46 protein-coding genes, 1 tRNA gene and 1 other RNA gene (1 of these 48 running past the window's edge) are annotated in these 57,671 nt (G+C 37.2%); 28 read left to right on the forward strand and 20 right to left on the reverse strand.

The window, feature by feature from the left end; all coding sequences use genetic code 11:
- Positions 1–130: 130 nt before the first annotated feature.
- Positions 131–1,549 (reverse strand): GTPase HflX, encoded by a 1,419-nt coding sequence (hflX, locus tag KKC46_06945; GenBank protein MBU1053551.1) that lies wholly within the window; start codon positions 1,547–1,549, stop codon positions 131–133.
- 49 nt (positions 1,550–1,598) lie between these two features.
- Complete coding sequence (gene ylqF, locus KKC46_06950) at positions 1,599–2,429, reverse strand: ribosome biogenesis GTPase YlqF (protein MBU1053552.1); 831 nt, start codon at positions 2,427–2,429, stop codon at positions 1,599–1,601.
- Positions 2,430–3,599: 1,170 nt separating this feature from the next.
- On the opposite strand from ylqF, the gene clpS reads away from it, so the two are divergent.
- From clpS to KKC46_06970, 4 genes are all read left to right on the forward strand, one after another.
- Positions 3,600–3,917 (forward strand): ATP-dependent Clp protease adapter ClpS, encoded by a 318-nt coding sequence (clpS, locus tag KKC46_06955; GenBank protein MBU1053553.1) that lies wholly within the window; start codon positions 3,600–3,602, stop codon positions 3,915–3,917.
- Positions 3,918–3,921: 4 nt separating this feature from the next.
- Positions 3,922–6,162: an ATP-dependent Clp protease ATP-binding subunit ClpA gene (gene clpA, locus KKC46_06960; protein MBU1053554.1), complete on the forward strand. Its 2,241-nt coding sequence runs from the start codon at positions 3,922–3,924 to the stop codon at positions 6,160–6,162.
- 41 nt (positions 6,163–6,203) lie between these two features.
- Entirely contained in the window at positions 6,204–6,890 is a 687-nt protein-coding gene (gene aat, locus KKC46_06965) for a leucyl/phenylalanyl-tRNA--protein transferase (GenBank protein ID MBU1053555.1), read from the forward strand.
- Between the two features lie 269 nt (positions 6,891–7,159).
- On the forward strand, positions 7,160–7,633 hold the full coding sequence (locus tag KKC46_06970; protein ID MBU1053556.1) for a hypothetical protein: 474 nt from the start codon (positions 7,160–7,162) through the stop codon (positions 7,631–7,633).
- Between the two features lie 73 nt (positions 7,634–7,706).
- On the opposite strand, the gene KKC46_06975 is transcribed toward KKC46_06970, so the two are convergent.
- The 11 genes from KKC46_06975 to KKC46_07025 form a co-directional block, all read right to left on the reverse strand.
- Positions 7,707–8,567 (reverse strand): SH3 domain-containing protein, encoded by an 861-nt coding sequence (locus tag KKC46_06975; GenBank protein ID MBU1053557.1) that lies wholly within the window; start codon positions 8,565–8,567, stop codon positions 7,707–7,709.
- Positions 8,564–10,330: a BatD family protein gene (locus KKC46_06980; GenBank protein ID MBU1053558.1), complete on the reverse strand. Its 1,767-nt coding sequence runs from the start codon at positions 10,328–10,330 to the stop codon at positions 8,564–8,566. The genes KKC46_06975 and KKC46_06980 overlap by 4 nt, the downstream gene beginning before the upstream one ends.
- Positions 10,331–11,194 carry a tetratricopeptide repeat protein gene (locus KKC46_06985; protein ID MBU1053559.1) on the reverse strand — a complete coding sequence of 288 codons (864 nt, stop codon included), beginning with the start codon at positions 11,192–11,194 and terminating at the stop codon, positions 10,331–10,333.
- Positions 11,191–12,195 (reverse strand): VWA domain-containing protein, encoded by a 1,005-nt coding sequence (locus tag KKC46_06990; GenBank protein MBU1053560.1) that lies wholly within the window; start codon positions 12,193–12,195, stop codon positions 11,191–11,193. The genes KKC46_06985 and KKC46_06990 overlap by 4 nt, the downstream gene beginning before the upstream one ends.
- Positions 12,192–13,184: a VWA domain-containing protein gene (locus tag KKC46_06995; protein MBU1053561.1), complete on the reverse strand. Its 993-nt coding sequence runs from the start codon at positions 13,182–13,184 to the stop codon at positions 12,192–12,194. The genes KKC46_06990 and KKC46_06995 overlap by 4 nt, the downstream gene beginning before the upstream one ends.
- The gene (locus KKC46_07000) at positions 13,184–14,158 is read right to left on the reverse strand and encodes a hypothetical protein (protein ID MBU1053562.1); all 975 of its coding nucleotides are present in this window, start codon (positions 14,156–14,158) and stop codon (positions 13,184–13,186) included. Before KKC46_07000 ends, KKC46_06995 begins: the two co-directional genes overlap by 1 nt.
- Entirely contained in the window at positions 14,155–15,030 is an 876-nt protein-coding gene (locus tag KKC46_07005) for a DUF58 domain-containing protein (protein ID MBU1053563.1), read from the reverse strand. Before KKC46_07005 ends, KKC46_07000 begins: the two co-directional genes overlap by 4 nt.
- Positions 15,031–15,033: 3 nt before the next feature.
- Positions 15,034–16,014, reverse strand: coding sequence for a MoxR family ATPase (locus tag KKC46_07010; protein MBU1053564.1), 981 nt, complete (start codon positions 16,012–16,014; stop codon positions 15,034–15,036).
- A 214-nt stretch (positions 16,015–16,228) separates the two neighbouring features.
- The gene (locus tag KKC46_07015) at positions 16,229–17,011 is read right to left on the reverse strand and encodes a hypothetical protein (GenBank protein ID MBU1053565.1); all 783 of its coding nucleotides are present in this window, start codon (positions 17,009–17,011) and stop codon (positions 16,229–16,231) included.
- A 35-nt stretch (positions 17,012–17,046) separates the two neighbouring features.
- Positions 17,047–17,895 (reverse strand): hypothetical protein, encoded by an 849-nt coding sequence (locus KKC46_07020; GenBank protein ID MBU1053566.1) that lies wholly within the window; start codon positions 17,893–17,895, stop codon positions 17,047–17,049.
- A 226-nt stretch (positions 17,896–18,121) separates the two neighbouring features.
- Positions 18,122–20,113: an RNB domain-containing ribonuclease gene (locus KKC46_07025; protein ID MBU1053567.1), complete on the reverse strand. Its 1,992-nt coding sequence runs from the start codon at positions 20,111–20,113 to the stop codon at positions 18,122–18,124.
- Between the two features lie 211 nt (positions 20,114–20,324).
- Here KKC46_07025 and KKC46_07030 point away from each other — a divergent pair, with 211 nt between their 5' ends.
- A complete protein-coding gene (locus KKC46_07030; GenBank protein ID MBU1053568.1) occupies positions 20,325–22,643 on the forward strand; it encodes a hypothetical protein in 2,319 nt (772 codons plus the stop codon).
- A 19-nt stretch (positions 22,644–22,662) separates the two neighbouring features.
- On the opposite strand, the gene KKC46_07035 is transcribed toward KKC46_07030, so the two are convergent.
- The 5 genes from KKC46_07035 to KKC46_07055 form a co-directional block, all read right to left on the reverse strand.
- Entirely contained in the window at positions 22,663–24,282 is a 1,620-nt protein-coding gene (locus KKC46_07035) for an FAD-dependent monooxygenase (GenBank protein MBU1053569.1), read from the reverse strand.
- 202 nt (positions 24,283–24,484) lie between these two features.
- Positions 24,485–25,225, reverse strand: a complete 741-nt coding sequence (gene truA / locus KKC46_07040) for a tRNA pseudouridine(38-40) synthase TruA (GenBank protein MBU1053570.1) — start codon at positions 25,223–25,225, stop codon at positions 24,485–24,487.
- Positions 25,226–25,716: 491 nt separating this feature from the next.
- On the reverse strand, positions 25,717–26,346 hold the full coding sequence (locus tag KKC46_07045) for a CoA pyrophosphatase (GenBank protein MBU1053571.1): 630 nt from the start codon (positions 26,344–26,346) through the stop codon (positions 25,717–25,719).
- Between the two features lie 13 nt (positions 26,347–26,359).
- Entirely contained in the window at positions 26,360–26,836 is a 477-nt protein-coding gene (locus KKC46_07050; GenBank protein MBU1053572.1) for a thioredoxin fold domain-containing protein, read from the reverse strand.
- A 91-nt stretch (positions 26,837–26,927) separates the two neighbouring features.
- Positions 26,928–27,614 (reverse strand): cytochrome c biogenesis protein CcdA, encoded by a 687-nt coding sequence (locus tag KKC46_07055; GenBank protein MBU1053573.1) that lies wholly within the window; start codon positions 27,612–27,614, stop codon positions 26,928–26,930.
- 496 nt (positions 27,615–28,110) lie between these two features.
- On the opposite strand from KKC46_07055, the gene dnaG reads away from it, so the two are divergent.
- The 9 genes from dnaG (at position 28,111) to KKC46_07100 (ending at position 38,629) form a co-directional block, all read left to right on the forward strand.
- A complete protein-coding gene (gene dnaG / locus KKC46_07060) occupies positions 28,111–29,970 on the forward strand; it encodes a DNA primase (GenBank protein MBU1053574.1) in 1,860 nt (619 codons plus the stop codon).
- Positions 29,964–31,790: an RNA polymerase sigma factor RpoD gene (gene rpoD / locus KKC46_07065; GenBank protein MBU1053575.1), complete on the forward strand. Its 1,827-nt coding sequence runs from the start codon at positions 29,964–29,966 to the stop codon at positions 31,788–31,790. The genes dnaG and rpoD overlap by 7 nt, the downstream gene beginning before the upstream one ends.
- Positions 31,791–31,890: 100 nt before the next feature.
- Positions 31,891–31,963 (forward strand) — tRNA-Ile (locus KKC46_07070).
- A 218-nt stretch (positions 31,964–32,181) separates the two neighbouring features.
- A complete protein-coding gene (locus tag KKC46_07075) occupies positions 32,182–33,300 on the forward strand; it encodes a Nif3-like dinuclear metal center hexameric protein (protein MBU1053576.1) in 1,119 nt (372 codons plus the stop codon).
- 43 nt (positions 33,301–33,343) lie between these two features.
- Entirely contained in the window at positions 33,344–34,060 is a 717-nt protein-coding gene (locus KKC46_07080; GenBank protein MBU1053577.1) for a hypothetical protein, read from the forward strand.
- Positions 34,061–34,071: 11 nt separating this feature from the next.
- Positions 34,072–34,446, forward strand: an RNA gene (gene rnpB / locus KKC46_07085) — RNase P RNA component class A.
- Positions 34,447–34,538: 92 nt separating this feature from the next.
- The gene (locus KKC46_07090) at positions 34,539–35,849 is read left to right on the forward strand and encodes an HPr family phosphocarrier protein (protein MBU1053578.1); all 1,311 of its coding nucleotides are present in this window, start codon (positions 34,539–34,541) and stop codon (positions 35,847–35,849) included.
- A 45-nt stretch (positions 35,850–35,894) separates the two neighbouring features.
- Positions 35,895–36,590 carry a 2-C-methyl-D-erythritol 4-phosphate cytidylyltransferase gene (ispD, locus tag KKC46_07095; GenBank protein ID MBU1053579.1) on the forward strand — a complete coding sequence of 232 codons (696 nt, stop codon included), beginning with the start codon at positions 35,895–35,897 and terminating at the stop codon, positions 36,588–36,590.
- A 71-nt stretch (positions 36,591–36,661) separates the two neighbouring features.
- A complete protein-coding gene (locus KKC46_07100; GenBank protein ID MBU1053580.1) occupies positions 36,662–38,629 on the forward strand; it encodes a response regulator in 1,968 nt (655 codons plus the stop codon).
- A 20-nt stretch (positions 38,630–38,649) separates the two neighbouring features.
- Here the strand turns inward: KKC46_07100 and KKC46_07105 are convergent, their stop codons facing one another.
- Positions 38,650–40,083: a helix-turn-helix domain-containing protein gene (locus KKC46_07105; GenBank protein MBU1053581.1), complete on the reverse strand. Its 1,434-nt coding sequence runs from the start codon at positions 40,081–40,083 to the stop codon at positions 38,650–38,652.
- Between the two features lie 290 nt (positions 40,084–40,373).
- On the opposite strand from KKC46_07105, the gene KKC46_07110 reads away from it, so the two are divergent.
- Entirely contained in the window at positions 40,374–41,612 is a 1,239-nt protein-coding gene (locus tag KKC46_07110) for a hypothetical protein (GenBank protein MBU1053582.1), read from the forward strand.
- Between the two features lie 113 nt (positions 41,613–41,725).
- Here KKC46_07110 and KKC46_07115 read toward each other — a convergent pair whose 3' ends face one another.
- Positions 41,726–42,829, reverse strand: coding sequence for a SprT-like domain-containing protein (locus tag KKC46_07115; GenBank protein MBU1053583.1), 1,104 nt, complete (start codon positions 42,827–42,829; stop codon positions 41,726–41,728).
- Positions 42,830–42,978: 149 nt separating this feature from the next.
- Between KKC46_07115 and KKC46_07120 the strand changes: the two genes are divergently transcribed.
- From KKC46_07120 to KKC46_07180, 13 genes are all read left to right on the forward strand, one after another.
- A complete protein-coding gene (locus tag KKC46_07120; protein MBU1053584.1) occupies positions 42,979–45,861 on the forward strand; it encodes an insulinase family protein in 2,883 nt (960 codons plus the stop codon).
- Entirely contained in the window at positions 45,848–47,215 is a 1,368-nt protein-coding gene (locus KKC46_07125; protein MBU1053585.1) for a cytochrome c biogenesis protein ResB, read from the forward strand. Before KKC46_07120 ends, KKC46_07125 begins: the two co-directional genes overlap by 14 nt.
- Positions 47,216–47,225: 10 nt before the next feature.
- Complete coding sequence (ccsB, locus tag KKC46_07130) at positions 47,226–48,062, forward strand: c-type cytochrome biogenesis protein CcsB (GenBank protein ID MBU1053586.1); 837 nt, start codon at positions 47,226–47,228, stop codon at positions 48,060–48,062.
- 232 nt (positions 48,063–48,294) lie between these two features.
- Positions 48,295–48,966 carry a CsgG/HfaB family protein gene (locus KKC46_07135; protein MBU1053587.1) on the forward strand — a complete coding sequence of 224 codons (672 nt, stop codon included), beginning with the start codon at positions 48,295–48,297 and terminating at the stop codon, positions 48,964–48,966.
- A gap of 115 nt (positions 48,967–49,081) precedes the next feature.
- Positions 49,082–49,837 carry an NYN domain-containing protein gene (locus KKC46_07140; protein MBU1053588.1) on the forward strand — a complete coding sequence of 252 codons (756 nt, stop codon included), beginning with the start codon at positions 49,082–49,084 and terminating at the stop codon, positions 49,835–49,837.
- A 52-nt stretch (positions 49,838–49,889) separates the two neighbouring features.
- Positions 49,890–50,987, forward strand: coding sequence for a hypothetical protein (locus KKC46_07145; GenBank protein MBU1053589.1), 1,098 nt, complete (start codon positions 49,890–49,892; stop codon positions 50,985–50,987).
- 107 nt (positions 50,988–51,094) lie between these two features.
- Positions 51,095–51,895 (forward strand): hypothetical protein, encoded by an 801-nt coding sequence (locus tag KKC46_07150; protein MBU1053590.1) that lies wholly within the window; start codon positions 51,095–51,097, stop codon positions 51,893–51,895.
- 98 nt (positions 51,896–51,993) lie between these two features.
- Positions 51,994–52,884 carry an aldo/keto reductase gene (locus KKC46_07155; GenBank protein ID MBU1053591.1) on the forward strand — a complete coding sequence of 297 codons (891 nt, stop codon included), beginning with the start codon at positions 51,994–51,996 and terminating at the stop codon, positions 52,882–52,884.
- Between the two features lie 23 nt (positions 52,885–52,907).
- Entirely contained in the window at positions 52,908–55,349 is a 2,442-nt protein-coding gene (locus KKC46_07160; protein ID MBU1053592.1) for a multicopper oxidase domain-containing protein, read from the forward strand.
- A gap of 173 nt (positions 55,350–55,522) precedes the next feature.
- Positions 55,523–55,897 carry a hypothetical protein gene (locus KKC46_07165; protein ID MBU1053593.1) on the forward strand — a complete coding sequence of 125 codons (375 nt, stop codon included), beginning with the start codon at positions 55,523–55,525 and terminating at the stop codon, positions 55,895–55,897.
- Between the two features lie 117 nt (positions 55,898–56,014).
- The gene (locus KKC46_07170) at positions 56,015–56,512 is read left to right on the forward strand and encodes a hypothetical protein (GenBank protein ID MBU1053594.1); all 498 of its coding nucleotides are present in this window, start codon (positions 56,015–56,017) and stop codon (positions 56,510–56,512) included.
- A 569-nt stretch (positions 56,513–57,081) separates the two neighbouring features.
- Positions 57,082–57,498 carry a hypothetical protein gene (locus tag KKC46_07175; GenBank protein ID MBU1053595.1) on the forward strand — a complete coding sequence of 139 codons (417 nt, stop codon included), beginning with the start codon at positions 57,082–57,084 and terminating at the stop codon, positions 57,496–57,498.
- A 145-nt stretch (positions 57,499–57,643) separates the two neighbouring features.
- Positions 57,644–57,671, forward strand: the 5' end (the start) of a protein-coding gene (locus KKC46_07180; protein ID MBU1053596.1) for a DUF4349 domain-containing protein. It continues 653 nt past the right edge of the window; the window shows 28 of its 681 coding nt (coding positions 1–28); its start codon is at positions 57,644–57,646; the stop codon falls past the right edge of the window.

Consider the following 57,671-nt stretch of genomic DNA (forward strand, 5'->3'; position numbering starts at 1 on the left):
AATAAAAAACATGAAAAACCGAGCTAAACAATTTGGCCTGAAACTGGTGGAAGCAGCTGATGTGGCTGGGACTGATATTGCTGTGCCATCAACAATATAATTTAAAGTTTATTGGGAGTATAGAATGTCTTTAAAAATCCCCCATCTTTTTTTGTAACCATATTAATGTTTCCGGGAAAGTCTTGAATGTTACTTGCGTTCCTGTTTCGTCGTAGGATTCATTTATGATGCCGGCTTTGGTTCTTAACTGTCCTAAAAGGTGTCCTTTGTCGTACGGGATCAATATCGTGGTTTCGATCATATTTGATTCGAAATACTGAAGAATTTTCTTTCGTAGAAATGCGACATCCTCAGGGTTATGCGCAGAGATGAAGATTGCCTCTGGAAATTCACGTTGTAGCTCTTCCAGCTCTCCGATTGTGAGTTTGTCAATTTTGTTCAGGATTATCCGGTTTGGAATTTTTTCACCACCGATCTCTTTCAGGACCGATTGCGTCACAGCCAATTGAGATCGAAAAGCCGGATCGGAGGCATCGACCGTAAACAAAAGTAACGAAGCGGCAAGCGCCTCATCAAGAGTAGATTGGAAAGATGCAACTAAATCGTGAGGTAATTTCTTTATAAATCCAACGGTATCGGAGATGAGTACCGGAGGAAAAGCCTCTGGCTGCAAAGATTTCACACGGGTATCAAGCGTTGCAAATAATTTATCCTCTACCAATACATCGCTACCGGTCAGTTTTCGCATCAGCGACGATTTGCCGGCATTGGTATAACCGACCAGAGAGACCTGGAGATTTTCTTTCCTGCGGCTGCGCCGTCTATTTTGCTCGTCGCGAATTCCAACAAGTTGTGACTTTAGTTCAGATATGCGGTCTCTGATACGACGCTTATCGAGTTCGTGAGAAGTCTCTCCTGCGCCTTTAGATCCAATACCGCCGCCTTGACGATCACCTCCAAAATGAGATGCTCTCAGCCTTGGCGCCAAATAAGTCAACTTGGCGATCTCCACCTGAATGAGGGCCTCCCGGCTTTTGGCATGACGGCTGAATATTTCGAGGATCACACCGGTTCGATCCAAAACTTCGGCGCCGGTCGCTTTTTCAAGATTTTGCAATTGTTTAGTGGAAATTTCACCATCATAGACGACAACATCGGCTTGCACACTGTTTTTTGCCATTTGGTCATCGCTGGCACTCTCTTCATCTGAGCCGGCGAGACTGCCGACTGGATAATCGTCGTCCATGTCGTCGCAGGTTTCGTCGTCGCAGGTTTCATCTGGTGATTTCCGGCTGAATCCTTCAACAATTCCAGTGCCGCCGGTATAGCCGGCAAGTTTTTTTAATTTTCCTGCGCCCAATAAGGTTCCCATCTCAGGTTTTGGGCGGCGTTGGGTTAGCGTTGCGATGACTTCGAGACCCATGGTTTTAACCAGACGCCTGAGTTCGAGGAGAGACGAATCGTTCTCCTCATCGGAAACGCCATGAGTTTGAACTGAAAACAAGACTGCCGTCTTCTTTCTTTTGTTATCATTTGATTGTTCGATCATATTTTGTTTTGACCATCCGTATACAATTTAATAGGTTTCTTCGTTTCCATTAACAACCTGGATATTCTAAAGTAATTTTACCCAGTTTCCCTTTCCTGAATTCACTCAAAACAATATTGGACGCTCGCATATAATCGACAATGCCAGTTTTTAAAAGGCAGCCCCTTTTGGCTGCAATATTTTCCAGAATTTCAAGGGTCGTTTTATCTTTAATATCAATTTTGAATCCGGCACATAATTCTTCCGGAACAATTTCAATCAGTTTTTCTATAAGATTAGATGCAAGAGTCCTCACATCCAGAACATCATCATTTATGGTTCCGATAAAGGCGAGATTTGAAAAAGTTTCTTTATCTTCTCTGGGGCGCAAAATTCCAGGAGTATCCAGAAGTTCAAATTGTGATTTTGCCTCTATCCACTGTTTAGCCCGTGTAACTCCAGGTTTATTGGCAGCCTTGGCCTTTTTTTTCCCGGCTATGCAATTTATCAAAGTGGATTTGCCCACATTGGGTATACCTACCACCATGGCTCTTATGGATTTATTTTTGATTCCAGCCTTATTAATTGCATTACGGGCTAAATTCGCAATATTTTTCAAACCATCACCTGTAACAGCACTTACCAGCGCTACCTCGGTAACACCTCTTTTAAAAAAGGCAATCCACTTTTTGTTGCCATCATCACTGCTAAGGTCGCATTTATTCAAAATAATAATTTTTGCTTTTTGCCCGATTATTCTATCAATATTTATATCTTTACTGGATAAGGGAACCCTTGCATCCAAAACCTCGAAAACAATATCTACGGCTTTCAAGCTCTTTTTCAAAAGTTCCTCAGAAGTTTTCATATGTTTTGGAAACCAGCTTACATTTTCAGTCATTACAAACACCATTTATTTTTTATATGCAGTTTTATTTTTTAGAGCAAGTAGGGTCAGAGCAAGTAAGGTCACCCACCTTGATACGTGAATATTTAATCACTAATTAAGGTTTGAGCCCCGATCTTTTCTCTGATAGATGGTACCTGCTGATTCTTCTTTTTCTCCCGGTACCAGACATCGTACTCACTTAAAAAACGGTATTAAGAATGGACACTAACTAATTTTTTGGTAATATCAGAACAGGGATAGAAACCGTGTCTATAATGTTTTCATCCGGAGTGTCAAAGGGAGATGAATACAGCTTATTGTGATGTTTATGCGCTGTAATTATTAAATCAATATTATCATTCCTCACATGCCTTTTGAGTTGAGTAGAATAGTTTTTCAATGGACCGCATGTTGATGTGATGTATGTTTTCTCCATTTAACGCATGATTTCCCAGCTGTGACACAATATTTTAAACATGCGTCCCTTGGCCTCAGCCACTCACAGAACAGCTCATCAATATCATAATCGCTGAGAAAACAACAATATATATTTCTGTCTGAAATCAGGTATTTTCATTAACGCAAATATTTAAAGTAATAATTGTTTTAAAACCTACCTTAGGCAAGAACTTTGCAAAAAACCACAATATTGTCGGAAAACTTTACAATATTATTAATCACATTACCTGCTATATAACTATTTAATCTATTCTATTAACATAATTTCAGATAGTTATAGCTATATTCATTTAAAAGCTTTGCAAGATTACAAGAATAGGTATTATATTTGCAAACTGAACGAAGGTCATGAAGTTATATTTTCAACAAAATCCTTACACTATCTGAACAAAATAAATAATATACACGCTCCTAAGCATCTTTTTTCCAATATAAAAAACCTTTTAAATTTTAATTTATTCATTATGAATCCCAACGAGTTTGTTTATTAACATGCTTATAAAAATATCAGTTTAATTTAATAGCGGTTAGCTGCCCTGTTATTATCATTATTTGACTTTTTGCCTGATTATCATTATTTTATATTAAAGAAATTTTTAAAATAAACGATATTTTCTATATGATCTTTGGGATAGTAAATATTTCGTTGTTTTAAAATTGTATTTATAAGAGATTAGAATCACCTTTAAGCAATTGTTATAAGTAATTTAATATATAAAATTTATGGGAACCAATATAAGTCCGGAAATTGAAGAAAACATCATTTCTGAAACCAGGAAGGAAATTAAAGAACCTTCCATGTATACAATATTGCTCCACAATGACGATTATACTACCATGGATTTTGTCGTTGAAATACTAATGAGCATATTCCATAAATCAACTGAAGAAGCAATATATATTATGCTGAATGTCCACAAAAAAGGGGTTGGAATATGCGGCATGTATGCATATGAAGTGGCTGAAACAAAAATGAATTCTGTGCATTCTCTTGCCCGTGAAAGGGGATTTCCACTAAGATGTTCTATAGAGAAGGGGTAATATAATGATTAGCAGGGAACTGAGCGCTACACTTGGACTTGCAGTAAAGGAAGCAAAAAAAAGACGCCATGAATTTGCAGGCACGGAGCATCTTTTGTTTGCGATTTTGCACGATACTACAGGAATTGAAATAATTGAAAATTGTGGCGGCAATGTAAAAAATCTTTATAATTCCTTGGAAAATTATTTTAAAATGCGGGTTGAAACCACCCCTGAAGGAGTAAAATATGTGCTGCAACAAACAACCGGTTTCCAGAGGGTAATACAAAGAGCTTTCAACCATGCCCGTTCTGCAGAAAAACAGGAAGTTGAAATAGGAGATATCCTGGTATCCATTTTTGATGAAAAAGATTCCTATGCAGAATATTTTTTGACATTAGAAGGAATTACACGGCTTGATGTCTTAAATTATATTTCTCATAATATTCCGAAAGCTTCTCCAGGACAAGCTGAGGGCGGATTTGTTAAAACAGATAAGGCGGATAAGAAAAAGAAAGCGGATTTTCTCGAATCATTTACAATTGATCTTATCAAACTGGCGGCAGAAGGCAAACTTGATCCTTTAATCGGCCGTAATCTTGAATTAGAACGCACCTTACAGATTCTTTGCAGAAGAAGAAAAAACAATCCGATTTTTGTTGGAGATCCCGGAGTTGGGAAAACAGCTCTGGCAGAAGGGCTTGCTCAGAAAATAATAGCAGGAGATGTCCCGGACTTGCTTAAAAATATTCATATTTATTCTCTTGATATGGGTTCTGTTCTTGCCGGAACAAAATTTAGGGGAGATTTTGAGCAACGGATGAAAGGAATCATTTCGGAACTTCGGGAAAGAAAGGATTCCGTATTGTTTATAGATGAAATCCATACGATTGTCGGAGCAGGTGCTACAAGCAGCGGTTCAATGGATGCATCCAATATATTAAAACCAGCTCTTGTGTCGGGTGACTTGCGATGTATCGGCTCTACTACTTACGAGGAGTATAAAAACTATTTTATAAAAGACAGAGCTTTATCCCGTCGTTTTGAAAAAATTGAACTTCCCGAACCGACGGTTACTGAAACTGTACGGATATTAAAAGGCTTGAAATGCCACTATGAAGCGCATCATGGCATCGAATATACTGATGCCTCACTGAAAGCTGCCGCCGAACTTTCTGCAAAGTATGTAAACGACAGATATCTGCCTGATAAGGCAATCGACGTAATAGACGAAGCAGGAGCTTTTGTAAGATTTTCAAACCCTGTTCGCAGAAAAAAAATACAGCCATCCGATATTGAAAAAATTGTAGCAAAAATGGCAAGAATTCCGGAAAAAAGCGTATCTTCTTCCGACCGCGTAAAGCTTGAAAATCTTGAAAACAATTTAAAAAGCGTGGTTTTCGGACAGGATGACGCTATAAAATCTCTTGTAACTTCAATAAAACGATCAAGAGCAGGGCTTGGAATTCTTCATCATCCTATTGGGTCATTTCTTTTTACAGGCCCCACAGGTGTAGGCAAAACAGAAGTCGCAAGGCAGATTTCACGCATCATGGGAATAGAATTCATGCGTTTTGACATGAGCGAATACATGGAAAAACATGCTGTAGCCCGTCTTATAGGAGCTCCGCCCGGTTATATCGGCTTTGATCAGGCTGGGCTTTTAACTGATGGAATACGCAAACATCCCCATTGTGTGTTGCTGTTCGATGAGATAGAAAAAGCACACCCCGATATTTATAATATTCTTCTTCAGGTTCTTGATCATGCCACACTTACCGACAACAACGGGAAAAAAGCGGATTTTAGAAATGTTATAATTATCATGACATCAAATGCCGGAGCCCGTGAAATGAGCGCCCAGACAATCGGCTTTGCAGAAGTAAAATATGATCCTGAAAGCAAAGGGAATAAAGCAATTGAAAACCTTTTCAACCCGGAATTTAGAAACCGGCTTGATGATATAATTAATTTCAAACCATTAACTCTTGATATCATGGAGATGGTTGTTGATAAATTCATGGATGAACTTAAAGAACAACTTACTGCAAAAAAAGTCTCTCTATCATATTCAACCAGTATAAGAACCTGGCTTGCACAAAAAGGCTATGACCTAAGATATGGAGCAAGACCTCTTGGAAGAGTTCTTCAGCTTGAAATTAAAGATGTTCTTTCGGATGAAATTTTGTTTGGAAAACTCAAAAAAGGTGGAAGCGTGGTTCTTGATATTGAAAATGACAAACCTGCTTTTTCTTTTGCATCTTAATACATTGCTGAAAAATCAAGGTTTGCTTTTTAAGAATATTAATGCCAGTTTATCGTCTTAATAAAGAAATAATTTTCCCTCCGCCGCAACTTGCCGGCGAAGAAGGTCTTCTTGCTATAGGAGGCGATCTTAGTAAAGAGCGCCTCCTGCTTGCTTACAATCTTGGCATATTTCCATGGTATTCCAAAGGTGAGCCCATACTCTGGTGGTCGCCCGATCCTCGTCTTGTTTTATATCCGGATGAAATCAGGATTTCAAAAAGTCTTTATAAAGTCATTAAGAAAGAAATTTTTCATATAACTTTTGATTCGGCGTTTGAACAGGTTATCAATTCGTGTGCCTTCACAAATAACCGGAAAACCGAGGGTACCTGGATTGTGCCTGAAATGATAGATGCATATTGCATGCTTCATAAATCAGGCTATGCCCATTCGGTAGAAGCATGGAAAGACAATAAACTCGTGGGCGGACTCTACGGGGTTTCGCTGGGAAGATGCTTTTTCGGTGAATCCATGTTTTCTGTTGAAAGCAATGCTTCCAAGGTAGCATTTGTTGCTATTGTAAAATGCCTTAAAGATAATGCTTTTGATTTTATCGACTGTCAGATTGCAACCGAACATCTTAAACGTTTCGGGGCAAAAGAAATACCAAGAAGCCTTTTTTTAAAACAATTAAAAAAAGCTCTTATTTTACCAACTTTTAAAGGTAAATGGGAGTATGAAAATTAATCTATAAATATTTTTATCCTTGGGTTTAAATTATATATCTTGAAAAAACAGAATTTACTGATAATATATTGCAAATATTAATACCTGTCTGAAAACATTTAGCTAAAATGGCATTTATTTAATAAAATGAAATTATTTAAAATAATTTTAATTAGTTTTTGACAGCATTATTCCTTTGTGCTTTATTAACCAACCGCTATTTATGCGTCTGAAAATATGGTGGGCCGTTAAAACGTCCGTAAAGAATTTTTTTCCATAAGAGGTGGAATATGAAACAAAAATATATAATTACAAAAGATGATGAAAATAATAATTTTATTATAAGTGAATATGCCGAGCTTGATAAAGAATTATTTTCAATGCTTTGCGAAGAAACTTATAATACGTCCATTATAAAGGATGCGATTTCAATAGGAAAAGATGAATTGATTGCTGCTCTTCGTACTCACAATTTTTTCCCTCCTATTTTGCAGGCCGAAAAATTAGCTGAAGCAATATTAGCTTTGCATGATTCGCAAAACGTTCAATCCACCGAAGTATTATTTGATGATGCCAGCCATCTTACCAAAGAGGTTGTTGAATTGTTGGAGGACGAACCCATAGACGAAGAACCGGAAGAGATAGAGGAAATATTTGATGAAAGTTTTGATGAAAAATATGATGCTAAAACTCCGATAACCGGTCGCAAAGCAAGCATTTCAATTGCCGAAGATGAATTTGTTGAGGGCGATGAGGATATATAATTGGAATATCTTTACCTTATTTATTATGAGCCAGTTTCAAAACGCCCCATTTTGGCCGATCTCTGCGTTGGGCTCAAATTTCAATCCTCGAAATACTAACTGTATTCCTGTGGTTGAAATTTTCTCCCGCCTTGAGCTTGACCAAACTGAAACGTTTTGAAAGTGGCTCATTATTTATAATATTTTTCAGCGCCCCGTTATTGATCCATCCTCGTTTTTTATCAGGCAGGCTAATAATAGACCACCCTTCTTCTGATCTTTCATGGTGCACTACAGTACCTTCATGAAGCTTAAACAACAGCGTATCTTTAGCGTCCGGTCCGGCATGGATATTTGCCTCTTTTTCAAGTATTACCGCCCGGTCATCCGTATTTAAAAGATACCATTTTATGCCTAAAGAAGTACCGGAAATCATCCATACGATAAAAAGAATCATTGATGCATAGTATATCCATTCCGTTTTTTTAAAAAGCCTGACAAATAGAATCCCCCAGAAAAAGATGTTTAGACCGGCAAAACAGTAAAACAATTCCATCATATTTGTTGAGCCGATCCAAAAAAAAGCCATTTCCAAAAAACCATGGGGTTCTTCTATAGCATCCTGAATCCTGTCACGGGCATATTTTAGATTATATTTCAAATCTGCATCTCTTGGAATCAGGATACGGGCACGCTCGTAATTTAAAATTGCATACCCGGAAAGATCCATGCGCAGGTAAGCGTTCCCCAGGTTATAATACATGTGCCCGTTTTTATATCCGGCCCTTATTAACTGCGTATAACCATCTACTGATTCGGAAAAACGGCCTTGCTTGTATGCCATGTTGGCTTTGAAATAAGTCTCCTCCCATCCGCTTGTTTGGGAATGGCTGGCAGTAATTGGAAGAATTGCCAATACGAAGATTATAATAATCAAAGCTTTAAAAGTTCTCACCGAATCTCCTTTTCAACCTTTTTTATAATCTCTATGACCTTTCCTGCCAGATTACATACCTCATTTCCCTTGCCTGTATAAACTGCGCTTTCCAATTCCAGAATAATATCCCTAAATCTGTCTGCTGTTTCTAAGCTGACACCTTTTGATTTTAATACTTCCTGCGCTTCGTTTGCAGTAAGTAATCCAAGCTCAAGGCCAAAGCGGTTATTAAGGTAATTTCGCAATTCTGATATCATATCGTTTGAACTTGTTTTCGCTTTGCTGCATTGCCGTATAAAAATCCCGGCAGCTTTTTTTATCCTAACCGCAGTCATTGCTTCTTTAGATTTTCTATTAAATTTTATAAGTATAAATGCTGATATGTAGCAAAGAAAAGGCGCGCCCAGCAGAAAAGAAATCAACAGCATTCTGTTATTCATCGGCAATTCTTTAGCCAAAACTGCAAGGGAATCATGCACAGGAAGGATATCCTGGCCGATTTCCTTAACCTCTTTTTTTACTATATTTTTGTTTTGCATAACATTAGAAGGCATAACAGATGAGACTAACTGCTCCTTTTCTCCAGGCAGAACCAAAAGTTGCAAAGGCTGGGTTTCTATAGTGCGATACTGCTGTTTTTGTGTATCAAAGAAATTTACGGTTAATGGAGATATTTCATATTGCCCTTCTTTCTCCGGTACAAGCGCCCATTTCAATGTTTTTGAACCTTTAATACCTTCTGAATCGACAGATTCTTCAAGTACCGGACGATCCGCATATATCTTTATGTTTTGCTGCTTGGGGCCTTTTAAATCCGGTATCTTTTTGACATTGCCGTGACCTTCTATAACAACTGCAAGAGTAGCGGATTCACCCTTTTTTATTTTCTTTGGTTCAATGCTTGCTTTCATATCGAATGTTCCGACCATCCCGGTATAATCGTATGGTCTTTCCTTTTCCGGAAGGGGCAAAATCTTTAACTCAAACGGCTCGCTGATTACATTCTGAGGAATAGCTTCTGTACTTAAGAAAAAAGGATCGTCAAACATTCTAAAACCGGGGCCGCGAAGTGACTCCCTGGCAATAAGACCTATCCTTGCCGGTTCGATGGCGCATGTTCCCTCTTTAGAAGGAATCATTACATAGCGAACCTCCATAACGTGATAGGTTTTGCCATTATAAATGCTCTGGTATTCAGGAGGTTTTTCTATCTGTTTTAAGATAATACTCTCTGTTTGCGGAAGATAAAATGAGACAATATTCACATTGCCCTGATGATATAATTTTAAAGTGTATACTGCCTGCTCTTCTATATAGATCTTTTTAGATGAAATATTTGCAGTTAGAAAAACTCCCCCCCGGTTTATGCCGGAAGATTGTTTTGGTTTTGTGATAGTAATCTTTTCGGTATTACTTGTTATAGTTTTTCCGCTAATATCAAGTATGGCAGGTCCGATCTTATATGTTCCTTGAACTTTAGGCCGGATCATATAATTGTATTCCTTTGCCGAACTGAACTTACCTTTTATTATTTCCAAACGGCTTGAAGCTACTCTCTGAATAACATCAAATGAATCAAGACCGTTAATTACAGGCCATGAATCAGTTAAATTAACACCTGATATCTTTACAACCATTCCAATACTATCCAAAGTGGTTGCTTCTTTTTTATTAAGACGTAAGGTAATTGAAATATTATTGGCAGCAAAACATGATATGGTCAGCCCAGTTAAAAAATACAGCACAAAAAGCAATATCAAAGCTTTTCTTGCTTTTTTCATTTACCAGTCCTTTCCTAAACGCATATTCCCTTTATTCCCAAAAGCTTTTAAGGAACGATTCTCTCTGACGCTGTCTAATAAGTCATTAGCCTTTTTCTTATCAAGCATTGCCCCGGCTTTTTCTGGTGTCATATCTTCTTTCTGCTGAGGCCTTTGCTGAGAAGGGTCCGGCCTTCTTGATAAATCTTTGGAAAGATTTTTAGATTCTTCCTGTTTATTGTTATTTCCAGGGTTTTCATTTTTCACCTTATTATTTTCAGCTTCTTTATGTTTTTCGGATTCATCCTTATTGTTTTTATTTTCTTTACTATCCGTAGACTTTTTATCGGAAGCTTTTTGATTTTTATTCTTATCGTTTTTATTTTCTCCTGACTGGCCCTGTTTGTCTTCTTTATTCTGTGAATCCTTTGGAGGCTCACGCTTCTGATCATTTTTGTTTTTCTTTTGTTTCTCAAGATATATCAACGAAAGTTCCATATTGTATGCGGCATCTTCGTTTCCGGGATTACTTATTATGGCCTGCTTGTAATATGATGCTGCAGATTTATAATCTTTTTGCTTAAAGGCGGTATTTCCAAGATTATACAAAACCTTAAATTTTGTTTCTTTATCTGTTGTTCTTTTTAAAACACTGGAAAATGCGGCCGTAGCTGCTTTGTAATCGGAGTTTTTATATGCGGCGCAACCCCTGTTATAACGAAAGCGAATATCCTTTGGGTGATTCATATCTGCTTCGGCATACGCTTTCTGCGCTTCTGTAAATTTTCCCTGCTTGTAAAGAGTATCGGGATCATTTGCAGCTTTAGCAGCGGGTACATATAAAATAATAATTATTGTGATTACTGATAAAAAATATCGTATCAATTTTTTATCTTCTCCTTTTCACTTATCAATACTTCAAGAATCAATAATAAAAATACTGCTATCAAAAAAAAGCTGAAACGCTCTTCATAAACCTTGATTTTACCGCTTTTTAAGAGTTTTGCTGTTGTCAGTGTTTTTATCCCATCGAAATATATAAGATCAAGGTCAAGGTCTCCTGTAACGGATCGCGTATAACGACCTCCTGTCACAATTGCTATTTTTTTAAGAGACTCCTCATCCATTTTTGACATTATAACACTGCCATTTTGATCTTTTTTAAACCCTCCACTTCCATCAATAGCAGGGATAGGCCCACCTGAAGTATCACCCATGCCAAACACAAATATTTTCACACCCTTTTTCTTCGCATTTTCCGCTGCGTTAATACCTCTTTTCTCATTATCTTCGCCATCTGTTATAAGTATAATTACTTTGTCTGTCTCTAATTTAAAGTCAAAAGATGAAATGCCCGTTTCAATAGCCGTTCCCAAATCCGTTCCCGCCACAGGAATAACATCAGGCGTTAACTCATCCAGAAACATTTGTATGGCTCCGTAATCCAATGTAAGGGGACATTGGACAAATGCAATTCCTGAAAAGGCAACCAATCCTATGCGGTCACCCTGCACTATCTTCAAAAAATCCAGTACTTCACGTCTTGCTCTCTCAAGTCGGTTGGGTTTGATATCTTCCACCATCATGCTGTGTGAAACATCTACCAATATCATTATTTCAACACCTTTTTGAGAAACCTCCTGGTAATGGCTACCCCAACGAGGGCCTGCCAGAGCAAAAATCATTAAGCCCAAAGCACAAAGCAGTAATACCGCTTTAGCAAATATTCTGCCTTTATGCATTTTTCCGGCAATCCGGGCCAACAACTCCGGATCAGCCACAAGGTCAAGAGATTTCTTCTTTTGTCTGAATCCAAAAAGAATAAGTATCCCAATTGCGGGCAAAAGCCATAAAAAATGCAATATCCACAGGCGCGCAAATGTCATGATATAACCCTCAATACAGTTGTTTTCAAAAATAGCTCCAACACAAAAAGAATTATAGCAGGGATAAGAAAATAATAGTAAAGCTCTTTAAAATTAAAAAATTCCTTTGTCTTTACTTCTGTCTTTTCCGCTTTGTTTATAATCTCATATATTTCGGCAAGCTGTTTACTGTCTGTTGCCCTGAAATATTTCCCCTTTCCTTTTATCGCAATTCTTTTCAATGTTTCTTCATCAAACTCAACACTCTGCCTGACTATACGCGGGCCAAAAAATGTTTTGACTTTAAAAGGAGCAGGTCCGGTTCCACCCACGCCTATAGTATAGATTTTAATTCCCAATGCTGCTGCCGCATCAGCGGCTTCTTCCGGTGTTATATCACCGCTATTGTTTTTTCCGTCTGTTAAGATAATTATGATTTTAGATTTTGCTTTAAGATCTTTTAGCCTTTTTCCGGCAATGGCGATTGCGTTACCTATTGCCGTGCTGTCTCCGGCCATGCCGATCTCCATTTTATCCACAAGACTTAGAAGCATGCCCTTATCCATAGTTAAAGGAGACTGTGTAAATGCTTCTTCTCCAAATACAACAAGGCCTATCCTGTCTGCCTCTCTTTTTTTAATAAATTCACTTACTACCTTCTTAACAACCACAAGTCTGTTAACCGGTTTTTCATCAAACTTAAAATCTAAAGCCCGCATGGAACCTGAGGTATCAAGGCTTAACATGATATCCACACCGGAAGAACTGACATTTTTTTTAATATTATATAACTGGGGCCTTGCTGCGGCTATCACGAGAAGAATAAGACAAGATGTTCTAAAGATTATTGGAATCCTTGCCAAAAGCTGGTTTCCACCGCCTGTGATTACTAATAATCGGGATGTATATGAATGTATGATGCCTTGGTTTCTTCGTTTAAATATAATAAACAACAGCACCGGAATCGCCAAAAGCAGAAATAATAATGTAGGATATTCAAATCTAAACATTATTTATCACATCCTGCTTTGTTTTCGGGAGTATTTTTTGTCTCATAAACAGGAGTTGTTTCCTCAATGTATTTTTTTACCACAACAACTTCTTCTTCTTTTTTAGCCAACGTCGGGATATCATCTGCAAACTTAACAAGATCCGAATGTTGTAGCAGAGCAAGAATTTGTCTGTCTTTTTCATTATTAATATGAGAAGCAATCTCCTCGGTAGTATATTCAACCGCCGGAAATCCGCGGATGTTTTCAATGTATCTCTTTATAATTTCTGAAAAACGAAAATAAAACTCTTTGGCGCTTCCTTTTTCAAAAAGCCCTTTAGCCTCAAGCTCTTCTATATCTTTTCTTGCACGGATATGCGGCGGATCAACATATTCTAAAATCAATTTTTTTTGCTTGTACATTTTGTACCAGCGAAAAAGGAAAAAACCGGCTATCAGCACTACAATAAAAGCAAATATCCATGGCCAGTATTTTAATAATAAGGATCTCGTTGGTATGATTCCCTGTATGGGTCGAAGCTGTATTTTTAATGGGTTATCTCCAAGATTGGACCATACTTTAAGCGAAATTGGTTTAGCAGTTAAAACCTGTTTTTTTTGGTCTTTATCAAGATAGGAAAAAGAGAGCTCACCTGTTTTTAGCAACCCTGGCTGGTTTGCAAATAAGCTTATAGTAATTTTATCAGGATATATATGCTGTTTAACAATTGTAAAACCTTCAAGCCCTTTGACTTCTATCGGCTTGTTTATAGTTGCTCCTTTGGGCAGATTAAAGGATAGTGTTAAGTTGATAATACTTCCGGCCTTTGCTGTATCTCTGTCCAATGAAGTTTTAAGATTTATCGTTTTATCTGTTGTATTATCCGGTGTATTATCTTGTTTATTATCCAGGCAAAAACAGTATAAGGGATAGGTAAGCAAACATAAAAGAAGAATTGGTATGAAGCAGATTTTACAAACCGGCCTTTTCACAATCTTTTTCTCCTTTTTTCAAAAAGGCGCATTAAAGGTTCAACTATCGGTCCATCTGTTGAAAGCTCCAATAGATCAATTCCTGATTTTTTTGTAATTTCTGACAGGTATTTTTTTTGCCTTTCCAGTTCTGTGAAAAATATTTTTTTAAATTCCCTGCTTGATGTGTTAACCAGCAATTCCTGCTTAGTCTCAGGATCTCGAAGTATAGTAAAACCCACTTCAGGCAGTTTTTCTTCAGCCGGATCGGATATGCGGATAATTGTGAGATCATGCTTTTTAGCAGTTAGTTTTAATGATTTCTCAAAATCACTATCTAAAAAATCTGATATTAAAAAAACAATGGCATGCCGCTTTACTACTCTGTTAAGATATATTAAAGCCTTATCGATATCAGTTTTAAGATCTTGCGGTTCATAACTGAATATTTCTTTGATAAGGCGCCATACATGAGATACTCCCTTTTTAGGAGGTATATATTTTTCTACCATTGAGCTAAACAGTACGGCCCCGACCTTATCATTAGTCCGGATGGCAAGAAATGCGATCATACCGGCCACTTCTGCCAAAAGATCTCTTTTGAATTTTTTTCTTGTGCCAAACAGGTGTGAGCCGGAAAGATCCAGTAAAAGTATTACGGTAAGCTCTCTTTCCTCGTGAAATACTTTTACGAATGGGTGACCAGCACGAGCCGATACATTCCAGTCAATGTTACGGACATCATCACCCGGCTGGTATTCTCTTACTTCCGCAAACTCTATACCATGGCCTTTGAATGCGCTTTCATACTGACCGGCAAAAAGATCGCTGGCCATTTTGCTTGTTTTAAAATGAAGCTTTTGAATTTTTTTAAAAAGCTCTTCGGAAAGCATATATCATGGCACCTCAATCCGCTCAAGAAGTATCCTGATCAAATCGTCACTGCTCTTGCCCTCGGCTTCAGCCTCATAGCTTAATATAATTCGGTGCCGAAGAACATCAAAAGCCATGGATTTCACATCCTGTGGAGTTACATAGCCTCTTCCCGCAAGAAATGCATGAGCCCGTGCAGCCATACTCAGCCATATAGACGCCCTGGGAGAAGCTCCGTAATTTATCATGGGGCCTATTTCCAGTCCATACTCGCCTGGATTACGGGTAGCTCTTGATATATTTACGATATAGTCCGTAATTTTTTCTTCCATATGGATTAAGCGGAGAATTTTTGTAGCCGCTTCCACCTCACTTACTTCTACCACTCCTTGGACTTTTTCCGCTGCCATATCATTTACACGTTCTATTATCTTTTTCTCTTCTGCTGCTGTAGGATAATCCACTTTTATCTTCAACATAAAACGGTCTATCTGCGCTTCGGGAAGTGGATATGTCCCTTCATGTTCAATCGGATTTTGAGTAGCAATTACTAAAAATGGCCTTTCAAGTATGAAACTCTTTTCACCGATTGTTACCTGGCGCTCCTGCATGGCTTCCAAAAGGGCACTCTGAACTTTGGCAGGCGCCCGGTTGATCTCATCCGCCAAAATTATATTATGAAATATCGGACCTTTTTTGATCTCAAAAGAGCTGTTATCCGGCCGGTAAATCTGTGTCCCAAGGATATCGGCAGGTAAAAGATCGGGAGTAAACTGTATTCTTTGAAAAGAAGTCTTGATAGCCGCAGCAAGTGTTTTAACCGCTGTTGTTTTGGCCAACCCTGGAAGCCCTTCCAGAAGAAGATGTCCGTCACATAGCAATCCTATAAGCATCTTTTCCAGAAGGTTTTTTTGTCCTACAATAACTTTTTCCACTTCCGCCAATATTTTTCGAAAAACCAGACTCTTGTTTTCTACTTCCGCGGTAATCTCCTGTATATTCATTAACCCTCCTTGCTCATACAAGACAATTTCATTAATAGCCGGACATCTCAAAAGTTTTTATCAGTGATCCCAATGGAGCTTATTTGTGCAAATATACGATTTCACACTAATCGTAAATTGCATGAAGAGCTTTATAAAAAATTGGCGGATATATATTGATACAATTTTATATTTTTTTCAACCTCTTGTTTTAATAAATTTTTGTTCAAAATTATTATTTATTTAATATTTTGATCTTATCAGGCAGGGCAAAACGGTCTTTTGGCATGGCAACATTGGTTTTAATGTCTTCAATAACAAGTTTGAACATTTCTTTTCCTCCTATAACTTGCAATAAGTTATATGGTATCCACAACCCGTTGATTTTTCTATAATCGCTTAAGTAAGATTCGAGCTTATTTCTATTACCAGCTATTTGAGCCGGAACAATTATTTTTATGAGTAAATAGGTGTCCTTTTCAAAAAAGTATGTTCTTTGTCCCCCCTGAAATGGTGTCATTACAACTTTATAACAATTCTTACCGTTGATATCTTCCATTCCTGCATATTGTATATTTTTAAAATAGGTTTGCCATGAAACAAGGGCATCAAACGCATGGTTAATTAAAATATTTGCGCGTTCTTCTCCTGCTACTATTCTTCCGCTTGTTCTTGGTTCGATCTTCCAGACAATATTGCCATCTGTTCCCATTTCTTCGACTATTGGTACTCCCGAGAAATCTAATTCGGTAAAGGAATAAAAACGATTTGGTCTTTGCTTATAGAATGTGATTTTACCTTCTATTTTGTCCTGTAAAAGTGTTATTTTCATTTCCGTTATACTATTATTAATTTTTTCAAGTGCTTTCTTTCCACCAGTGGCTTCGATGTGCTTATCAATAATTTGTTCAGCGCTAAGATCAGTTTCTCGGCCATGTGCAGGCCTGCCGTATTGAAATAGAAAACAGGGAATAAGTAAAACGAGTATTATTGAAAATCTTCTTGTTTTTGTTTTCATCGTTATTCTCCTTTCTTATAAATGAGCCTTTTTAGCTATTTCGTTACGAGTTGTCGTTTGATTTTATCAGGCAAGTCAAACCGGTCCTTGGGCATGTCAATATTGGTTTTAAAGTTTTTTATTTCAACATTAAAAATTTTATACCCACCTGAAATCTGTAATATATTATGAGGTATCAGTATATCGTCAACCTTTCTGTAATCGCTAAAATAATTTTCCAGCATATCATCTTGTGTCAAGGGCCCCTCGCCGGAATTTTCCTTGCTCCATGAGGTGATAACTTCATCTGTATCGAAATTGATTTTAGGTGGTGACACAATCGTTTTTATAACCAAATAAGTATCCTTATCAAAAAAGTATGTTCTTTTATCCCCCTGAAAAGGTATCATTACAATTTTATGACACTTTTTCCCGTTAATGTCTTCGGTTCCGGCATATTGCACATCTTTGAAATAAGTTCTCCATAAAAAAAGTGTGTCCGGTGCGTTTTCAATTAAAAAGTTTGCGCGTTCTTCACCTTTTAAAATTTTTCCATTAGTTAACGCTTCAATCTTCCAGACGATATCGCCGTTTATCCCGGCTTCTTCGGCGGTTACCGGCATGCCCATTATATCTATTTTTAGAATGGAATAAAAACGGTTTGGTCTTTGTTTATAACGAGTGACATTACACTCTGTATTGTTCCGGTAAAGCTTTATTTTCATTTCCGTTATACTATTATAGATTTTTTCACGTGCTTTCTTTCCACCAGTGGCTTCAATGTACTTATCAATAATTTGTTCGGCGCTAAGCTCTGTCTCTATGCCATGTGCAGTCCTGCCGTATTGAAATAGAAAACAGGGAATAAGTAAAATAAATATTATTGAAAACATTCTTATTTTCATCGTTATTCTCCTTTCTTTGTGACCATTTTATGATCCTCCTTTGATTTAGAAAACATGAATAACCTTAATATTCCAGGAAATTAATATTTTTTCAATCACCCGTTGGTATGATTTACAGGGTGATTTTGAAATTATAAAGGTGCGCTGAAGACTTGCTGAATTATAAGTTGTTTAGGAAACAGAGGTAGGCTACTTTAGAAAATATATATTTATTATTTGGAAGCATTTATCCCATAAATACGGAAAGAACTTCTTTTCTAGCATTAACATGCATTATAGTTACCTGAATGAGATCTTCCGGTTTTAAATCTATGCCGCTTGAAGATGGCAGTTCGCATTCTATCATATATTCAGGTATGAGTATCTGGTAACTTCTCCTTCTTTTAGCAAGAACTATGGCTTCTTCTTTCTGCCCGGTTCTTGACTCAAGGTATTTTAAAAGCCAATAACGGTTTCGCCTGAACTGGATATTTAGCACATTCGTCATAGGTTTTTCAACAAGCTGTATAATTTTGTCTATTTCTTCGGATGTATGTGGAGTATCTATACCGCAAATCGCCCTTATCTGGCGCTGGGTTATAAGATCATAATATTTTCTGATTGGAGAAGTAGCAGTAACATAACAATTAAGACCAAGCCCTGAATGGCGCTGCGGAACTGAACCAAGAGTAAACCTGCTTAAAAACCGTCTTTGCATATAATTCTGAAACAAAGAGCCATCTTCCCCTTTGTAAAGTCGCTGCTTTGGATCTGGCTGCGACCTGAAAATTGCAGGAGTATTGTTTTGGGCAAGAAATTTTGCCATAAGCCAGTTTGCCATAATCATTATCTCGGATATCATCATCCTTCCGGGACTTTCTCTGTTTATTTTGTTTATTGTGATTACCCGGTTTACATCTACCCAAACATTGATATCAGGCATAGTAATATAAACCGCCCCTGAATCCAGCCTTGCACGGCGGAATTTTTTGGCCAGATCATATAGAACAGATATTTCCTTATTTCCGTCTATACAAGTATTTGCATCATAATATGTCATCTGGCGCTTTACTCTGATATAAGAAGGAAAAATTTCGTAATCGATAATATCGGCTGTGGGTCTGATATTTACCATAATACTTATACAGGAGCGTATTTCCCCTTCTTTAAGGCTGCAAATATCTTCTGCAATAACAGATGGAAGCATGGGTATTTTTTGGTCAGGCATATAAATCGAACTTGCCCGGATAATCGCCTCAGTGTCAATAGCATCACCCTTCTTAACATATTGAGCAACATCTGCTATGTGTATACCAAGGCTATAATAGCCGTCCTTATCCTCAATACTTATCGCATCGTCAAAATCAAGGGTAGACTGCCCGTCAATTGTAATTACCGAAAGATCCGTAAGGTCTTTTCGCTTATCGTATACTAAAAAATTATCGGGAAGAGATTTTATTTCTTCAAGTCTGCCTGATAAATTATCGGGAAAAGAGATGGGAACCCCCAGCCTGTGAAGATCTATGTTTTCGTCTTCATCGAATATGCCAAGTGCTACAAAAAGCCGGAAAAGCTCATCGTCGGGTTCTAATCCAGCTTTTTTTAAAATCGCTTTCGCTGTTTGATAATGACTGCTCTCTTTTCCCCATAAAAACGCTGATTTTAAAATCTCTGCGAATTTGCTTGTATTACCATTTAAGCTGCCTTTTGCAAAAGGCTTATTCACAGCGCTTCTTACCCAAAGCCCGGCTTCTTCTATCAGTTTGTTCATCCGGACTGTTTCTATTTCTCTTGCTTCTATCTGTTCAACCGCTTGTTCGGAATTAGGGAAAAACCTGTCAGAATCAAACTTGAAATACATTCTGTTATTAAAAAACGCCCTGATAACCGCAGACTCGTGATCACATGTAGGATTATCAGGATAACAGAAATGCGTCATAGTAGGAAGGTCTATCCATTCATGCTCCGATTTCAATTTTTCCCATAACTCTTTGATATTTATATTATTAATAAGAGTTTTGCGCCTGTTTGAAATTTCTTTAAGGGCATTAACCATTTTGTTTCTACCCATAGACATGTCAAGTTGCACCTTACCCTTATGGGAAAGACGCTGAATGGGCACATTAATTTCCCGATTTGCTTCGGTTAATAGCTTGAGCCTATGATTTTTAATTTCCAGTACAACCGCACAAATAATTTTCTGCAAGTCTATATATTCAACTATATTTCCTGATTCCATGAGGTTATAATAGCAATCAGGCAGTTCAAAGTCAATTAGCTTCTTGCAGTGATTTGGTGGTATATTTTCTTAAACAATACCAGTTGCATGTTATTTAATTCTTGACCTAAGAGGCTATTTTCCTTATTATTCTGCTAACAAAATAAGCAAGCCCTTTACATTTTTAGCCTCACTAAACATTTTTATAATGGTTAAAGGATAAAATTGGCTCATGTTCGGTTTGTCAAAAAACTTATTGAAATTGCCACCTCTTAGCGTTTTTCCCCTCAAATATTATACTGCCGGTTTCTCTCTCGATCAATTGGTACCGGGAGTCGATAATATACGATATGATGTTTTGATAAGTTCTGTATTTATTAATGACACCCGCAAATTAATCAATCGATTGATGTCACATCATGCCGGAGTCGAAAAAAAAGGAGTTGGAGCATCTTCAGGCGAATGGAGCATAGAAGCAGAAAATTATAAGCAGATTTATAAAGAACTGATGCTTGACGCCATAAACAATGCTAAACTTAACAAACGGATTTCTGTAGTATATCTGGCTCAATCAGCCATGCTTAAAATACTGCTTGATGAAATCAGAACACAGTATGACATTCTAATAAATCAACTTAAAAAAACCGTACACCAGACCAATCTTTCCATATTTGACTATACTAATCCTGAAGAATCAATTGATTATAGGGGAAACCTGCGGAAGATCCATTTAGATCGTGATACTATCGAACAGAAGGTTTGCAAGGAAATATGCGGATTCTGGGCTGAAATTGAACAAAACGACATTCAACCAATGCTTGAAGCTATATTTGGTGATGACTCAAAGCTTTTTGAAAATCTTCTCGCTAATCCCATCCTGCATTCTCAGCAATATGATAATGCATTTATAATGCTTAACGAATACGATTTATGCCTTGGTCGTCGTGCCAATGATCCTGATAAATATGAAAAGCTGATCTTTTTTGCTCATCAAATACTTAGTGCTATCGGCTTAAATGATTCCGTTTCTTCCTCTGTCACAATCGAACAGCGTTTGAGCCCGCTTATCGAAGATAAAGAGGAGGCTTTAAATAACCGTCACGGCGACGCTAAAAAAATTGAGGGAATAATTCAATCTCCTGAAAACATGGATTTGCTTTTCAACTGGTGGCGAACAAAAGTCAATTACAGGAACTCAAAAAAGCAAAAAGCCACCCATGACGAGCTTATACTTCTAAAAAAACTTATTAAAAATGAAAAGAAATTATTGCATTATTTATATAAGAAATTCAAACGAAAAGGATTGATCGAGATTATTTCCGCATCTTATGAAATGCAGCCTGAGCATTTGAAATATTGCCCGCCCTTTAATCCCCAACAGATCGTACAATATCTGGTTTCACCAAAATCGCGTAAAATCATAAAAAAAAGACTTAAAAGAATGAATAAAGACTATGGGCAATCCATTTCTCTTCGTCCGCTGAAAAAAAAAATTAAAGCGCTTAAAAACACAACCGCATCCCAGCACAAAACCTTTCTTCTCCGTTTTATCAAAGCTTTTTCCCGTTATCATAGGGATGTATGTAATTTCAGATTAATACATGAATGCATGGAGCAGGTGAATATCGCCATAGACGATAAGATCATAAACCTTTCGCGGGCAAACAATACTTTATATCAATTCCTGTTGCCCCACGAGCGGCCTCCGGAAAAAGCAACTATTATAAATCATGCGGTAATTAAAGCTGATGTACGGGGATCTACAGATATCACCCACCGGATGATAGAGCGCGGTTTGAATCCAGCCTCATTTTTCAGCCTGAACTTTTTTGATCCAATATCTGACATTCTTTCCGAGTATGATGCAACAAAAAATTTTATCGAAGGCGATGCTGTAATTTTATCGATATTTGAGTACGAAAATGCGCCAGCCGGCTGGTTCAGTGTCTCAAAGGCATGCTGTATTGCTCTTAATATATTGATGATCATCAAGCGATATAATGAAAAAAGCGAAAAATTTCAGTTACCGATTCTCGAGCTTGGCATAGGAATAAGTTATTCAAACTCAGGCCCGACCTTTCTTTTCGACCGTGATAGCCGTATTATGATTTCATCAGCCATAAATCAGGCAGATCGTTTATCAAGATGTTCTAAAGCAGGTTTGCAATTCTTTGCTGACAAGAATAACCTTTTTAATATTTATGTTTTTCAAACTATCGATGATAACAATATTAACGATACCACTGATGATATTTTCATAAGGTATAATATAAATGGCATTGAGTTAAATGAAAAAGGTTTTGAAAAACTTTCCAATGAAATTGACTTGAAGCCTTTGCAAGGCAGTTTTGACGATATAATTAAAGTTAAATCGAATTTTTATACCGGTAAACTCCCAACAAAAAGTGGCTATTATCAACGCTTATTAATACGTGAAGCTCAGATTCCCATTATTGATCCTGCCACATTTGAAATAAAAAGCATATCCTCCCACAAATATTACGAAGTATGTACCCATCCAAAACTTTATGAATGGGCAAATAAGACCTGAAAAACTTTTTCTTATTTTCCTAATAACCCGATAGTGAACGAATAACGGCTTCGGCAGCCATAATTCCGTCTACAGCCGAACTAACTATTCCTCCCGCATAACCTGCTCCTTCTCCTGAAGGGAAAAGGCCGGCTACACTTACCGATTCGCCCGATTCATTACGCAGGATTCGACAAGGGCTTGAACTCCTTGTTTCAGCGGCATAAAGAAGAACTTCTTCCGGCACAATACCATTCATAAAACTTAACATTTTTGGAATAGCGGCTGTTAGGGTTTCGCAGATAAAATCCGGAAGTATATTATGCAGGTCAGCAGGTCGAGATTTTTCCCAGGATCTGTTATTTGGAATAGCATATGGGTATTTTTTTGATAGAAATCCTGAAAGAGTCGCAACAGGAAGAGAATAATCACTTCCTCCTTCGGCATATGCAAAACGTTCTATTTTTTCCTGAAACTCTATTCCGGAAAGAAAAGTATTAGTTTTATCAACATAAACCGGAAAATCAGTTGGATCAACAGGTACGAGAAATGCAGCATTACCAAATTTGCCCGATCTTTTAGAAAGACTCATTCCGTTTGTGGTTAATGCTCCATGCGATGATGCGCAAGGGATAACTGTACCTCCGGGGCACATGCAAAATGTATAGCATGCGCGGTGCAAATTATCCTTTTTGGAAGTTAAGCGAAAAGATGCCGCTCCGAGACGCGGATGCCCTGCAAAGCGGCCCCATTGCGCACGGTTTATGCTCTGCTGGGAAAGCTCAAGGCGCACTCCTGCGGCAAATGGTTTCGGTTCAAGTATAACAGAAGATTGTGCAAGCATTGCGTAGATATCTCTCGCACTGTGTCCGCTTGCAAGTATGCAGTGGCTTGTTTCAATTTCTTTTCCGTTAACAACAATGCCGGCAAGCTTGTCCTTTTCAATATGGAGGCTTTCAAGCCGGGAATTAAATCGTACTTCTCCACCATTAACTTCAATAAGCCTTCTAAAGGATTGCACGATTTTTCTAAGTATGTCACTTCCAAGATGTGGTTCCGCATCTATAAGGATATCTTCTTCTGCTCCGCATTTTACAAGGGTTTGAAGAAATTTTTGCGTTGCCGCCCTGTTCTTGCTTCGTGAAGTAAGCTTGCCGTCAGAAAAAAGCCCGGCTCCACCTTCACCAAAAAGGACATTGCTTTCGGTATTAAGGGTTCCTTTTTTCCAGAATTGAGAAACCTGTAAAGTTCGTTCTTGAACAGGGACCCCCTGTTCAATTAAAAGCGGAGAAAGCCCGGCTTCCGCCAGTAATAGTGCTGCCATCAATCCGGAAGGCCCGGCACCAACTACAACAACGGGAGTTTTTGGTTTTCTTGATATTTTTCTGATATCGGATTCAGATGAAGCTGCTGCCTCTTTGATTTGTTCTATGTCAACATCAACCGGAAGCACAAAACCGCTTAAGCTTTTGATTTCAATTTCTGCCGTAAGTGAAAATACGGGAGCTTCCCTGTGCTTGCGTGCATCAATAGATCTGCGGACAATTTTTACATAAGAGATATTGTCTTCACTGCATCTAAGCTTTGCAGCAACAACAATTTTGATATCATTACCTTTATAATCAAGAGGAAGTAAAAGCTGGCGGATTTTTATGCGCATATATAATTCTTCACAGTCTTTTTAATGTATGCAAATTCCTAACCGGACATTGCCGACTATTTATAAAATTATTCAAACATCCTTTACCAAAGAACGGCCATTTTATAAACTGAAAATTTATTGTTCTTGTTTAAAAGTTGAAGGACTTCTAAATTCTTTTGTGCGATCAGCAGCCGGTCAAATGGATCATTATGATTTTTTTTCAATATTTTACTTTAACAAGAAAAAGTCCGTGGGGCGGAGCTGTAGCAGGGGCTTTGCGGCGATCTTTTGAATCAAGGATTATTTTTATATCTGAAGGCTTCAGTTTTCCAAGGCCTACACTTACAAGAGCCCCTACTATATTTCTTACCATAAACCTTAAATACCCGTTAGCCTCTATTTCAAATTGAATAACATTGTCCTTTTCTTTTGTAAGCTCTGCTCTTAAAACTGTTCTTGTCGAAGTTTTTTTCGGGCTGCCGCTTGCTTCAAAAGCTTTGAAATCTTTAGTACCGACAAGCAAAAGAACTGCTTCTTTCATTGCATTAAAATCAAGGGGCCTTTTTATGAACCATGCATAATTTCTTCCTATAGCGGGCGGAAGTTCCCTGTTTAGTATTTTATATCTATATAACTTACTTTTGGCATCATAGCGTGAATGAAAATTTTCATTTATTTCTTCACATTGTTTGATAATGATATCTTTTGGTAGAAGGCTGTTTAGACCTCTAAAAAAAGAATCGGGTTTAAGGTTTGTATCGCAAATGAAGTTGGCAATCTGGGCAAGAGCATGAACACCAGCATCTGTACGTCCCGAGCCTGTAAGAGTTATCTTTTGTTTAGTCATGACCGAGATAGCTTTTTCAATTTCTTCTTGTATTGTACGGTAATTGTTTTGTATTTGCCAACCACTGAATTCGGTACCATCATATTCTATAGTAAGCTTAAAATTTTTTATCATCGCTTTTAAATAAAGCCCTATTACAAATATAGCCAAATATTAATATTGTGAATAAAGGTTTAGCTATATACATAACATTTATCAGTTATTTTATCTTGATTTATTAAACCTGATAAGTAAAAATAGTAAATAAACAAAATAATACGTCTGTTTTAGGGAATTATAAATCATAAGGTTTTCAGCGTGCCATTAAAATCACAACCAATTTTCAGAAAGGTTGTATACCCTTTCTATGATACAGAAACAGCAAGCATCATTATTATAATAATAATGATGCTTGTAATTTTATTCGGGATTACAGGAATAATTGTTGCGGTAGAAAGCCCTGAATATATTGGTTGTATATGGGTACCTTTACTTCTCGTATGTTTAAGTTTTCTGATTTTTATTTTGGAACTAGTCCGTTTTATAAAGAATTATGTTGCTGCACTTCATAACAATCAATAAAAGTAGCTTGCCCAAAATTGCATTTATCTTGATTTATTAGAAAGTTAACTACTATCCTCATCCTTAATTGTATTAGAACACCTTAAAATAAGTTCTATAAAGTGATGCAATATTCTTGCAGTAACACCCCAGATTTCAACATCATCCAATGGGTAAATAAGTTCATGGATGTCAGGTATTCGCCCGTAATATTTTGAGTCAATATGTTTTTCAACAAGAGTGTTTAGTGGTATTTCAAGCACTCTGGATATTTCCACAGGATCAAATCTAATATTACTTCTCTTTTTCCATATGCCGGTATATACTTTAATATCTTTATGCTGTATTGTTTGGAAATGACCCAGAGAACCTATCAGTTCGACCTGGTTTTTTCTTATATTAAGTTCTTCTTCAAGTTCTCTATAAGCAGCTTCAACAAAACTGACATCTTCCTTTTCTACATGTCCTCCGGGAAGGGCAACCTGATTTCGCCATGGATAGCCTTCATTATCAGTCTTTTGTATCGCAAGAATATGAAGTGAACTGTTTTTATTAAAAATAAGCAGAAATACACAGGTAGAATCATAAGATAATGCGGGAGGCAGGGTTGACCGATTGGCATTTTTGATTATATCCGAGATAATTGAAAGATCGGTTTCTATTGAGGTGCTATTAAGGCAAAACTGCTTTGTCATGATGCTATCATTGCTATTTTTCCGAAGAGCTGATGCTTTCCATATATGATTTTATAGACATGGTCTTATAGCTGTCGGTATAAACGTATTTTAGGATGGATTTAAACATTTCGGGAGGAATATATCCCAAATGTTTAAATATAACTTCTTCTTTGTCGTCAACAAATAAAAGGCCTGGCCAACCTCTTACCTTGTATGTAAATGTAAGATTGCGTTCATTATCCCCATTAATTTTTACAGGGATAAAATTATTATTTAATATATCTGTGACGGTTTTATCTTTAAAAGTTTTATTTTCCATTTCCCTGCAATATCTGCACGAATCTGAATAAAAATAGATAAACAGTTTTTCCTGATTATTATTGCAGAGTTTTTTTGCTTCATCATATTTATGCCATTTGATGTCATCAGTTGCAAAAGTATTGGCGGATATCGTTACGAAAAATAAAAAAAAAGAGAATAAGAGGCTGGCGATTTTTATTTTTTTCATTAAATACTCCAATATCATATAATAAATAACAATTTAATTCAATAAGATAAAGATTTATTCGCTTTGCCTCTTGATGGAATTTGCCGGAAGATTATAAAAATATATTTGATAAAAGGAAAATTCCAACTAATACAAGCAGTATTCCTGCAGCAGTATTAATATATTTCATGGCAAAAGAGACTTTTTTAATAAATTTAATAAAAAGATTGATGAAAATAGATATCGCAAGAAATGGAATTGCAAGGCCTGCGGAATAAATGGCAAGAAGAATGATGCCATCAGAGACTGTGTCAATACTGCCGGCATATATCAGAATTGAACCTAACAACGGTCCTATGCAAGGACTCCACCCTGCCGCAAAAGCCATTCCTACAAACATTACGCCTAAATAGGTCAAAGGCCTGTTATTTACCTGAATTCGCTTTTCAAACTCAAGGCTCTTGATTCGGACAATTCCTGTCAAATGGATTCCAAGTAAAATAACAATAAGGCCGCCGACTATTCTGATAATAGGCCGGTATTTAAAAATAATTCCGCCTATAAATGAAGCGGATGCGCCCATCATAATAAAAACAGAAGAAAACCCTATGACATATGCGATGGTAGAAAAAAAGACTTTCTTTCTTATTTGGGCATCATACTCTGTAGTCAATTGATCCAGAGAAAACCCTGTGATAAAAGTAAAGTATCCCGGAATAAGCGGAAATATACAGGGAGAAGAAAAAGAAATAAGCCCTGCAATAAAAGCTGCCGGATATGATATCGACTCAGCAAACATATTCATAACTTGACAATATAAATACCAAAATACGGTTTTTGTGAAAGAATAGTTACAAGCCTGATGTTCTGATTTAACAAAAGCAATTGGCGTAATATATATTACAGTTAAAAAATATGTCAATATTAAACATTTTTATTCAAGAACTTTGTATGATAATGCCTTTACCATAAATATGTTTCTTTATAATTTATTATAAAGAGTTATAAAATATTTTTTAAAAGGTATTGACATAATATGTTATGATAATTAAATTAAAAATTTAAATATTAAAACGGTTCAGCAAATTAAATAGATTAAACAAATTTTTTCAAGAATTATAGATATAATATTGAGATCTTTAACGATTGATGTTGTGTATAGGTCTCAAGTATTATTTGCTAAATTTTTTTACGCTCATGTACGAAGGAAGATTGTAAACTGTCACTCCTAAATTATTAAGGCCTTCCGTTTTTTTATGCGTCATTTCAGTTAGATAAGTTGGAGGGTGCTTTTCTTGGTTTTTTTTATTCCTGAAGAAAAAATTTTTGAAATAAAAAACGCGACAGACATTGTTGATGTTGTGTCCGAGTCGGTGCTGTTGAAAAAGTCCGGAAGGAATCACCTTGGGCTCTGTCCTTTTCATTCGGAAAAAACACCTTCTTTTACAGTAAGTTATGAGAAACAGATATTTTATTGTTTTGGATGTGGGGCCGGGGGCAATGTTTTTGCATATCTGATGAAAAAAGAAGGGTTTACTTTTCCGGAGGCAGTTAAGCATCTTGCCGAAAAGTATGGGATTGACATTCCTGTTGAAAAAACAACTCCGGAAAAGAGCAAAAAAAATAGCGAAAGAGACAGTATATTTTCAATTAACAAACAGGCTATGGAGTTTTTTGAAAATTGCCTTTTAAATGGTGTTGCCGGCAAGAAAGCTCTTGAATATCTTAATAAAAGGGAAATATCTGAAAAAATTATAGCAGATTATCATCTTGGATATGCCCATGATGGATGGAATACGCTTTTTAATTTTTTTAATAATAATAATATTTCAACATCACTTATTGAAAAAGCCGGATTGATTGTTAAAAAAAATAAATCTGATGGTTTTTATGATCGTTTCAGAAATAGAATAATTTTTCCGATATTTGATATAAACTCACAGGTAATAGGTTTCGGGGGGCGTGTTATGGACGATTCACTTCCCAAATACCTTAATTCGCCTGAAACTATTGTGTTTAACAAAAGCGGGTCACTGTATGGCCTTAATATAGCAAAGAGTGAGTGCAGGCTTACCGAAACGGTTTTTATTGTTGAGGGTTATTTTGATCTTCTTGCTCTTCATAAAAACGGAATAAAAAACAGCGTTGCCACGCTGGGGACTTCTATAACTTCTGAACATGTTAAGATTTTAAGAGCAATTATAGGCAAAGACGGTAAATTTATTCTTGTATATGATTCTGATGATGCAGGAATAAAAGCAGCACAAAGGAGTATAGAAATATTTGATAAAGGCTTTGCTGATGCAAAGGTGTTGGTGCTTCCTACAGGTTATGATCCTGATTCATATCTTTCTGAATTCGGTTTGGAAGCTTTTAACAAAGCTGTTTCAAACGCTTATGGTACGGTTTCTTTTGTAATAAACAGCGCTATAAAAAAATATGGGCAGTCAGTTGAAGGGAAAATCCGTATAATTTCAGAACTGACTAAGATTTTATCTTCAATTGAGGATAATGTAGCAAGATCACTTTACATAAGAGAACTTTCGGAAAAAATTGATATAGATGAAGCGGCAATACATGAAAAAATCAGAGAAGCTCTTGCGAATATAAAAACCGGTAAATATATTAATGGATCAGATGCAAACCAGGTTGCCGGCAACACGTATGCGGGAGGTTTGGGGTCTGAAAATACGGTTGTTGAAAATAGTCAAAGAGGTACAAGGTTTGAGAGGCAAATAATAGCAATGATGCTTCAATTTCCTGAAATAATTCCTGAAATCAAAAAGCGGGATCTGTTGAGCGGTCTCTCTGATGATGTTTTAAGGGCAATAGGAAATGCTATTATAGAACATAAAAACTTACCTGGGTTAAATTTAGAAGAAATTCCGGTATTTGATAATAATGAAAAAAATAGTATAGCAGCTTTTTTGAGTATTACTGATGAAGTATGGGATCGTAAGAGCTGTTTGAGTCTGATAAGGCAGTTTGAATATGTGTGTAAACGAAAGAAAGATACGAGTATAAAAAGAATTAAGGAAGCTGAAGAAACAAAGGATGAAAAATTGCTTTTGGAATTATTAAGAGAAAAGCAATTTCAGGCAAAAGATAAGAGAACCAATAGGATGAAAGCTTTAGGAGGCGAAACTATATGGTGAGCAAACCTGCTGAGACATTAAAAATAAAGAAGAAAACGGAAAAAAAGACAGTGACAAAGAAATCTGTAGCTACAAAAGCTAAAAGCACAAAGAAAGCAGAAAAAGGAGATTTAAAGGAGCTTATATCAAAAGGTAAGCAAAAGGGGTATGTTACCTATGATGAGCTTAATGAAGAAATGCCTGACAATGTTATTTCTCTGGAAAAAATAAATGAAACGTTTGATATGCTTGACAGCAATGACATCGAAATTGTTGATGAAAATAAAACTAAGGCAGAAGATGATAAGGCATCAGATGAGAAAAAAGTAAAAACGAGTGATCTGGCGGCAGCAAATTTTGGAACTGTAACCGATCCGGTTAAAATGTATTTACGTGAGATGGGTCTTGTAACTTTGTTAAGCAGGGAAGGGGAAGTTGAGATTGCAAAAAAAATCGAAGATGGCGAGCAGGAAGTCTTAAAAGCCATGGTTTCAACACCTGTCGGGATGGAATGTATTATTGATCTCGGACTCCAGATTGAAAGCGGAAGCCTCAGGCCAAAGCATGTACTTAAGGATTTTGATGAAAGTGATAGCTATGTAGATGAAATGATTCAGGTAGATAACTTTGTTAAAATGATTCATTCTATAAAAGAAGTCCATGAAAAAAATAATGAGTTATTTAAAACAGTAGATTCTCTGAAACCTGATGAAAAAAGCGAACTGCGCCAGATAAAAAAAATGATTTCAGCAAATCATAACGAAATATTTGGGCTTCTTAAAGAATGGCGGCTTGAAACAGGTGTTTTGGACAGAATTGAATTATTAATAAAATCTCATATAAAATGGTTCGAGTCTATGGCGAAAAATATTATGGACTGTGCTGCTAAAACTAATATTTCAGCAACTGATCTTAAAGCAAATATTGACTCCAAAACCGGTTTCTTAAAATGCGCAAAGTCTTGTTGCAAGCTGACAAAAGATGAAATCGCTTTAGTTTTTGACGAGATTAATAAATTCAATAATATTATAGCTGAAAATGAACAAAAAATCAGGACCGATTGCAAGACGTTAAAAAAAGTTATGACCTGTGTAGGAGAGGGACGATTTAGGGCAAAATTGGCAAAGAGCGATTTGACAAAAGCTAATTTGCGTCTTGTAGTCAGTATCGCAAAAAAATATACGAACAGAGGGCTGCAGTTTTTGGATCTGATTCAGGAAGGTAACATAGGTCTTATGAAAGCTGTAGATAAGTTTGAATACCGTAGGGGCTATAAATTCAGCACATATGCTACTTGGTGGATAAGGCAGGCAATTACAAGAGCTATTGCCGACCAGGCGAGAACTATCCGTATTCCGGTGCATATGATTGAAACGATAAATAAGTTAATCAGAACATCAAGGTATCTTGTGCAAGAGCAGGGACGCGAACCTTCTCCTGAAGAGATTGCAGAAAAAATGGAAATTCCGCTTGAAAAAGTAAGAAAGGTTTTGAAGATAGCAAGAGAGCCTATATCCCTTGAAACTCCGATTGGGGAAGAAGAAGACAGCCATCTGGGAGATTTTATAGAGGACAAGAAGTTTATGCTTCCTTCAGATGCGGCTATAAATCAAAATCTTGCGGAACAAACAAGGAAAGTACTTGCTACTCTTACCCCAAGGGAGGAGAAGGTCCTTAGGATGCGTTTTGGAATCGGAGAAAGGGCTGATCATACATTAGAAGAAGTTGGACAGGATTTTCAGGTTACACGTGAGCGCATAAGACAAATTGAGGCCAAGGCGTTAAGGAAATTGAGGCACCCAACAAGAAGCCGCAAGCTAAAAAACTTTATTGAAATGTGATCTTATTTCAAAAGAGATGTGTTTTTTACGAATTCCATCAAAGGTAGCACTTGACAAATTATTTTTATGAATATAAACGTCAGACATCAAAATGCATTGAGGGCCCATAGCTCAGCTGGAAGAGCCACCGGCTCATAACCGGTAGGTCCCTGGTTCGAACCCAGGTGGGCCCATATCCGTTATCGGAGAAGTAGATGACAACTGCTGACAATGGGCATCAACAATCGGGTACTGTTTTGGCTTTAAACAACCTGATATTTCAACCAAAATGGCAAACAAGAGTTATTCATAACTCTTAAGGCATGGTTATCTTGACCATGCCTTTTTTTATTTAAAAATTAGCAGATCAGTAAGAAAGGTCATTACAATTGCGTAAGCCGGTATTTATACAATGCAAGTCACAGTCTATGATATAATCAAATTGATTGAAAAAATAGCACCATCCCGGCTTGCTGAAAAATGGGATAATTCAGGCCTTCAGGCAGGTAAATTGGATTGGCCGGTTAAAAAAGTATTAATTGCTCTTGATCCGACTCCCAATGTTATCGAAGTTGCATGCAGCAAAAGGGCCGATCTTCTGGTTACTCATCATCCGATGATTTTTAATCCGCTTAAATCAATTGATTTTAGTTCATCGATAGGCTCTCTTATATATAAATCGGCGATAAATAATCTGGCGATTTTTTCTGCACATACAAATCTTGACAGTGTATCAGACGGTATAAATGATTTGCTTGCTTTGTCTATAGGGCTTAAAAATATTAAGACATTATGTAAAAGTGCCGATACAGATAAGTGCAAGTTGGTTGTATATGTACCCGCAGACTACGAACATAAGGTGATTAAAGCTCTTTTCGAAACAAAAGCAGGAGTAATTGGTTCTTATGCGTGCTGCTCTTTCAGAAATACCGGAAAAGGGACTTTTAAACCAGGAGCTTCTGCAAAGCCTTTTATCGGAAATAAGGATGAAATATCCCATGTTGATGAGATAAGGATAGAAGTTGTGGCATATAAGCAGGATATTAGCGAAATTGTTTCGCATATCAGGCGATACCATCCTTATGAAACAATGGCATACGATGTATATCCACTGTATGAATATGATAAAACTGAAGGGTTAGGCCGTATCGGTGAGCTTGAAGAAAAACAAAAGCTTTATATTTTTGCTGAAAAGATAAAACAAAAACTTGCTTTAGATAGTGTAAGAATTGTCGGAAATCCTGAACTCATTGTAAGTGAAGTTGCTATCTGTTCGGGAAGCGGATCAGATCTTCTGAAAGATTTTTTCAGATCCGGCGCTCAGGTATACATTAGTGGTGATTTACGTTACCATGATGCAAAATCTGTTGAATCTGAAGGGCGTGGCCTTATTGATATAGGACATTTTGCGTCCGAGCATTTAATTGTTGAAAAGTTGACTGAAAAGCTTAACATCATGATTCTTGAAGAAAGTTATGATGTGATAGCAGAGGCATGCGGGATTGAGCGAGATCCGTTTGTTATTTTATAAATATTTATATAAATAACCTATTTAACAAAGAAGACATATTAAAATGATTGATATTAAAGAACAGATAGAAATTTTGATTAAATTACAAGCTATTGAAACCGAAAGAAATAAGATTAGCTTAGCACTTGCCGGTGTTTCCGAAAAAAATGATAGTCTTGATTTGAAAATAAATAATTCTGAGACTATTGTTGAACTAAAGCAGTCCTTTATTGAAGATTTAAGAAAAAAATATAAAGAGTTGGAGTTTAATAACCAGGCGAACGTTTCTAATTTGTCAAAAAGCCAGGAAAAACTCGCATCAGTTAAGACGAACAAGGAATATCAGTCTGTTTTGAAGGAAATTGATGATATTAAATCCAAAAATTCAGATATTGAAGAAGAAATGTTAAATACCCTGGAAGCTATTGAAACAGCAGAGAAAGAAATTTCCGACCTGGAAAAAGAATTTCTTCAAATAAAAGAAACGGTTAATGGACAAAAGGCAATCATAAATAAAGAAGCCGAGCAGAACAGGGAAGGTATTGTGGCTTGTGAAGAAAAGTGGAATAATATCTCAAAAAATGTAGCCACAGAAATAATGGCTAAATATAATATGGTTAGGGAGTTTATAAAAGATACGGCGATTGCGCCGACTATAGATTCAATTTGTCAGGGATGTAATATGAATATCCCGCCACAGATGTATAATGAGCTTTTAAGATTTGACAGTATTAAATACTGTCCTCACTGTCAGAGAATAATTTACTGGGGAAAGACTTGATATAAACGGTTGGAGCAATCTAAACGATCGCAGGATCAGTTAAACTGCTCCTGAGGAAAGTCCGAACACCATAGGGCAGGGTGCTCCATAACATGGAGTCGTGGCAACACGAAGGAAAGTGCAACAGAAAGTATACCGCCTTGCAATTGCAGGGTAAGGGTGAAAAGGTGCGGTAAGAGCGCACCAGATTTCCGGGTGACCGGAGATCTCGGTAAACCCCACCCGGTGCAAGACCAAATAGGGGAGTGCTTGAGGGCTGCCCGTCCGAGCTCCCGGGTAGGTCGCAAGAGATGTAGGGTAACCTGCATCCTTAGATGAATGATCGTTATCTTTTTTAGAGTAATCTGAAAAAGGAAACAGAATTCGGCTTATAGATTGCTCCGGCCGTTATATTGGTTTTTATAGTTTTAAATAACTCACATTGCGGATTTTTTATTTTTCCGCAGCCATTGATCAAACAAGGATACGACAATAAGCGATGCAATTACAGGAAAATGCTAAGGACGGCAGTTTTGCCGAAAAGATTGGAGTATTTTCATATGACTATCTTAAATGTTGTTCATCCCTTTTAATCGGTGAAGATCCGAAGCGGTTTTTTGTTAAGAAGTTTATTTTATCTTTTATATCATCATCACAACTTCTTGAAGATTTTTTAGATTACCACGGAGCAAAAAATAATAAAAACTGGTACTACTACCGGGAACTTTCTGCTGCTGTAAGACATTTAAGCCTTGCCTGCTATTCCCAGACGCATATTTTAAATAGAATCGACTTCTATGATCTACCTGTGCTTGAAAATTTCGTGGATGAAGGCAAGGCTACTCTTAATTTTCTTATAGAGGCAATTTTAAAAATGGCTCCTGAAATACTTACAGAAGCACGCCGCCTTGGTATTCCTATCCCTAAAGAAATATTTTATCCTGTTGATTTCCCAAGTATCACTACCACAGATAAATTCGAATATGATATAGATGATGAAAACAAGGACCAAGAGAAGGAGAGTATAGTTAAAATAGCAAGTGAATTTCTAAATATAGCCAATGATTTGGATCATTACAGTTTTTATGAACCTTATAACAATGATGGTATACGTTCTTTGGTTCCGGGAAGAATAAATGAGGTTGAAATCAGACATTTTGAAATGCTTGTTCACAATCTTCAATCTTCTTTCGATACTTATGTAATACACGGAGGTTATCAGTTCGGCAACAGGAAATTAAAGCAGCTTCGCGGTTTTTTTTCAGTGGTATTTCATCTTCTTCAGATAATCGGGCGCCTTCTTCATTTTTATGAAAGACATCTTCATGATGCAGGGTATAAGAGCCTTTACAAAAAATCCCAGGAAAAACTATCCTTGGTGATTGATCCGGATATACTTTTAGAACGTACCATTAATTATGGTCTTTACTATGTCTGTTATTTTTTGACCAACGGAAAAGATCTTGCAAAAGAAATATTAAACGAGAATATTGAGCGTTCGTCAATTACTGTCGGCATACCTGTTTCACTCGGTTTTCACAGCAGGCCCAGCTTGCTTGTAGCCAAAATAGTACAGCATTACGGGGGCCAGGTCGAGCTTTGTGTTGGTACTGACAGATTTGATGCAAGTAATGTCCTTGACATACAATGGGCAGGAGGCAAGATTCAGAAAGAAAATACACAGGAGGTCGTTTTCGATGGTGATCTGCGAGCCTTGAAAGATATTAAAATACTCGCAAATATCAATTACGGAGAAGATTCAATGGGCAAAGGGGTACCTCTTCCCAAAGAGCTGAAATATCTCAAGTAAATTTTAAAATTGGCTCTTTGGTCAATTGATTCTCATGGAATTAATATGGTTTATGCTATCATAGTCGCAGGCGGAAAAGGTAACAGGATGGACAGCTCAATCCGCAAGCAGTATCTTGAAATTGACGGAAGTCCTTTGTTGTGTGCCACCCTTAAAGCCTTTAACTTATGCACTCTTATTGAAAATATAATTCTTGTTGTTCCCGCCGATGATATAAAATACTGTATCGATCGAATAATAGATCCGTTGAAGATAAAAAAGAAAGTAAAGCTTATAAAGGGTGGCAAAGAGCGTCAAGAGTCTGTATATAACGGATTACTTGAGATTGATGAAAAAGACGCCACTGTAGTTATACATGATGGCGTTCGTCCATTTGTCAGTTCCGGCCTGATTGAAGAATGTGTCAGGGGGGCTCTTTTGCATAAAGCTTGCGTATCGGGATTGCCTGCATCCGATACATTAAAGTTAGTAGATGATACCGGATGTATTGAAAGTACTCTTTCCAGGGATTCGGTATGGCTTGTCCAGACGCCGCAGGCCTTTGACTACAGTCTTATTAAAAAAGCTCATGATATTGCTATAAAGGATGGTTTTACAGGTACTGATGATGCGATGCTTGTAGAAAGGATTGGCGAAAAAGTAAAAATATTAAAAGGAAGCAAAAATAATATAAAGATTACAACAAAAGAAGATCTTATTCTGGCGCAGGCAATATTCCAGATTATTAAATCCGGCAATTAAAGTGTGGCAAAAATATACAATATCTTCTTGGTAAATAGCGGCCCGTATATTTTGTAAGGAGTTTGTTTTTTATGAAAAAAATTATGGTGGTAGATAATGATTTAATGATGTTAACTTTTATGTCGGATTTGCTTGAAGGCGAAGGTTACAAAGTTTTAACGGCAAAAAACGGTCTTATGGCTTTAGAGATGCTTGAAAGCAGTATCCCGGATATTATGTTTATTGATCTTGTTATGCCGAATATCAGCGGAGATAAATTATGTGGTGCAATCAGAAGAAACCCAAAATACAAAGATATTTATATAATTATTGTGTCTGCCATTGCTGCGGAACAGGAAATAAATTTTACTGAAATTGGTGCCGATGCCTGCATAGCTAAAGCTTCTTTTTCCAAGATGTCTAAACATATATTATACATATTAAAGCGATTGAACAATAAAATGCCGGATGAGATGACAAGTGAAATACTAGGGCTTGAAGATGTTTATTCCCGCACGGTTGTTAAAGAACTTTTAAATTATAAAAGACATGTTGAAGTAATATTCGATAATGTTTCTGAAGGAGTTTTAGAACTCAATATAAATAAAAAGATAATTTATGCCAACCAATTTGCTAACGAGCTTATTGGTTTAAGCGAGAAAGAACCTTTGGGTTTATATTTTCATAAACTTTTTGAGGTTCCTCATAAACAAAGAATAGAAGAACTTCTCGATTTGGTTGATAACGGTCCGCAGGAAATACCTGAAGACAAGCCTGTAATGCTCAAAGGTAAAATAATATCTATGAATATTTTACCTATCAATTATAAGGAACATAAATCTATAATTATCATATTAAGTGATATTACGAAAAACAAAAAGGCAGAAGATGAGCGGCGGTATATGCAGGAACGTCTTCAACGATTTGATAAGATGAATGCCCTGGGAGAACTGGCAGGTGGTGTTGCGCATGATCTGAATAATGTTTTAGGCAGTCTTATAGGTTATTCGGAACTGCTTCTCAGGAAAACTGATGAATCCAGTCCCATAAGCCGCTATGTTACAAATATAATGAACAGCGGAGAAAAAGCGGCGGCTATTGTTCAGGATCTTTTGACCATGGCAAGAAGAAACGTTTATACGGAAAATATTGTCAATCTGAATTCCATAATCAGAAAATATCTGGTTACCCCGGAATATAATAAGCTATGTTCTTATTACCCTGATGTTGAGGTTAAGGTAAACCTTAAATCAGACCTGCTCAATATCATGGGTTCTCCGGTACATCTGGATAAGATGATAATGAACCTTGTTTCAAATGCCGCTGAAGCCATGTCTGAAGGGGGAATATTAACAATTACTACTGATAATCAATACCTGGACAGGCCAGTTGAGGGATATGATCATATAAGTGATGGGGAATACGCCGTTCTTTCCGTTGCTGATACAGGTGAAGGCATATCCGCTTCGGATTTAAAGCTGATATTCGAACCTTTTTATACAAAAAAGGTGATGGGAAGAAGTGGAACCGGGCTTGGATTGGCTGTGGTTTGGGGTACGGTAAAGGATCATAACGGCTATATAAATGTTTATAGTAAAGAGAAAACAGGAACTACTTTTACTTTGTATTTTCCTGTAACAAGAGAAGATATATCCGAAGGTAAAATTCTGTCGCCGGAGCCTGAATATATGGGTAAGGGGGAATCACTTTTGGTTGTTGATGATGTTGATGAACAGCGGGAGATTGCCACTCTTATGCTTAGTGAAATTAACTACAAAGTGGTGGTGGCTTCAAGTGGTGAAGAAGCAATAGAATATTTGAAAAGCAATAAGGTGGATTTAATTGTTTTAGATATGATTATGTCCCCCGGCATTGACGGGCTTGATACTTACAAGCAAATTATTGAAATGCACCCAAAACAAAAGGCTGTTATAGTTAGCGGTTTTTCCGAGACGGATCGTGTAGCCAGGGCTATTAAACTGGGTGCAGGAGCCTATGTAAGAAAACCCTATCTTTTGGAAAAAATCGGATTAGCAATCAGGCAAGAACTTGATAAGTAAATTATCTCCTTATATTGGTATCAGTTTTGGTTATGAGATTTACAACTTTTTTTTAAATGAATCGCTCTTTTGCGAAGGGAATTCTCACCAATGTAAGCCCATAAAGTATCTAAGTCAGACTGAGATACACTCAGTTTTTCAATAAGCATAGCATCAATTTTTCCTCTCTGTCCGGCAGCAATTGTAAGCCAGCGCCGGACAGTATCAAACTTTACTTTCATGACATTTGCCGTAGCTGTAAGAGACATTCCCTTAATCAGAAGATTGAGGACAGCAATAATTTTTTCTTCGGAAGATTTAAGGCCGTAAAAAATACTTCCTGCTTTAGTGCAAAATGATCTGTTGCATGTTTTACATATAAACCTGCGGCGTAAGACCCCCTGTTTTGTTCTGTAAGTTCCGTTGCAGACTATATTGCCTTCTTTTTTTTTATTGTTTCTTACACAATCAGGATTTGGGCAGGTTATTTCCTTTATATCGATTTCACTCTCTTTTGTATCCGGGCTCATATCGTCAACGGGTTGAGGAGTGTCAACGGGTTGGGGAAGAGAATAACTCTCAAACCGGTTAATCAGATTATCCAACTCAATTTCAAGAATTTCCGGAACATCATCAGAAATTACATCCCCGAATTCATGGGCATTCCATGCTGTTTTTAAACCCAGATCAGTGTAAAACTCTTTTCCTTTTGATATGGATGTATGGAAAGCTGCAAGATATCTTTCTTTTTGATTTATTGTTGCAAGATATTTCAAATTGTTAACCATCATAGGATATGCTACACCTAAATTTGTTGCAAACATGGAATAATGGAAAAAAACTCCTTTATTCATAGTTAAGATATTGCTGATTTTATCTGCTGTAAGATAATCTTCGAGCGTTTTTTGCTTTATAAGCTTTTGAAATATATCTATTCTGATGGGCAAACATATAACATAACCTACCATAAGACCCCAGTGATCAAATGTAATGCGGTTTAAATCAGGCAACATTTTTATAGCTTTTGCCAAAACATCTTTATTCAAAGGTTTCTTGGTTCCGTAGGTATCATTATGATAAGAAAGCACTACATCTATATACTTATCAGTTAGACATTTATCGTTTTCTGCCGTAATTTTTCTACCCGGCTGTTTGTAGCTTTTGAGTAAATCCTTTACTCTTATAAGATCCGCTTCAATTAATGTGTAGGCGAATCTCTTTTTTTTCAGCGAATACCATAACGGATTATCAGCATTAAGCGAAATGCAAACTTCCATGGGTATTTTAGTAATATTGGCAATATCCTGAAGATTTTCTATGGAAGCGTGTGAGAGGTCAGCTTCCCATCTTCGCAATTGTCTTACGCTGACTTCTGTCAATTCAGCAAATTCATCCTGGCTTTGCTTTCGCCATTGCCGGTAGTCTTTGATAAGCTGACCAAGTGTCTTGTAACATTTATAATTATCAGAGGACATATTTAGGCCTTGTAAAGCTGAGATGGCGGATATTATATTGAGTCAGTTTCAAAACGCCCCATTTTGGCCGATCTTAAGCGTTGGGCTCAAATTTCGCACGAAGTGAAGCATTAGCGCTATCCTCGAAATACTTAATGTATTCCTGTGGTTGAAATTTTCTCCCGCCTTGAGCTTGACCAAACTGAAACGTTTTGAAAGTGACTCTATTATTAAAAGATAAAACTGTAAGTGTTTATTGCTTAACAGTAAAACAATAGAAAAACAATATTACAATGGAGGGAAATAACGATATGATTAAGCTTGGTAAAATGGAAGATGCCGGGCCGTATTACGGTAAGACCCTTGATGAATTGGGCGATATACAGTGGAGCCTTGAAGAAGAAAGGGAGATTGAAAGATACTGTGAACAAATTCACAAGAACTGCCTTGAAGAAGAGATGACTCCTATGGAGCGTTACAAGGCTACTTTTGCAGGCAAGGAAAGGGACCGTCTTATGGTTGAGATGGAATACCATGTCTCGTTTGCAGTGAGAACACTTGATGGCTTTGCTGATGCATTAAAACCAATCGATGCTTATCAATTACCCAAATTATTAGTTAAATCCCATTTAGCAACTACAGCAAGATATAAGCCGGATAATCTTTTCTTAGGCCCACTTTCCTATGGTGAAAACCTGTACGGCTGCGATGCAAAACTTATAGAATACGGCAATCCGGTGCATATCGGAGAAATGCCGATAAAAACCGAGGAAGATCTTATTGGTTTGGAAATACCCGATCCGGACAAACACGGCATGTACCCTCAATATTTGTGGTGGCTTAGAGAATCGAGAAAAATATTCGACAAATACGGTTTAAGCGGACTTATGCCCATTGAGGGCTCCCATTGTCACGGTCCGGACGGTTTTACTGCTAATCATTTATTGGGCTACAATCAGATGATGAAAGCTTTACGCAAAAATCCCGATCTTGTCAAAAAGACTATAGCTTTGGCTACGCAGTGGCAAATAAAGCTTGGCAAGGCCGTTACACTTCTTGGTAATGTTGATTACAGCTACCAGTGCGGCAGTATGGGTTTTGTTCCCCACATACCGGATAATTTATGGATTGCCGATGAATATTGTAAAATCGGCAAGGCCATTAAAAATGCAATTCCAGCTGAAAATCCGATTGTATATGCATGGGCAATGGAAGGATGTGTCGAATGGCTGCCTACTGTATGGGAGAAAAATGTAGCCGGTCCAGGCAGTTTTGATGGAATTATGGTTACAGGTGATATCAAAAGCTTTAAGAAATTATATGAATTTTGTCAGGAACATGATCTTTACGCGTCCAGTGCGCCATCTGATAAAACACTTGTAAGCGGTCCGATTTCAGCTATTGAAGAAGAAGTTAAAGCCCGCAGCGATTGTGCAAAAACATCCCGTACCAACAGGTGTACCCTTTCTGTCGGGGCTGTAGACTACTATACTACTCCAAAGCATCTTGATGCCACCATAGCGGCGTCCAAGAAGTTCGGCAGATATTAACAATATAATTTTATATCTTTTTTTCTGATAGCGGTATGCTTTATCTGGTCAGAGAGTGTTTGAAATTTTACCAAATACTTTTCTGTAATTTGGGGGTAGTGGATATCACAACTTTACTCGATAAGAAATTTTTTCCCCGAGCTTGTTGTTGTTATTCCTTTTGAAATTACAAGATTTTTACCTATATTAATTCCATCCTGAAGAACTTTTGCATCACAACTTGAGCTTTTAGAAGATATATTTGCAATATGCGGATACTTGTATTTTATATATTTGTTAAGCATAGGATCGCCGGTTTTTATCAGGGCATTAGATACATTATGTTTACTTTTGATGTCTCCCTTTAATTTTGAACTAAAGCCTTTTATAATCCCTGTAGCAAAGTCTGTTTTGCGATAGCGGTTTAAAGATTTTTTACTGTTATATTCTGACCATCTGCTTTCAATATGATGTTTTATAAAATCATGGACATAAGATGCTATCTCGATATTTTCCAAAGTCCCGGAAAGTTCAAGAATACGCCCCATTTTTTCCTTTTCAATCATAAATGCAGGAACCCATATGGTCCAGACGAAATAATAATCTCTTAGCAATCCTGCAAGATAATAATCTTCTTTCGGATGACGGAGAGCCGGAGCACCCACTGATATGCTTTCGAACTGACGATTTATATTATTTGTAATTACATCAACATTATATTTTGCAACCAACTCATGCGCTTTTTTCATGGCTGATTCAGCTTCGTTTTGATTGCTGCTTTCGGCAAGAGCAAATAACTTTTTTATGCGAAGTAATATTGTTGGATCATCTGATTCATTATCGTTTCTATTTTTGTCGCAGTTTTCTGTAGCTCTGTAATCAGCTCTTAAGATATAACATGCTTTTTTAAATAAAGGGCCATGAGGTGTTTCGGATTTTGCTCCAAATATTTGTTCTGCCACCTGGTGAGCCATTTCGTGAAGCAGGATTTTTTTTATATAATCCCAATTGCATGTTAATGCCGTATTGCGGTTTATACAAATCTCGTTTTTTTCGCTTGACCAGTATCCCAGCCTGCTTTTCATATCTTTTAAGCAAAATGAAGGTATATTTAAAAACTTGCGGTATTTTGAGTCGATAAGATACCGGGCTGTTTCCCATTCGAGGGCAAGGCCGTGAAGAATCTTTCTTTCCAGTTTTTCTATTATAGCAGCAGATTCAGGTTTATATTTGTGCATGTTAAAAAATGTATTTGGATTAAAAAGGCCTTAAATTTTGACTTATTGCCAACTTGTAATTATTATTTTATAATGCAATCTTTTGTAAAATTGTTCATGATGTTAACGCCTATTTTAACAAAAAGCTATACCAAAGTTGGAATTAAATAATGATAAAACTATTTATTAAAAACCATCGTTTTATAATATCGACTCTTATTATCTGTTTTTTACTTTTATTTTGCGCTGATACGGTGTTAGCCAAGAGCAGTAATTTGCTCCCTCTTTGGCCGCATGAGCAAAGCGATCTTAAACCTGATCCGGCTGCAATTTACGGACGTCTTGCCAATGGATTCAGATATGTGCTTATGCAGAACCATGAGCCCAAGAACAGAGTGAATATATGTATTAATGTCCAGACAGGGTCTATGCAGGAAGAAGATGGGCAAGAAGGTTTGGCACACTATCTTGAGCACATACTTTTTTGTGGTTCTACGCATTTTAAGCCAGGTGAACTTATAAAATATTTTCAGGACATGGGGATGGATTTCGGTCCTGATGCTAATGCCCATACGGGGTTTAATGAAACAGTTTATGAAATTTTACTGCCTGACGGAAAAAAAGAGAGTATTGATAAAGGTCTTTTAATATCGGATGATTTTATTAAAGGTGCTCTTATACTTGATTCGGAAGTAAATAGAGAAAGACGGGTTATACTTGCAGAAAAAAGATCCAGAGATTCCTCATCATACCGAACTGTTGTTTCGACCATGAAATTCAAATTTCCGGATGCCTTAATTTCAAAGAGGTTACCTATAGGTGAGAAGGAAACAATTGAAAATATTACGGGTAAACAATTGAAAGATTTTTATCAGGCATGGTACAGACCGGAAGATATTGTTCTGATAATTGTGGGAGATTTTGATCCCAAAACAGCCGATGGACTTATTAAAGAAAAATTTTCAACGCTATCTGAAATGGCGCCGGTAAAAAGCGCTCCTTTGTTTGGGGATATTAAGCATAAAGGAATAAAACCCTTTTACCATTATGAAAAAGATGAGGGTAATACTACGGTAAGTATTGAGATTGTCAGCAAAGTTGAAGAGGAGGTGGAAACTTCAAAAGTTCGCAGAAAGCGATTTATAGCTAATGTTGCAGACCGTATTGTCCGTAACAGGCTTGATGCCATGGTAACAAAAAACAAGGCCCCGTTTACTTCGGCTTCCATCAGTTCCGGGACTTTTCTTAACCATATTCGATATGCCGGCATTTCAGCCGAGTGCAGCCCTGAAAACTGGGAAGAATCATTATCTGCTATTGAGCAGGTATTAAGAGGCGCTCTTGAAAACGGTTTTACACATTCTGAGTTTGAAAGGGTAAAAAAAGATCTTATGGCGATGTTTTCCAATGCTGTTAAACAGGCCTCTACACGGGACAGCCGGATGCTTGCAAATGATATAATAAGGGATACAAACAATCATAGAGTATTTCAATCTCCATTGCAGGAAGAGCAGTTTTATGCCGGCGTTTTGGATTCGATTTCTGTAAAAGATTTGTATGATTCGTTTAAAAATACATGGAAACCGGAGCATAGACTTGTAATTGTCACCGGAAATACTAAAATTGGCGGTAACACTGATCCAAAAGCGCAGATAGCTAAAGTATATGAAAAAAGTACTTTAGTGGAGATACCGAAAAATATTGAGAGCAAACCGGTTTTTTTTCCTTATCTTTCCCAGCCCAAAACAAAGGGTAATATTAAACAAAGAAAAAACATACCTGATCTTGGTATTGTGCAAATAGATTTTGAAAACAAAGTGCGCCTTAATCTTAAAAAAACCGATTTTGAAGCAAATGAAATTATGGCAAATATTTCTTTCGGACTTGGAAGTTCGCAAGAGCCTGAAGGTTTGGAAGGTATATCCCATTTTTCTCAAGAGGTTGTTAATGAGAGTGGGCTTGGTAAGCTGGACAAGGATGAGTTGGATAGAGCGCTTGCAGGGAAAAGCACTAATATTTCATTTGCTGTTAAGGATGGATCTTTTCTTTTAAGAGGGAAAACGGTATCAAATGAAATCGAACTTCTTTTTCAGCTTTTTTATGCAAAGCTCATGGATCCGGGATTCAGGAAAGAATCATACCTGCTGTCAATGGAAAGATTAAACCAGAAATACAAGGAGCTTTCAGGTTCAATAGATGGTGTAATGCCGCTTTTGGGCGAACGTTTTCTTGCAGGCGGCGATACACGTTTTGGTGTTGCTGTACCTGAAAAAATTAAAATAATATCACTGGATGATATTATTTCATGGATTGTTCCAAAATTAAAAAATGAGCCTATAGAAATTTCAATAGTGGGGGATTTTGACGAGAACCGGGTTATAGAACTTGCTTGCCTGTACTTTGGCAGTATGCCTGAAAGAACATCCGGCTTAGCGCAAAAAAGATCCGTTAATATAAATTTTCCTTCAGATAAATCCATTAATATAGATGTTGAAACAGAAATTAAAAAAGGTGCTGTATATGTAGCATATCCAACTAAAGACATATGGGATATTGATACTACACGACGTTTAAATGTTCTTGCGGAAGTTTTTTCGGAAAAAATACGCCAGGAGGTCAGGGAGGATATGGGCGCATCTTACTCTTATTTCGTATATAATGACCCAAGCAGGGTATATCCCGGATATGGCATCTTATTATCAAGAGCAGATGTGAATCCTCAAGAGTCAGTAGCTGTGGAAAATAAAATTAAAAAAATAGCATCCGATATTGCAAAAAACGGGGTCAGCAAAGAAAATATGAAAAGGGCACTTGATCCGATATTAACCAGAATAAAGGATATTTTGAGAAATAATGGTTACTGGCTCAGAGTATTAACAGAGTCTCAAAAATATCCGCAGCAAATAGAGTGGGCCAGGAATTTAGAAAAAGATTACGAAAAAATAACTGCTGATGAAGTTTCTATGCTTGCAAAAAAATATCTTGTTAATTCCAGAGCTGCTTCAATTATTGCAAAACCTGCCAAAGGATCTTTTTCTGATGAAAAAAAATAAAGCTTCCAATGACCCAATAAACAAGGTGTGGAAATATTTTGCTTCGATAAAACTTACCATAACTTTACTTATCATTCTTGCAATTACCTGCATTATAGGAACGCTGATACCACAAAATGAAAGTTCCGCGGCATATTTTTTAAAGTACGGAGAATTTATTTGCAAAGTATTTTCTGCTCTAGATATCTTTGATATGTATCATTCGTGGTGGTTTCAGCTATTAGTCTTTATTCTGACGGCAAATATTATTGTATGTTCAATTGACCGCCTTTCTTCAACATGGAAAGTAATTTTTAAAAAAACACCTACCTTTGATATTGCCAAATTAAAAAGTTCTTACAAGGAAGAATTTAATGTTGCTCATACTCCGGCAGAGCTTAAGGCTAAATTTACAACAGCATTATCGAGGTTATTTAAATACACAAGAATAGAAGATAAAGAGAATGGATTTGTTATTTATGCAGAAAAAGGTCGCTGGAGTCGGCTTGGAGTTTACGCGGTTCATTTTAGCGTTATTTTGTTGCTTATTGGCGGATTAATTGGTTCCTATTTTGGATTTGATGGTTCCGTTACTATCCCTGAGGGAAAAAGTGTTAAAAATGTAATATTGAGAAATACGGGTGACAAGCAACCCCTTGGTTTTGAAATAAGGTGTGATGATTTTAATGTAACTTTTTATAAGTCGGGCATGCCTAAAGAATATCGTTCAGCACTTACTATTCTTGAAAACGGCAAACCTGTTTTAAAAAAAGATATAATTGTTAATGATCCTCTCCGCTACAAAGGAATTAATGTTTTTCAGTCAAATTACGGAATGCAGGCGCCTGAAGATATATCGCTTAGCTTTACTGATCGTAAAACCGGAACAGTGTATAGAAAAAAAATATCTGTAGAAGAAGAAATCGATCTTCCGGGAATATCTGCTAAGTTTGTTTTGAATAAGTATTTCCGCTCATATAATTTCAGAGGACATAATCTTGGAGAAGCTTTTGTGGGAACATTGACTCCATTAAAAGGAGAACCTGCTGATATAATACTTCCAATAAATTATCCCGGTTTTGACAAAATGCGAGGTGGTGAGATTGTTATATCTGCGGAAAATACCGAAAAGCGTTACTATACAGGGCTTCAGGTAACAAGAGATCCCGGAGTTCGGGTTGTTTACAGCGGATTTATATTGATGATTATAGGATGCTTTATTACTTTTTTTGTGTCTCATATCAGATTTTGTGTCGAGGTTGTTGAAAAGCATGGAAAAAGCATTGTTATCATTGCCGGAAATTCAAATAAAAATATAATAGGAATGGAAGCCAGTACAAAAAAGATAGCAAAGCTGCTGTCAAAAAAAGTATAGGATGAATATAATGAACAGTTCAATATTGTTGTCAGTAACTACCTTTGTGTATGGATTTGCAGCATTTTTTTATGTTTCTTCTGTAGTTTTTAAAAAACCTTTCTTGGGAAGAATGGGAACCTGGACTGCTCTTGCCGGTATTTTAGGAAATGTATGCGGAATATTATTGAGATGGCTTGAATCATACCAGTTTGGAATAGGCCATGCCCCTCTTTCAAATTTATATGAATCTTTAATTTTCTTTTCTTTTGTTATTGCAGTAATATATCTTGTTGTTGAAAAAACTTATGAAAACCGCTCGATTGGAGCTTTCACGATTCCCCTTGCTTTTTTTGCCATGGCCTATGCTTCTCTTTCTCCAAATATAAGCGAGAGGATTCAACCGCTTTTGCCTGCATTAAAAAGCAATTGGCTGATTGCGCATGTTGTTGCCTGTTTTATAGGCTATGCAGCCTTTGCTATAGCCTTTGGTCTTGGTATTATGTTTCTCCTTAAGCAAAAAGACTCAAGCCATGGAGCCCCTTTATTAAAGTTCTTTCCTGACTTGTATTTAATAGATGAGCTTTCGCACCAGATGATAATGTTTGGTTTTCTCTTCCTTACTACAGGGATAATAACCGGTGCTGTGTGGGCTAATTCGGCATGGGGCAGATATTGGGGATGGGATCCAAAGGAAACATGGTCGCTTATTACGTGGTTTATTTATGCTACACTTCTTCATGCAAGATTTATGAGGGGATGGCGCGGAAAACGGCTGGCATATCTTTCAATAATAGGGTTTACGGCAGTACTTTTTACATATTTCGGCGTAAATTATCTTCCCGGACTTCATAGCTACGGGCAGTAATTTTATATGGGCTTGTATGGGAGACCTTATTCTTGCAAAAAGTTTGTCAATAGGTTATATATATTCCAAATTATTTTAGATGATTGCTGATTATTCGGAAGAATTGTAATAATTCTTTAATCTTTTTGGAAATCCCTTTGTATGAGGAGAAAATCGGAACTGTAGAAATTCCTGTTAATCTATCAGTATTGTCAATCTTTAACTATTTGTCAGGATGAGAGGGAGGTTCGCTTTGAAAATCTGTAAAACAATCTTGTACCGTTTTATTATTGTCGGGATAATGGCCTTATTCATGTGTGCCTGTGCTTCTACACAGAGCACGAAAGTTGACCTGAAGCCTTTGACTTCATTTGAGTTTGGGCAAAGACATATAGTCGCGGTTATCCCTTTTAAATACAAGGCTGAGCAGGAACAGTATAAAAACCTGAGCAATAAACTGGTTGACCTGACCCTCGATGAGCTTCTTGAAAGTAAAAGATTCCGGGCTATTGAACGTAGCCGCATTGATGCCGTTCTAAAAGAAATACAATTGAGCCAAACGGGTATCATAGATGAAAAAGCAGCAAACCGGATCGGCAAGCAACTGGGAGCCGAAATGATTTTGGTGGGAAATTTGATTTCAATTAAGCCGACCATGTCACGCGACAGCATGGGTATTATGTGGCAAGAAACCCGTGGATTTGAGATTAGCTTGCAGGGACGTATCATTAATGTAGAAACCGGCGAAATCATGGCCTCAGCAAAAGCAACCGGTATGGAAGGACAGCAAGAAAAAATGGCTTTGGGTGCCAAAACAGGAGTTATTGCAGCCGAAGAAACCTTAATTAACAAAGCCGCAGAAACTGCGATAAGAATATTGGTGAATGATTTATCAAGCCAGATATCGCCTAAGCCTGACCTATAGCGAAACTATGAAATCATACTTATTTTCTTGATACAGCGAAGCTTAAGCATATTTGCTTTAATGTTGAGATTATCTAAACAGTAAAACTTTTGAAAGTAGTTGGAAATATAAAGCTATGGAAAAAACAGACAAGTTAGCAGTTTTAATAGATGCGGAAAATGCTCAACCAAGCATTGTGGATGGTTTACTGGCAGAAATAGCGAATTACGGCGTAGCCAGTGTCAAGAGAATCTATGGTGATTGGACAGGGCCCGGCTTAAAAGGTTGGAAAGAGGTTCTGTTGCAATATTCGATACAACCAATGCAGCAATTCGCGTACACAAAAGGAAAAAACGCAACTGACAGCGCAATGATTATTGATGCAATGGACTTATTATACACCGGAAACTTTAACGGATTTTGTATAGTATCGAGTGATAGTGATTTTACCAAGCTGGCATCAAGAATAAGAGAAGCGGGATTAATAGTATATGGTTTTGGAGAGCAAAAAACACCTTCCGCTTTTGTTTCAGCCTGTGACAAATTCATTTACACAGAAGTACTTCGTGCAAAGACCGGTGAAAGTGAAGCGATTGCCAAAAAATCCAGCAATGATTTAAGAAAAGATACAAAACTGGTAAGCTTGTTACGTAATGCAGTAGAAGCATCCTCTGATGAAAGCGGATGGGCTCATCTTGCACATGTTGGTAGTAATATTGCAAAACAATCACCTGAATTTGACCCGCGTAATTACGGATATGGAAAGCTTGGTGAGCTGGTTTCCGCAACTAAGCTTTTTGATATGGATGAAAGGCAAATAGGTAGCACTGCCTCAAAGGTCATTTATGTTCGTGATAAGCGAAATAGACAGATCGAATCTTCAGATAATTGAAGCTCGGGGGGTTTTTTTAAGAACGGACACTTGACTCTAAAGGTGTAAATCCATGAAAAGATTACCATTATTTATAATTGTGTTTTTTAATATGTTTATTTTCAATCTTGCTTACGCAAATGTAGGAGTATTCACTGGCTATGGTCAAACAATAGAGCTGATTGAGTCTAATGATATTCAAATGGTGAGTGAAGATATTACAATTATACCGGGAAGGGGAAAATTTTTATTTGATGGCGGCATTGCCGGAATGGATAGAGTTGAATATAAATGTAAATTTATATTAAAAAACCGTAATAATAAAAATGTAAGCATCAAGGCTGGATTTCCACTCAGCACACAGTTCTATGGAGAGAACAATAAAACAAGTATACTTTTATCAGAATATCAATTCATTGCTCAAGAAGAAGGTAAAATATATAATGTTAGTTACTCACCATTTGATAAAGAGAAAAAGTTGAATAAAATATTTCTCTGGGATATGGAATTTCTCCCAAATGAGGAAAAAGAGTTGTTGGTGTCATATTCGATGCCGATATCATTTACATTAGCTACTACAGCAAACAACCGTAAAGAATCAAAGTATAGCAAAAAATGGTATAATAAACTTGAATACTGCGCTTTGGAATGGTTTGGTTATGTTACTGAAACAGGCAAAAGTTGGTATGGTCCTATTGAGAAAGCTTCTTTTCGTGTTTATCTAAAGGGCTTTGAAAAATATATCTTCAATCGCCCTTTTGCGGAGGGGATAAGTAGTAAAAATAAAGAAAAGATCTTAAAAAGATATTCTGTTTGGGAACCTTTAGTGTTCCGAGATACTGAACCAGACGTATGGGAGAAAGATGATAAAGGATATATTACATTGTTATTCAATAATTATAAACCTGAAAAGGATTTAATTTTTTCATATTATATACTTTTCTTCCCAAAAACAAAGGATGATTTAGAACGACTTATATCCAGACTTTCTTATGATAGCTTCACGAAAGAAGACTATGAGGATTTGCGTGATATTTTTATCGAATATAATGGGGAAAAAACAAACAATGAAAGAATTCATGAATTTCTTATAAACCAGAAATGGTATGGGAAGAAAATTCAAAATCCAATTCCTGGCGAAGTACTTAATACAATAGAAATTTATAAATAATAACCTCTTATAAACTGTATTGGTTGCAATCAGTGTCGCAATACTTTCAAATTAACAGCTAAAGTATTTATCGTGAATAGTCGTGTGATTAACGGAAAGGGGATGTAATGAATACGGATAATATCATAAAGCTTACAAACCGTATTTCACTGCTTTCAATTATTTTGTTGATATATTGGGTTTTTATTTTTTGTGCTAACACGGTTTTTGGTTTTAAAGTATTCAAAGCAAATATCACGGAATCTTTTTATTTAAGTGTTATCGGAATACTTGCCTTGTTGGTAGGCTCAGTTGTTGTAAATATCATGTTTAATCTAACCAAGATATCCGATTCTATTGGAAACAAACCCGAGCTTTCATCAAGAATTATAAAAAAGAAAAAGTCCGTTATTCTATTATCTTTTCTTTTATCATTTCCCATAATATTTGCATTGCTGTATTACGGTGATATTAAAACATCAGAAAGAAAAGAGAACTTTCTGGTTGATTCGGCAAAATATATGCTAAATAACAACAAAAACATTATTGATCAGTTTGGGCAGTATAAATTTGACCCGGAATATATCAAAAAGACAAGCAGCTCATTAAAAATATTATCCAAGGAAGATGAAAGTTTTCCTTCAGTATCCATGATAATCCAGGACCAAATTGATCAGAAAAAAGTTTTCCTGCTTTTTGGAAGTTATTATTATCCTAAAACGGAAGAGCCCGTAAAAGCCGATTATATCTTCCCCTGTTCTAAAGATGAGAGAGAATATTTAAAGAAAGTCTTTGAAGGTAATGTATTGTCATATAGTTTCAGCGCATCCGATGGGACATATGAGCTTTACTTTCCTGTTAAAAATGATAACCGTATTATTGTACTGTATTTTACGGATAGGCAAAGATATGGTAAATTAGGTTCCTAAGCTCATGGATAGGCTGGCATGACTTATGAATAGTGAATAATGTCTTCTGCATATGTAGTTTTTTAATGGTAAGTGATTAATAAAAGGAAATATGAACAATGAAAGATCAAAAATGGTTAACAACTTCTGCAGGCGTGAAAATGCCGTGGATTATTTATGGAACTGCCTGGAAAAAGGAGCGCACGGCAGATCTTGTTGTAAAAGCTGTTCAGGCTGGATTCAGAGGAATTGACACTGCTGGCCAGCCTAAACATTATGATGAAGCCGGCATAGGTGCAGCACTTTTAAGACTGAAAAAAGATTATGGTATCGAGCGTGAAGAATTGTATTTACAAACCAAGTTTACTCCGCTTCCGGGCCATGATCCGGAACAAGTGCCATATGATAAGAACGCTACTGTGGAAGTGCAGGTTTTACAGTCTTTTGAAACATCAATGAAAAAACTGCAAACTGAATATGTTGATACTTTACTGCTTCATACAATGATAGAACCATATCCGCTCTTAATGAAAGTATGGGAAGCAATGGAGTCAATTCAACAATCCGGTAGAGCGCGTCAGATCGGAATCAGCAATTTTTATTATATATATATGGTGAAAAAACTTTATGCAGATGCCAACATAAAACCTGCAGTACTGCAAAATCGTTTTTATAAAGATACTGGATATGATCCTGAATTGCGTTCCTGGTGTTCCGATAATGGAGTTATTTACCAGAGTTTCTGGACTCTAACCGCAAACCGTTATATTTTATTCGATAATATTGTTCAGACCCTTGCCAGAAAGCATAATAAAACCGATGCACAAATTTTCTTTAGATATCTCAATCAATCCGGCATTGTTCCTCTTACCGGCACAACTTCCGATCAACACATGGCAGAAGATCTTAATGTTTTTGATTTTAAGCTTTCTCCTGGTGATTTAAAGAATGTGAGTTCCTTGCTTAGTGTAAAAGATATAATTACACCTCAAGCTGGTATTATTTTATAATTTTAAGGTAAAAAAATGAAAGTATGGATACGGTAGATAAAAAGTGGATGTTTTTTGTTGTAGCTGCAACAGCCGGCGTATTGTCGTTGCTATTCACAGCTATCTTAAATCGTTCGCGCAGTCCAAAAATTTTAGCCACATTAATATTCCTGCTTTCTCTCTTTATCTTGGGTGAGAATACTCTGCGTGCCGATACAGTGGAATATAAACTCACAATTGCTCAAGAGACGGTCAGTTTTACAGGAAAAGAACGTCCTGCGATGACTATTAACGGTAACATCCCAGGGCCGACGCTACGATTCCATGTAGGAGATTCAGCCGTCATTCATGTCCACAACGCTATGAATGTCAACACCTCGATTCATTGGCACGGAATTCTTTTGCCGAATGGCCAGGACGGTGTTCCGTATTTGACCTATCCACCCATTGCTCCGGGATCAACGTTTACATATCGTTTTATGATCAGACATGCAGGGACGTATTGGTATCATTCGCACAGTGGATTACAGGAACAGCAGGGAATTTATGGATCAATTGCAATCGAGACTGAAAATAGGATCTATGAAGAAGTCCGCGATGAGGTAGTTCTTCTCTCTGACTGGAGTGATGAGAACCCGCATGAGATAATGCGCAAACTCAAGCGTGGCAGTGAATGGTATGCGGTAAAGAAGAACAGTGCACAGAGCGTGCTGGGCGCATACAGAGCTGGCAAAGTTGGTTCATTTTTTCAACGCGAGTTAAGTCGAATGCCGGCAATGGATATATCCGACGTGGCCTATGACAGATTCCTTGCAAACGGAAAGTCGTCATATAAAATACACGCAAGTCCTGGCGAGACTCTTCGATTAAGAATTATTAACGGTTCTGCAACGACGTATTTTCTTTTAGAGTTCGCCGGTGGTCCAATGAAGATTATCGCAGCTGACGGGATTGATGTTAGACCATTTGAAGAGCAAAGATTTCTTATCGGTGTTGCTGAAACATACGATGTTCTCATTCGCGTTCCACAAAACGGTAGTTATGAACTGCGCGCTACGGCACACGACGGATCGGGGCATGCCTCGGTTTGGATTGGAGAGGGTGAGCCGAATGCCGCGCCTGACATCCCAAAGCCGGATCTTTACGCTGCAATGGGTGAAGTTACATTAAGGAGTCTGTTCGCACTCACACCTGAGGGTAGCATGGGAATGACAACAGGCGATGTGGAAGCCGGGAAGTTTGACCGGCCGGGAATGAACATGCAGGGGCATAGCGGTGTCGCTATGAATCATGGCAAGATGCCAATGGGCATGCCGATGTCACACAAAAACCAAACCGGGCACAACATAAGTATGCCGGTAGACGAGATGGCCCACGACCCTGATCTTATGCCGATGCCAATGGCTCACCAATCGACAGATCATGGGACCAAGGATCAGGATGAAGGCACAGGGCGGAAATCTCCTGAGAATATGCACGATGGCCACCAAATGGGCGCTGTGGAAACCGTAGTGGATGGTAAGGACCCGCGCCGTCCATGGCCTATTTATGAAAAGCTTAGGGCTCTTGAGCCGACGGTGTTTCCTCCTGAACAGTCGCGTCAAGTTATTCGCCTCACACTTGATGGAGACATGGACCGATATGTCTGGTACTTCAATAACAAGGCCCTGCATGAACAGGACAAGGTTACCATCCGAAAGGGCCAAGTGGCGCGCTTTGTTATGATTAACCGTACAATGATGCATCACCCTATACATCTCCACGGCCATTTTTTTCGCGTTATCAACGGCCAGGGTGATTACTCCCCATTAAAACATACGGTCAACGTTGCGCCTATGTCTACCAGCGTTATCGAATTCGATGCCAATGATGCGGGCGACTGGTTTTTTCACTGTCACCTGCTCTATCACATGCACAGCGGAATGGCGCGCATTCTCCACTACGAAAGTTTTAAACCCGATGCAGAGGTATCATCTATTCGGCATAAGCTTCTTGAAGATCCCATATATTTCTGGGGCGAAGCTACTGCCATGAGCCATATGACCGAAGGGTCACTCGTCCTGTCGAACACCCGCAATATTCTTACCGCTGACTGGCAGGCAGGGTGGCAGGACGTCGAAGATACTGATTACGAAATTGATCTAACATGGGATTATTCGTTCAACCGGTATGCCAGCGTTTTTGCAGGAGCAGAGATCACAAACGAGGAACTTGGCGACCGGGGAATTTTTGGTGGCCGTTACTTGCTGCCTCTTCTCATTCAAACAACCGGATGGGTTGACACAGAGGGTGAATTACGTTTATCACTATCAAAGGAGTTGCCGTTAACATCGCGTTTGAGCGCCTTTGGCGAGATCGAATATGACACTGCAACCAAATGGGAATGTCAAGCAGGCGCAATTTTCCTAATCGATAAGCGTTTCTCGATAATGGCCAGTTATCATACCGAGTTTGGTATCGGCGCAGGACTTGTGATACGATTCTGACCCCTTTTCTCACAGGGTATTTATCAGTGGCAATTTTAGCAATAAGTGCTGGAGGCCCTTAATATTTAAATAATGATAAATCTTATTCATTTACTGGTGGATTAAGTGTAACAGCCACCCTGGATTATGCAAGCTTCATCCCGGCACACTTGTTACAGCGTTGAGGTAGAAAAATGAAAGTATTTATTAGATTCATTATTATATGGCTTATAGCCTTTCCTCCATTTGCTCTTGCAGAAGATAAAGGCTCGGTTTGTTTGGGGCCTTTTTTAAGCATTATAATGTATGCACCTTCAAATAGGCCATATCTCACTATAGGAGATTATGGCCCTTTTCATTTTGAACAAACCAGCCAAACTTGCAGACTGGTTGCTGAAGACCTTGATCTGAAAAAAGTATATAGGGTCAAAGTCCACTTTGGAGATAAAGTAGTAACATCCTGGAACCTCGACTTTAAAAAAATCGGCAGTAATATGGTTTATATCTGGAGAGATAAAGGCGCATGGCGTATGGAACCTATTAAAAACGGCAAATGCGAACGGCCATGAAGATAATATTTAAAGATAGAATCGGGATCTATAACAATCTAATGCACTGAAATGCAAAAAGTATCGCCCAGTGATTAGTATGTTGTTACGATTACATCAAATTCAAAAGGGGGGCTTATGGGAGTCGGTCTTTTTATATTGTTTGAACCATATTTATCTGATGCATCAATAGATTCAGATGGTAAATTAATTGCGAAAGTGCTTCCTGAGATTGACGACATCGCAAAAAAAATGGGTGTGACTCCTTTATCCAACTTTGGTCTAAATCCTGATATTTCTGATGACTACAAAAATAAACTTGAAAAAGCTGCTAACGTTTTCTTTTCAGAAGATACTCAATCTGGGGGGATAGGAACCAACTTTGGAGAGCAATTTGAGAAATTAATTGATGGAGTTGAAGATTATGTCGATAATGAGGAATTTTTTGATATTTCAGATGGAATAAATACAATCTCCTCTATATTAAATTACATACAAAATCTTAAAAAAAATGATCCGGATTATTCGACAAGAATAGATGGATTTGATTTTATATTAGAGGAATTGGAAGAATATTGTAAATGTTTGGAGATTGGAAAAAAACAAGGGGCGCGGTTTCGTTTTGAAATGTGGTAACGGTTGATAATGCCCAAGAAGTCATTCAATCTGGCAGCAAGTGCCAGCATCTGATGCAACATCAATTTATCAAGCCCTTGCTGCCAGGTTAATTCTACGTTATGTTTGAGCATTTATAAAAGATGGGAAGTATAAATAAAAAAATTAACGCTCTGGACTATTTCTTTACAGCTATCACGTTAGTCGGTGTAATTTGCACATGGTGGTTGGCAAGGGATGACTCAAATTTTCCTGTGTTCCTCATTTTGAGTATCGTATTCTTGCCGCTTCTAACCTTCAAAATTATTTCTTCGCTACTAGCAAATGAAACCATGTTTAGTGGCATGCCGTGTGTCGTGCGAAAAGCCGATAATCCAAGTCTTTATTGGCTGGTAGTTTACACTTATGCGTTTTTTGATTCACTATGCGCTATATATTTGATTTACTACGTATTCACATGAATAAATGGAAATAACAACACCATGTACTGGATTCGCAGGGGCGGACCGCTTCAGCCGTATCGGGGTTCGGTGTTAACGTGGCTTTATCGAAGTCATCATTCCCTGTTCTCCAGTGATGGTGAGGGTTGTATGTCCAATACTATAAAGGTCATTTTTATAATTATATCATTTATAACTGCCTTATCAGCACCCATGTTGATCTTGGTCTTTGATTGGTTAGGAGATAGTTCAAATTGGGATCTGTTTGCGGGTTATTTTTTTATTGTTCTTCTACCTAGTATTTTTTCACGTGGCCTGCATGAAAGAAAAGGACTTTTAAAAGTTAATGTAACATTTGGTAAATGCCTGCGAACATTATACTATGCTGTAATTGCTAATTTATTAATCTGGTTAATATTAACTGTTTTTAAGATAAATTATGGACCTGTTCTTTTAGCCTCTTTCATTTTATGGTTTTCAATGAGCACCTTGTATCATAATTTATTTGGTGTTAAAGAATTAAACTCTTTTAAAAGAAAATGGCTGATAACAAATAATGATCTATAGTGATTTCTAACTTGGCACTCAACGTGACAAGCTACTATCTCGCCGAATCAATCTGTATAGGTTGTCGGCATATTTTTTCTTAATAACCTTATGTTTGCAGGTACCCCTTGCTTGTTAGTTTTTCGTTATCTTCCAAGGAGGTAAAATGAAAGTGTCCCGTACAAAACTCAGTA

This window comes from Pseudomonadota bacterium, from assembly GCA_018817425.1.
Lineage (GTDB): Bacteria > Desulfobacterota > Desulfobacteria > Desulfobacterales > RPRI01 > RPRI01.

Excerpts from the sequence above, each read along its gene's own strand:
- KKC46_07115 (MBU1053583.1), bottom strand. The coding sequence starts at position 42,829 with ATGCACAAATATAAACCTGAATCTGCTGCTATAATAGAAAAACTGGAA.
- KKC46_07125 (MBU1053585.1), top strand. The coding sequence starts at position 45,848 with ATGAAAAAAAATAAAGCTTCCAATGACCCAATAAACAAGGTGTGGAAA.
- KKC46_07165 (MBU1053593.1), top strand. The coding sequence starts at position 55,523 with ATGAAAGTATTTATTAGATTCATTATTATATGGCTTATAGCCTTTCCT.
- KKC46_07050 (MBU1053572.1), bottom strand. The coding sequence starts at position 26,836 with ATGAAAAAAATAAAAATCGCCAGCCTCTTATTCTCTTTTTTTTTATTT.
- KKC46_07020 (MBU1053566.1), bottom strand. The coding sequence starts at position 17,895 with ATGAAAATAAGAATGTTTTCAATAATATTTATTTTACTTATTCCCTGT.
- KKC46_07145 (MBU1053589.1), top strand. The coding sequence starts at position 49,890 with ATGAAAAGATTACCATTATTTATAATTGTGTTTTTTAATATGTTTATT.
- KKC46_07045 (MBU1053571.1), bottom strand. The coding sequence starts at position 26,346 with ATGACAAAGCAGTTTTGCCTTAATAGCACCTCAATAGAAACCGATCTT.
- KKC46_06970 (MBU1053556.1), top strand. The coding sequence starts at position 7,160 with ATGAAACAAAAATATATAATTACAAAAGATGATGAAAATAATAATTTT.
- KKC46_07100 (MBU1053580.1), top strand. The coding sequence starts at position 36,662 with ATGAAAAAAATTATGGTGGTAGATAATGATTTAATGATGTTAACTTTT.
- KKC46_07155 (MBU1053591.1), top strand. The coding sequence starts at position 51,994 with ATGAAAGATCAAAAATGGTTAACAACTTCTGCAGGCGTGAAAATGCCG.
- KKC46_07005 (MBU1053563.1), bottom strand. The coding sequence starts at position 15,030 with ATGCTTTCCGAAGAGCTTTTTAAAAAAATTCAAAAGCTTCATTTTAAA.
- truA (MBU1053570.1), bottom strand. The coding sequence starts at position 25,225 with ATGATAAAAAATTTTAAGCTTACTATAGAATATGATGGTACCGAATTC.
- KKC46_06990 (MBU1053560.1), bottom strand. The coding sequence starts at position 12,195 with ATGACATTTGCGCGCCTGTGGATATTGCATTTTTTATGGCTTTTGCCC.
- KKC46_07170 (MBU1053594.1), top strand. The coding sequence starts at position 56,015 with ATGGGAGTCGGTCTTTTTATATTGTTTGAACCATATTTATCTGATGCA.
- KKC46_07035 (MBU1053569.1), bottom strand. The coding sequence starts at position 24,282 with ATGCGCATAAAAATCCGCCAGCTTTTACTTCCTCTTGATTATAAAGGT.
- KKC46_07175 (MBU1053595.1), top strand. The coding sequence starts at position 57,082 with ATGTCCAATACTATAAAGGTCATTTTTATAATTATATCATTTATAACT.
- KKC46_07055 (MBU1053573.1), bottom strand. The coding sequence starts at position 27,614 with ATGTTTGCTGAGTCGATATCATATCCGGCAGCTTTTATTGCAGGGCTT.
- KKC46_07150 (MBU1053590.1), top strand. The coding sequence starts at position 51,095 with ATGAATACGGATAATATCATAAAGCTTACAAACCGTATTTCACTGCTT.
- ispD (MBU1053579.1), top strand. The coding sequence starts at position 35,895 with ATGGTTTATGCTATCATAGTCGCAGGCGGAAAAGGTAACAGGATGGAC.
- KKC46_07010 (MBU1053564.1), bottom strand. The coding sequence starts at position 16,014 with ATGAATATACAGGAGATTACCGCGGAAGTAGAAAACAAGAGTCTGGTT.
- hflX (MBU1053551.1), bottom strand. The coding sequence starts at position 1,549 with ATGATCGAACAATCAAATGATAACAAAAGAAAGAAGACGGCAGTCTTG.
- rpoD (MBU1053575.1), top strand. The coding sequence starts at position 29,964 with ATGGTGAGCAAACCTGCTGAGACATTAAAAATAAAGAAGAAAACGGAA.
- KKC46_07120 (MBU1053584.1), top strand. The coding sequence starts at position 42,979 with ATGATAAAACTATTTATTAAAAACCATCGTTTTATAATATCGACTCTT.
- KKC46_06980 (MBU1053558.1), bottom strand. The coding sequence starts at position 10,330 with ATGAAAAAAGCAAGAAAAGCTTTGATATTGCTTTTTGTGCTGTATTTT.
- KKC46_07025 (MBU1053567.1), bottom strand. The coding sequence starts at position 20,113 with ATGGAATCAGGAAATATAGTTGAATATATAGACTTGCAGAAAATTATT.
- KKC46_06995 (MBU1053561.1), bottom strand. The coding sequence starts at position 13,184 with ATGTTTAGATTTGAATATCCTACATTATTATTTCTGCTTTTGGCGATT.
- KKC46_07105 (MBU1053581.1), bottom strand. The coding sequence starts at position 40,083 with ATGTCCTCTGATAATTATAAATGTTACAAGACACTTGGTCAGCTTATC.
- ylqF (MBU1053552.1), bottom strand. The coding sequence starts at position 2,429 with ATGACTGAAAATGTAAGCTGGTTTCCAAAACATATGAAAACTTCTGAG.
- KKC46_07110 (MBU1053582.1), top strand. The coding sequence starts at position 40,374 with ATGATTAAGCTTGGTAAAATGGAAGATGCCGGGCCGTATTACGGTAAG.
- clpS (MBU1053553.1), top strand. The coding sequence starts at position 3,600 with ATGGGAACCAATATAAGTCCGGAAATTGAAGAAAACATCATTTCTGAA.
- KKC46_07015 (MBU1053565.1), bottom strand. The coding sequence starts at position 17,011 with ATGAAAACAAAAACAAGAAGATTTTCAATAATACTCGTTTTACTTATT.
- KKC46_07160 (MBU1053592.1), top strand. The coding sequence starts at position 52,908 with ATGGATACGGTAGATAAAAAGTGGATGTTTTTTGTTGTAGCTGCAACA.
- KKC46_07140 (MBU1053588.1), top strand. The coding sequence starts at position 49,082 with ATGGAAAAAACAGACAAGTTAGCAGTTTTAATAGATGCGGAAAATGCT.
- KKC46_07080 (MBU1053577.1), top strand. The coding sequence starts at position 33,344 with ATGATTGATATTAAAGAACAGATAGAAATTTTGATTAAATTACAAGCT.
- KKC46_07075 (MBU1053576.1), top strand. The coding sequence starts at position 32,182 with ATGCAAGTCACAGTCTATGATATAATCAAATTGATTGAAAAAATAGCA.
- clpA (MBU1053554.1), top strand. The coding sequence starts at position 3,922 with ATGATTAGCAGGGAACTGAGCGCTACACTTGGACTTGCAGTAAAGGAA.
- ccsB (MBU1053586.1), top strand. The coding sequence starts at position 47,226 with ATGAACAGTTCAATATTGTTGTCAGTAACTACCTTTGTGTATGGATTT.
- KKC46_07090 (MBU1053578.1), top strand. The coding sequence starts at position 34,539 with ATGCAATTACAGGAAAATGCTAAGGACGGCAGTTTTGCCGAAAAGATT.
- KKC46_07030 (MBU1053568.1), top strand. The coding sequence starts at position 20,325 with ATGTTCGGTTTGTCAAAAAACTTATTGAAATTGCCACCTCTTAGCGTT.
- aat (MBU1053555.1), top strand. The coding sequence starts at position 6,204 with ATGCCAGTTTATCGTCTTAATAAAGAAATAATTTTCCCTCCGCCGCAA.